Below are 56,180 nucleotides of genomic sequence, written 5' to 3' on the forward strand. Positions count from 1 at the left end.
GAGGCGGCGGGAATCGAACCCGCGTCCGCCGACACTCGCCCATCGGCTCTACATGCTTAGTTCCGTCTTTTGCTTTAACGTCGCTGGCTCCGACGGGCAGGATCCAGAAACGCGATTCCTCTAAGTTTTAACGGCTGACACGAGGACGGGGCCAGCCGCGATCCCATCAGTCTGAGCTCGTGCCCTTTGGTGATGAATGGGCACATCACCGCCGGGTAGGACTAGAAGCTAGCAGTTGTTACGCTGCCAGCGCGCCCTGAGCGTAGTTGTCGTCGTTTGCGACTATTTAATCGTGATGTTGGATTTACGAGATACATCACGCTCTCGGCATGCACCTCAGGGGTTGTCATCGGCGTCGAAGCCATGTCGCCCCCGTAACGACGCCATTCTAACAGAGTGGCTATGGGTGTGACAGCCTTATGTCTTGTTGTGCTCGCGCATGATGCGCCCCTTCTGGCGCTGCCAGTCGCGGTCCTTCTCGGTGGCCCGCTTGTCGTGAAGCTTCTTGCCGGTCACCAGTGCCAGTTCGCACTTCACCTTGCTGCCTTTCCAGTACAGCTTGAGCGGTACGCAGGTGTGTCCCTTGTCCTGAGTCCGCGAGAAGATCCTGGCGATCTCCTTGCGGTGCAACAGCAGCTTGCGTGTCCGGGTCGGGTCGGCCACCTCATGCGTGCTGACGGTGTTGAGCGGGGTGATATGGCTGCCCAGCAGCCAGGCTTCCCCGTTCTTGACCAGGATGTAAGTGTCGGTGAGCTGCGCCTTGCCGGCGCGCAGGCTCTTTACCTCCCAGCCGGCAAGCGACAGGCCGGCTTCGAAGGACTCGTTGATGTGGTACTCGAAACGCGCCTTCTTGTTCAAGGCGATGGCGTTGCTGCCCGGGCCCTTGCCCTTTCCTTTCTTGTTGGCCATGGAACCTCATATCCTGTCTTGCCGATGATGGCCTGCCCCTCCGATATGGGGGGAAGCGTGATACCATTCAAGGCCTGAAATAACCGCTCATGATACGCCTTGGGCCCCTTGAAGTCAGCGGAGAGGTCAATGCCAACGGTCAATCGGTCCGCCCTGGTGCGGCACACCCCCCAGCAAATGTTCGACCTGGTCAACGATTTCGAACGTTATCCGGAGTTTCTGCCGGGCTGTCGGCGTGCGCGGTTGCTCGAACGAGACGCCAAGCATCTGGTCGGCGAGATGACGCTGGGCCGTGCCGGCATCGAGCAGAGTTTCACGACACGCAACGACCTTCAGGAGCCCGAGCGCATCGATTTGTCGTTGGTCAGCGGCCCCTTCAAGCGCTTGCGCGGTCGCTGGCTGTTCCTGCCGATGGGCGAGGATACCTGCAAGGTCAGTCTGGAGATGGAGTTCGAGTTCGCCAACCGCCTGCTGGGCATGGCGTTCGGCAAGTTGTTCCAGCAGGTGGCGGGCCAGCTGGTGGACGCCTTCACGCGCCGTGCCGATGAACTCTATGGCCGTTGAGCCCGGGCGCGAGGTGAACGTCGAGGTGGCCTTTGCGCTCCCCGGCAGGCAGCGGATCATCCCCCTGACATTGCCGACGGGTACCTGTGCTCGCGAGGCAGTGCGCGAGGCCGATCTTGCACGGTATTTCCCCGAGGTGCCGCCCGAAACCTTCGAAGATGCCGCACTCGGCATCTTCGGCAAGGCGCTGCGCGATCCGGATCGCTACATAGTGCAGGAAGGCGATCGGGTGGAAGTCTACCGCCCCCTGCGTATCGACCCCAAGGCGGCGCGGGCGGCCCGCGCCGCGGATAAGCGGGACTGAAACAGGGCGACGGGTCAGTCGTCCTCGGGGCGGACGTTGAGCAGATTGCCGGCCTGCTCGTCGGCGGAATCCGTCGGGCCGATGCCGCGCTCGTTGGCGACCGACGGGGGCCGTGAGAAGTCGCCATGTCGCTCGATGTCGGCCAGGCGGTTGCCCTGGAAGGTCAGGGTCAGGCGGCGTTGCTCGATGCCGCTGTAGGCCTTGTCCAGGCGGTAGACGTAATCCCACTGCTGGGCGTCGAAGGGCGCCTCGAGCATCGGACTGCCCATCAGGTTGACCACCTGCTGGCGGGTCATGCCGGGTTGCAGTTGTTCGGCCATGTCGGCGGTCACCAGGTTGCCCTGGGCCAGATCGCGCTTGTAAACGCCGAAATAGCTGCAGCCACTGATCAGGGTCAGGGCGACGGTAAGGGTGACGGTTCGAGTCAGCTTTTGCATTTGCGCCTGTTCTTCACTATCGTGGTTTTGGTCGATCATACCCGACCCTACCTGATACTGCGAAGAGCAACCATGGCCGACCAGAACCATGAATTACGCAAGGCCGGTCTGAAAGTGACCCTGCCGCGCGTCAAGATACTGCATATCCTCGAGAGTGCCACGGGGCAACACCACCTGAGCGCCGAGGATGTCTACAAGACCCTGCTCGAGGCGGGCGAAGACGTGGGCCTGGCCACCGTCTATCGCGTGCTGACACAGTTCGAGACCGCCGGTCTGGTGACTCGTCACAACTTCGATGGCGGCCATGCCGTCTTCGAGTTGACGCAGGAAGAGCATCACGACCATATGGTGTGCCTGGAAAGCGGCGAAATCATCGAGTTCTTCGATGACACCATCGAGCGTCGTCAGCAGGAGATCGCCGAGGAGCACGGATACGAACTCGTTGATCATGCCCTGGTGCTATACGTACGTCCCAAGGGCTCCAAGGTGACGCGCCAGGAGTCGCCCGGCAAGAAGTAAAGGCGCCCATTCGCTGAGGCGTGGCCGACGGCGCCCCCGATCCTTGGATCGGGGGCGCCGTCGTGCGTATGGGAAATCAGTGATGGGCGCGCTGACTGGCGTCGAGCATCTCCCGGGCGTGTGCCAGGGTCTGGTCGGTCAGCTTCATGCCGCCCAGCATCCGAGCCAGTTCGCCGACCCGCCCGGCCTCGTCGAGCAGCGCCATGTGAGTCAGAGTGGTCTCGTCTTCGGCCTGCTTGGCGATATGCAGGTGCTGGTGGGCCTGGGCCGCCACCTGGGGGAGATGGGTCACGGTCATCACCTGGCCGCCTTTTCCCAGGCGCCGCAGAAGCTGCCCGACGACTTCGGCGGTGGCGCCGGAGATGCCGACATCGACTTCGTCGAAGACCAGGCTCGGGGTGGTGGAATGCTGGGCAGCGACCACCTGGATAGCCAGGCTGATCCGCGATAGCTCGCCGCCCGAGGCAACCTTGGCCAGCGGACGTGCGGGCTGGCCGGGGTTGGCGCTGATCGAAAAGCGGGCACGCTCGAGCCCGTCGGGAGATGGGGTGTCGCGAGGTGTCAGTTCGACGTCGAAACTGGCCTTGCCCATGGCCAGGAAGGCCAATTGTTCCTGTACGGCTTCGCCGAAACGACGCGCGGCGTCCTGGCGGGTGGCGCTCACTGCCTCGGCTCGTTTCTGCCAGGCTTGCTTCAGGTTCTCTACCTCGACGGCCAGGGCATCAAGGTCGCCATCGCCGCCTTCCAGTTCGGTGAGTTCCTCACCGAGGCGTTGGTGCAGGGCGACGAGTTCGTCGGGTGACACCTGGTGTTTGCGGGCGATGCGGTGCACCTCGCCGAGGCGATCCTCGACCCAGCTCAGGCGCTCGGGGTCCAGCTCCACGCCGGAGGCGAAATGGTTGAGTTCGCGACCGGCTTCTTCGACATGAATGCAGGCGTCACCCAGCATGCTCAAGGCATCGGCCAGGGCGCCGCGATCGCTGCCGGGCAACACTGAAAGCCGGTTCACCGCCTGATGGAGCAAGGGCAGGGCGCCTCCTTCGTCGCCGTCGCAGCATTGGGCGGCGAACTGGGCCTCGCGCAGGCGTTCCTCGGCGTGTGCCAGTGTTTCCTGTTCCGACTCCAGGCCTTCGAGCTCGCCCTCGGTCAGGGCCAGCTGGTCGAGCTCCTCGACCTGGTAGCGCAGTAGCTGGAGGCGGGCGCGAACCTCGTCGTTATCCTCCGAGAGTCGCTTGAACCGTTGGTGGGCCTCACGCCAGGCGTGGAAGGTGTCCCCCATGTCGCGAACGGCTTCGCCATGGCCGGCGAAGTCGTCGAGCAGATGCAGGTGGGTGTCCTCGCGCAGCAGGCCCTGGTGAGCGTGCTGGCCATGGATCTCGATCAGATGGTCACCCAGTGCCTTGAGGTCCGCCACCGTGGCGGGCTGGCCATTGATCCAGGCCCTGGAGCGGCCGGACCGGGTGACCACGCGACGCAGCAGGCAATCGTCGCCGGGGAGTTCGCGTTCGTCGAGCCAGGCCCGGGCGGCAGGCAGGTCGGTGACGTCGAAGCGTGCACTCAGGTCGGCGCGCTCGCAGCCGTGACGGACGCTGCCGGCATCGGCGCGTTCGCCTAGGCACAGGCCCAGAGCGCCGAGCAGGATGGACTTGCCGGCCCCGGTTTCGCCGGTGATGGCGGTCATGCCGCCCTCCAGCTCGAGCGCCAGGTGGTCGACGATGGCGAAATCGCGAATGGCGAGCTCTGTCAGCATGATGCTTCCCCCGGGGCTTGTCCGAAGCGACTGGTTATTCATCCATTGCCTTGTGCGTTTATACAGTAGTTCATGCCCCGCAACAACGCACGCTCGCAATCCGCTTGATCGGATGCCTTGAGTTCCGCGCGGTCAGCCCCATATACCCCGCAACGACATTTCATCCCGACAACATGTCTTCAGGCGGCCCATGGCCGCCGGCCGTCATTCAGGAGGCACGCATGGCCAAAGATCCGCAGACACCACTGGACGATGAGCTTTCCCGTCAACAGGAGGAAGCCGATACCCAGGTGGAGCCGGAGTCCGTGGAAGGCGAGCTCGAGGAGGCCATCGAGAACGCCGACCAATCCGGGGAAGAAGGCGAATCGCCGGATAACCCGGAAGCCGAGGTCCTGGCCGCCAAGGTCGAGGAGCTCGAGCAAAGCCTGGCCGACGCCAAGGATCAGTCGTTGCGGGCTGCCGCCGAGGCGCAGAACGTACGCCGACGCGCTGAACAGGAAGCCGAGAAGGCACGCAAGTTCGCGCTGGAGAAGTTCGTCAAGGAACTCCTGCCCGTGATCGACAGCCTGGAAAAGGCACTGGACGCTATGGGCGAGGATGCCACCGAGGCGCATCGCGAGGGCGTGTCGATGACACTGAAGATGCAGCTCGATGTGCTGGGCAAGTTCGGTGTCGAGGCAATCGACCCTGCTGGCGAGCCCTTCGATCCGCAATACCATGAGGCCGTGACGATGGTGCCCAACGCTGAACTGGATCCCAACAGCGTGATGGAAGTGATCCAGAAGGGCTATCTGCTCAATGGCCGTCTGGTGCGCCCGGCGATGGTGGTCGTCAGCCAGGCCGCCGAGTGACATTTAACGCCGAAAAGCGGCCCGGAGCCCTTGAAAAGGCGCCGAAGGCCCCCAGATAGACGGCAACCCCGCGGCGAACGCCGCGCACACGAACGAATCTGCAACATCGATATTTCGAGGATTTCCTATGGGACGCATCATCGGTATTGACCTGGGGACCACCAATTCCTGCGTGGCCGTACTCGACGGCGACGACGCCAAGGTGATCGAAAACGCCGAAGGCGCACGCACGACCCCCTCCATCATCGCCTACACCGAAGACGGCGAGACGCTGGTGGGACAGGCGGCCAAGCGCCAGGCGGTCACCAACCCCCAGAACACCCTGTACGCCATCAAGCGCCTGATCGGCCGTCGCTTCCAGGACGACGTCGTCCAGAAGGACATCAAGATGGTGCCCTACACCATCACCGAGGCCGACAACGGCGACGCCTGGGTCGAGGTCAAGGGCAACAAGCTGGCGCCGCCCCAGGTCAGCGCCGAAGTGTTGAAGAAGATGAAGAAGACCGCCGAGGACTACCTGGGCGAGACCGTCACCGAGGCCGTCATCACCGTGCCGGCCTACTTCAACGACAGCCAGCGCCAGGCTACCAAGGATGCCGGTCGCATCGCTGGCCTCGAGGTCAAGCGCATCATCAACGAGCCGACCGCGGCCGCGCTGGCCTATGGCATGGACAAGGCCCGTGGCGACAAGACCATCGCGGTCTATGACCTGGGTGGCGGTACCTTCGATATCTCGATCATCGAAGTGGCCGACGTGGACGGCGAGACCCAGTTCGAGGTGCTGGCCACCAACGGCGACACCTTCCTGGGCGGCGAGGACTTCGACCTGGCGCTGATCAACTACCTGGTCGATCAGTTCAAGTCCGACAGCGGCATCGACCTGTCCGGCGACAACCTGGCCATGCAGCGCCTCAAGGAGGCCGCCGAGAAGGCCAAGATCGAGCTGTCCAGCGCCCAGCAGACCGAGGTCAACCTGCCGTACATCACGGCCGACAACACCGGTCCCAAGCACCTCAACGTCAAGGTGACCCGGGCCAAGCTCGAGTCGCTGGTGGAAGAGCTGGTGGCGCGCTCGCTGAAGCCGTGCAAGACCGCCCTGGCCGATGCCGACCTGTCCGCCTCCGACATCGACGATGTCATCTTGGTGGGTGGCCAGACCCGCATGCCGATGGTCCAGGCCAAGGTCGCCGAATTCTTCGGCAAGGACGCTCGCAAGGACGTCAACCCGGACGAGGCCGTGGCCGTGGGCGCTGCCATCCAGGGCGGCGTGCTGGGCGGTGACGTCAAGGACGTGCTGCTGCTCGACGTCACACCGCTGACGCTGGGTATCGAGACCCTGGGTGGCGTGATGACGCCGCTGATCGAGAAGAACACCACGATCCCGACCAAGAAGACCCAGACCTTCTCGACGGCGGACGACAACCAGACGGCCGTGACCATTCACGTGCTCCAGGGCGAGCGTAAGCAGTCCACCGGCAACAAGTCCCTGGGTCGCTTCGACCTGGCCGACATTCCGCCGGCACCGCGCGGTGTGCCGCAGATCGAGGTCGCCTTCGACCTGGACGCCAACGGCATTCTCAACGTGTCTGCCAAGGACAAGGCCACCGGCAAGGAACAGTCGATCGTCATCAAGGCGTCCAGCGGCCTGTCCGAGGAAGAAGTCGAGCAGATGGTCCAGGATGCCGAAGCGCATGCCGACGAGGACAAGAAGTTCGAGGAACTGGTCGCCCTGCGCAACCAGGCCGACGGCATGGTCCACGCTGCCCGCAAGACTCTCGAGGAAGCCGGCGACAAGGCGACCGATGACGAGAAGCAGGCGATCGAGAACGCCGCCAGCGAGCTCGAGGAAGCCGCCAAGGGCGACGACAAGGACGACATCCAGGCCAAGCTCGACACCCTGACCGAGGCGTCCGGCAACCTGGCCCAGAAGATGTACGCCGACCAGGCCGAAGAGGCCGGCCAGCAGCCGGGGGCCGACGCCGGCGAGCAGGCCGAGGGCCAGAAGAAGGAAGACGACGTGGTCGACGCCGAGTACGAGGAAGTCAACGACGACCAGAAGAAGCAGTAAACCACGACGTCTGAATCACGGCGGACACCAGCGCGGGGGCTCGACTCCCGCGTTGGCGTTTGCGCAGCGTCGCTACGGAGGCGGACAGACACATGTCCAAGCGTGACTATTACGAGGTGCTGGGCATAGAGCGCGGGGCCGATCAGAAAGAGATCAAGAAGGCCTACCGACGCCTGGCACAGAAATACCATCCGGACCGTAATCCGGACGATGACACCTCGGCGGAGAAATTCCGCGAGGTTTCCGAGGCTTATGAGGTCCTGACCGACAGCGAGAAGCGCGCGGCCTACGACCAGTTCGGCCATGCCGGTGTCGATGGCCAGGCTGGAGGCGGCGGCTTCGGCGGCGCGGGAGCCGGTGGCTTCAGCGACATCTTCGGCGATGTCTTCGGCGACATCTTCGGTGGCGGCGGGGCGCGTCGCAATCCGAACGCACCGCAGCGCGGCAGCGACTTGCGCTACAACCTCGAGCTCGATCTCGAGAGCGCCGTGGCGGGCACCAGCGTGGACATCCGCGTGCCGCGCCACATTGAGTGCGAGCGCTGCGACGGCGATGGCGCCGAGCCGGGCTCCAGCAAGGAGACCTGCCCGACCTGTAACGGTATGGGTCAGGTACGCATGCAGCAGGGCTTCTTCGCCGTACAGCAGACCTGCCCGACCTGCCATGGCAGCGGTCAGCACATCAAGGTGCCCTGCCACAAGTGCAACGGCGAAGGCCGTGAGCGCGAGACGCGCACGCTGTCGGTGAAGATCCCGGCCGGTGTCGATACCGGTGATCGCATTCGCCTCAACGCCGAGGGCGAGGCCGGCATCAACGGCGGGCCGCCCGGTGACCTCTATGTCCAGGTGGCGATCAAGCCGCACCATATCTTCGAGCGCGAAGGGCGTCACCTGCAGTGCGAGGTGCCGATCAACTTCGTCGATGCCACCCTCGGTGGCGAGCTGGAAGTGCCGACCCTGGATGGCCGGGTGAAGCTCAAGATTCCCCCCGAGACCCAGACCGGCAAGATGTTCCGGCTCAAGGGCAAGGGCGTGAAACCGGTGCGTGGCGGCCCCGCCGGCGATCTGCTGTGCCGGGTGGTGGTCGAGACCCCAGTCAAGCTCAGCGAGGAACAGAAGGACCTGCTGCGGACGTTCCAGGATAGCCTGGACGGCAGCAACAGCCACCACTCGCCGAAGAAGAGCAACTTCTTCGATGGCGTGAAGAAGTTCTTCGAGGACATGAAGCCTTGACGACCAGGGTGTCGTGAAAGCCATCCTGTCGCCCCCGTCGTTGCCCGGCGGGGGCTTTCCTTTCTGTGCTCGCCGTTCTACCGTAATGGGTTTCCCCGCCGAGAAGGAAAACGTGTCATGGAATGGCTCGCCTTCGTGATCGCCGCCCTGGGTTTTGCCTATCTGCCCGGCCCCGCCATGCTGTATACCGCCGCCCAGACGCTGGGCAGAGGGCGACGTGCGGGATTCGGTGCGGTACTGGGCGTGCATCTCGGCTGCTATGTGCATGTCATCGCGGCGGCGCTGGGGCTGGCGGCGCTGTTCGCCGCGGTGCCGCCGGCCTATGTGGCGATGAAGGTCATCGGCGGTTGTTATCTGATGTGGGTCGGCGTGCGTCTGTGGCAACGCGGTATCGGCTCGCCCGAGGCGCCGGAGAGCGCGGGCAAGGGGCGTCGCCGCGTGTTGATCGACAGCATGCTGGTCGAGATCTTCAATCCCAAGACGGCACTGTTCTTCGTGGCTTTCCTGCCGCAGTTCGCGCAGCCGGATGCCGGCATGGCCATGGGCTGGCAGTTGTTCTGGCTCGGCATTGCCGCGAACGTCCTGTTCTCCTCGGCCGACGTGGTTGTGGTGATGCTGGCCGCACCCTTGCGTCGTTGGTTACAGGGCCCGAGGGGCTCGACGCGCCTCGCCCAGCGCCTGGGCGGTGGCCTGCTGGCCAGCCTGGGGGCGCATGGCCTGACACAGGTCTATCGATAAGGACGCTCATGACCAACGCCACGGATCGGCCGGTAGCCGGTATTCTGCTCAGGCTTCTCTCCGGCGTGCTGTTCACGGCGATGATGGTGTGCGTCAAGGTGGTGAGCACGGGGGTGCCGCTGGGGCAGACGGTGTTTTTCCGTTCGGCCTTCGCGCTGCTGCCCATCATGGCGTTCATGGCCTGGCGACGGGAGTTCCCCAGGGCGCTGGCGACCCGCCGCCCGCTGGGGCATCTGTTGCGCTCGGGGCTGGGCGCGGCGGCAATGTTCGCTTCCTTTGCCGCGGTGGCTCGATTGCCGGTGGCCGAGGCCACGTTGCTGGCGCAGCTGGCGCCGGTGGCCATGGCGGTAGGCGGCGTGCTGCTGCTGGGGGAACGCTTCAGCCTCCACAGGGCGGCTGCTCTGGCACTGGTACTGGGCGGTGTGGCGGCGCTGGTGGTGCCCGACCTGGGCAACGGCGAGCAGGCGGGGCGCCTTCCGGGCTATGCCCTGGGCATTCTGGCCGCCTTGCTGACGGCGGGCGCCCTGGTCACGGTGCGGCGGATCTCGCGTACCGAGACACCGGCCTCCATTGCCTTCTACTTCGTGCTGGTCACGACGCTGGCCGGTCTGGCCACCTTGCCGTTGGGCTGGGTCGAAGTATCGGGGAAGACGCTGGCGCTGCTGATCCTGGCGGGGCTGTTCGGCGGGGCCGCCCATATCTGCATGACCCTGGCGTTGCGCTTTGCCGAAGTGTCGCGCCTGGCCCCCTTCGAGTACGTGGCGCTGATCTGGCCGGTGCTGGCCGATCTGCTGATTTTCGGGCTGCCCCTGTCGCCGGGCTTCCTGGTCGCGCTGCCCCTGGTGCTGGGCGGTGCCGGACTGGCTGCCATGGAGGGGCGTCGGGTCAGGTGGCCCCTTCGACGATGAGCTGGGGCTCGCCACGTGAGCAGGGTTCGATGCGGGTCTCCACGCGATAGACCTGGCGCAACAGCTCGGGGGTGACGACCTCCGCAGTCGGCCCGCAGGCGACCAGCCGGCCATTTTCCAGCATGATCGCCTCGTCCGTGAAGCGCAGTGCCTGGGCCAGGTCATGCAGGGCCGCCAGGATCAGCATGCCCCGCTCCCGGGCCAGCCGGTGCAGGATCGACAGCAGCTGAATCTGCCGGTGCAGGTCGAGTGCCGAAGTGGGTTCGTCGAGCAGCAGAATCTCGGGGTCCTGCACGAGTGCCTGGGCGGCACCCACCAGTTGGCGCTGGCCGCCACTCAGATCGCCGATATCGCGCGCTCCCAGCTCGACGATGCCCAGCTCGCCCAGGGCGCGGTCGACCTCGGCCATGTCTTCGGCCTGGACCTTCAGGCTGCGCCCCTGCATCCGCGCCAGCAGCACCGACTCGTATACCGTCAGTACCGCATTGGCGCCGGTGTCCTGTGGCATGTAAGCCAGTGGCCGCTCACGGGTCGCGCCGTGGATGCGAGCACTGCCGCAACCTCCGATCAGACCGAGTATGCGCCGGAACAGCGTGGATTTGCCCGCGGCATTGGGGCCGAGCAGTGCCACGATTCGACCCCCTTCGAGAGGCGGCGTGGTGATGTCCGACAGGATCTCGTGACGGCCATAGCAGGCCGTCAGGCCGTCGAGCGTGAGCGTTACCATGAGGTCTTCTTATGGCTGAGGACGAGGAACAGGAAGAAGGGAATCCCCACCAGTGAGGTGATGATCCCGATGGGAATGATGGTGCCGGGCAGGATGACTTTCGACAGCACCGAGCCGACGGAGAGGATCAGGGCGCCGCAGAGCGCCGCTCCCGGCAGGAAGAAACGCTGATCCTCGCCCAGCAACAGGCGGGCGATATGCGGCCCGACCAGGCCGATGAAGCCGATGGTGCCGACGAAGGCCACGGCGATGGCGGCCAGCAGCGAAACCAGTACCAGCACCTCCAGTCGCAGCGCGCGAGGCTTTACGCCCAGGCTCTCGGCCTTGGCATCGCCCAGGCGCATGGCGGTCAGTGCCCAACCATGTCGGGCAAGCAGTGGCAGGACCACCACCAGCACGCCGAGGGCGATCCATAGCTTGGGCCAGGTGGCCTTGGTCAGGCTGCCCATCGTCCAGAAGACCACCGCGGCCACCGCCTGCTGGCTGGCGAAGAACTGGATCAGTGCCATCAGCGAGTTGAAGATGAACACCATGGCGATGCCCAGCAGTACGATGGTCTCGATGGTCACGCCTCGCTTGAGGCTCAGCGCATGAATCGCGAAGGCCGTCAGCATGGCCATGACGAAGGCGTTGATCGGAATCACGTAGTCGATCGCGGCGGGTACGATCACCACGCCGAAGGCCAGCGCCAGGGCCGCGCCGAAGCTGGCCCCGGCGGAGATGCCCAGCGTGAAGGGGCTGGCCAGTGGGTTGCTGAGGATGGTCTGCATCTGGGCGCCGGCCACCGACAGGCTGGCGCCGACGACCAGGGCCATCAGCGCCACCGGCATGCGGATCTCCCACAGGATCACCCGTGCCTGCTGGCTGACGGCCTCCGGGGTGAAGAGGGCGGCCACTACCTCGCCCAGGCCGAAGCGGGCCGGTCCCAGAGCGAGGTCGACGCAAAGACTCAGACACAGCGCCAGCGTCAGGGCGGCGAGGATCAGCTGGCGACGCAGCACGAGACGGCGATAGAACCCTCTCCCCCTGGGAGTGGATGAGGCCGGGGCGGTGGTCGAGACGTTCATGCCGGCCTGCACCCTAGCGGTCCTTCAGCGAGGTCCAGTAGCCCGGCACATAGTCCACCGGGAGGAAACGCTGGTGCAGTTTTTCCATCGTCGCTTCGGGGTCGAGGTCATCGAACAGCGACGGATGGAACCACTTGGCCAGTTGCTGGACGGCGACGAAGTAATAGGGGCTGTTGTAGAACTGGTGCCAGATGGCGTGGACGTCGTCGTTCGCGACGGCGTCGATGCCGGTCATGGCGGTGCGTTCGGTCAGCGCCTCGAGCTTGGCGCGAGCGGCGCCCATGTCGGCGCCGGGGCCCACGCCGACCCAGTCCCCGCCGGGGACGTAGGCGTCCCAGTTGCCGCCGGTCACCACGACCTGCTGCGGGTCGGCGGCGATGATCTGTTCGGGGTTCAGCGAACCGAAGGTGTCCGGGATGATGTCCTTGGCGATATTGGTGCCGCCGGCGATCTCGACATATTCACCGAAATTGCCGTCACCGAAGCTCATGCAGCAGTCTTCCGAATAGCCGCCGGCACGGTCGACGAAGACGCGCGGGCGCTCGGGGCCGGCGGTCTCGATGGTCTCGGTGACGCGTGCCATCTGCGCCTGGGCAAAGGCGATGAAGGCCTCGGCGTCTTCTTCCTCGCCCAGCAGCTCGCCCATCAGGCGCATGGAGGGGATGGTGTGCGCGAGCGGGTCCTCGCGAAAATCCACATAGACGATGGGGATGTCGAGTTCGGCCAGCTTGTCGTCATAGCCGGCGTCCTCGGTCGCCGCCCTGGCTTCCAGGTTCATCAGCACGACATCCGGCTCCAGCGCGGCGGCTTGCTCGACGTCGAAGGTGCCGTCCTTGAAACCACCGAAGGTGGGGATCTCCTTCAGTTCGGGAAAGCGCTCGGCATAGGCGGCGTAGTTGTCCGGGTCGGCCTGGGAAAAGTCCTCGCGCCAGCCCACGACGCCCGCGAACGGCTCGTCTGGCTGCAAGGCGCCGAGCAGATAGATCTGGCGGCCTTCCCCGAGAATCACGCGCTCCACGGGAGCATCGATGGTGACCTCGCGACCGGCAATGTCGGTGACGGTGATGTCGTCAGCATGGGCGACGGCACTGCCCAGGATGAGGGAGATGCCGCCGAGGGTCTTGAGCAGTGCAGTGCGCATGGGGCGTCGTCACTCGCTGATGGGTCGATAGTTTCGAGGCGTCGACGAGTGCGTAGGTGTTTCACCCGTCATTGCATATCGTTCCTATTTGCAACGGTGGAGGAGTGTGGCGCAATCGCCCCGTGTTGTCGAGATCGTGTTGTCGAGATGTAGAGGTAGCGTTCCGACCGGTCGAACGGGAAGTTCGTGAGCTGGGGCTGGCGCTCGGGGGGAGCGCCGTCATAGGCTGAACACTCATGATCGAGGAAGAGGGAGGGCATCATGCCGATTTCACGTGCCGAGATTGTCACCGAATCCGGTGACAAGCTGATCAACCGGCTATGCAAGCACTGGTCGCACAAGCTGGAAGTAGAGCAGAAGGAAGGTGAGGGCCGGATCACCTTCGATAATGGAAGCTGCCTGCTGCGTGCTGAGCAGGACAAGCTCCAGGTGGCGGTCGAGGCGCTGGATGAAGAGGGGCTGGATCGTCTGGAAGGGGTGGTGGCGAGTCACCTCGAACGCATGGCCGGTAAGGAGTCTCTGGACATCATCTGGGAGAACTGAGTCATGACGGCCCGCACCGCCCACCTGGGCATGCTGCTCTGGGCGGCATTGGTGGGCCTGTCGTTTCCTGCCGTGGGGCTGATGAGCGAGTTGCCCCCGATGTTGCTGACCGCTCTGCGCTTCGCCATTGCTTGCCTGGGTCTGTGGCCGCTGGCACACCGGGCCGAGGGCTTTGGCCTCACACGCCGGGCCTTGCCGGTATATGGGCTGATGGGTCTTTGCCTGGCGGGGTTCTTCGGTGCCATGTTCTGGGCCGCCCATCACGCCACGGCGCTTTCCATGGCAACGCTGCATGTCACTGTGCCACTGCTCGCCTATGGGCTGGGGCTCGGAATGCGGGTGGAGCGGCTGGCCTGGCGGTTGCCGGCGATTCTCGCGCTGGGTGCCGCCGGCGCCCTGGCACTGGCCTGGGCCGAGGCGCTGGTGCGAGGTGGTCAGGTGCGATTCGGCGAGGGCGAGGTCGTGTTCTTCGCCGGCTGTTTCTGCTCGGCGCTCTACCCGGTGCTCTCGAAGTGGGGGCTGAATGCGGGGCGACTGCCGGCCTCGGCGGCGGTGCGTACCTTCTGGAGCCTGGGGCTGGGCGGTGGCTTGATCGGCACCCTGGGCGTGCTGGTGGAACCGGTATCGCGACTCGCGGCGATGGCCTGGTCCGATGCGGTGCTGCTCATCTATCTGGGGGTGTTCTCCAGTGCCTTGACCTTCTGGTTGATGCAGCGCGCGACCCTGGTGCTGACGCCCGGGGCGATTACCGCTTACGGCTACCTGGTGCCGTTCGTCTCCATGCTCGTGCTCTTCCTGCGCGCACCGCAAAGCCTGGGGTGGGTCTGGTTGCCGGGTAGTCTCATGGTGCTGATGGCCATCGCATTGCTGCTGCGCCATGACACGGGAGGCAGCAAACGGGACGCCTGTGCGTCAGCGCGGACGGAGGCAGACTAGCAGGCTGCGTTGCAGCGGGCTGGCATTGTCATCGCTGAGCAGCAGCAGGCGACCATCGCCGAGTCGGGTCAGCCCTTCCATATTGTCCAGCCACCAGCCATCGCCGCTGGAAAAGCTGGCCAGCGTCTCGACGTCGAGTTCGGGTGGTTCGCCGAGCCGGATGCGGCGCAGGCTGATCACTAGGGGGGCCGGTGGCGCGAAGGCGCGCTCGAGGGCCAGCAGATCATCGCCGTCGACGGTAAGTTCGGTCAGGGCACTACCGGTCGGGGCGGCCAGAGGGTAGCGCCACTCCTGGCCGCCGAGCGTGAAGAGACGTGTCTCTTTCGGCGCGACGCCTCGAGGGGGCGACTCCAGGCCAAGTACGAGGCCATGTTCGGGGTGTCGCGTCATGGCTTCCATGCCCTTGTTGACCGCCGCGCCTGTCGCTTGATCGGGACGAATGGGCGACGCCAGGGGCGTGCCGTCTGGACGGAAGCGCTGCAGGCGGTGGTCACGCTCGAAGCTGATCCAGAGCTCGGTATCGCCGAGCTTGCCATTGGTGTCGTGCCGTAGTGACAGGGACTCGGCATCGGCCGCCGAGCCCTCGAGCGGGGTGCCATCGGTGTTGCGTAATCGATGGCTGTCGATGGGCGAGAGACCGCTAAGGTGCTCGGCTTCGAAGCGCGGCCGAGCCCGATGCAGCCACCCCCGATCCGATACCATGTGCAATAGGCCGGCGTCGCCTTCCCAGGCGAGGTCGGAGAGCCCGTTGACCGGTGAGCCGTCCGGCCAGCGGCCGGGCAGGGAGAGCGTGCCGCAGTGTTCGACGCGTGCCGGTGGCGTGACATCGTCTCCGGCCAGGGGCACGACGCGGGCGCGCTCGGCGCAGCCCGGCAGGGGCATGAGTGTCGCGATGAGCAGGAGGGCGGTCGGCAGGGTGCCGGCGCGCCGATACGGTCTCGTATTCCGGGGCATGGTGGACTCGGCCGTCATGACGTTTCGGCTGGCCAGTCTGCCACAGGCACGTGTCGGTCGTATGGCAGGGGCGCGTCGCAGACGCCCCGGCGCGGCGTTGTTATACTGCGTATCTTCCCTTTTATCGAGCCTCGCGAGGAGTTCGCATGACCCGTATCGCCATCGCCGGTGTCGCCGGCCGCATGGGCCGCACCCTGGTCAACGCCGTGCAACAGGACGCCGAGGCCACGCTCGCCGGTGGTACCGTCTCGCCGGGTAGCTCGCTGGTCGGGGTCGATGTCGGTGAATTGGCCGGCAGCGGCAAGCTGGGCGTGATGGCCACCGATTCGCTGGAGGCGATCATCGATGACGTCGATGTGCTGATCGATTTCACGGCACCTCGGGTGACGCTGGACAACCTGGCGGTCTGCGCCGAGCACGGCAAGCGCATGGTGATCGGCACCACCGGCCTGGCCGACGACGAGCTGGCCGAACTGGACGGTTACCGTGACCGCGTGCCGATGGTCTTCGCACCCAACATGAGCGTCGGCGTGAACCTGACGCTGACGCTGCTCGAGACTGCTGCCCGAGCGCTGGGGGACGAGGGTTACGACATCGAGGTCATCGAATCTCACCACCGTCACAAGGTCGATGCCCCCTCCGGCACGGCCTTGAAACTGGGCGAGGTGGTGGCCAATGCCCTGGAGCGCCCCCTCAAGGAGTACGGCGTGTTCGAGCGGGTCGGTCAGTGCGGGCCGCGCAGCGACAAGGAAATCGGATTTGCCACGGTGCGCGCCGGCGACATCGTCGGCGAACATACCGTGATGTTCGCCACCGAGGGCGAACGCATCGAGATCACCCACAAGGCCTCCAGTCGCATGACCTTCGCCAAGGGCGCCGTGCGCGCGGCACGCTGGGTGGCCGACAAGCCAGCGGGTCGCTATGACATGCAGGATGTCATCGGGCTGGATTGAAGGGTGGTCGAGCGGCCTCGGATGCTTTAAAATCCACCAAATTTTGGCCGGGCGCCGGCTCTCGCCGCGCAAACGCTTGTTGCGTCGGCCCAGCATTCCGAGCGAATGACAACAAGCGGGATGAAACCGGTCTTCACTGTCGGGTTTCGTCCCGCTTTTTTGCGGGCCGATTGAAGGGACGGGTCCTTGAAAGGGCGCGGCCGGGCGAGAGCCTGTCTCGTGGATGGCTCCGGGGGCGACCGGGCTGTCAGCGCCATGCGAGAAGTATTCCTTGACGAGCTGTCTCTTACGCCGTCTTTGACAATATGGGAGGACGTTGCATTGAACAAACCCGCGATACTGGCCCTGGAAGACGGTAGTGTGTTTCATGGCACCGCCATCGGTGCCGATGGGCAAACCAGCGGTGAGGTGGTGTTCAATACGGCCATGACGGGCTACCAGGAAATCCTCACCGACCCCTCCTATACCCGTCAGATCGTCACCCTGACCTATCCGCACATCGGCAATACCGGCATCAATGCCGAAGACGTCGAATCCGGCGCCATCGCCGCCGCCGGCCTGGTGATTCGCGACCTCCCGCTGCTGGCCAGCAGTTTCCGCTCCGAGCAGACCCTCTCCGACTACCTGGCGAGCCAGAACGTGCTGGGCATCGCCGATATCGATACTCGTCGGCTGACGCGTATCCTGCGCGACAAGGGCTCCCAGAATGGCGCGATCCTGGCCGGCCCGGACGCCGAAGGAGAGGGGGCCGAAACGCGGGCCCTGGAAGCGGCCAGGGCGTTTCCCGGGATCAAGGACATGGACCTGGCCAAGGTCGTGTCCTGTGCTGAACCCTATGAGTGGCACGAAGGCGAGTGGGCTCTGGGTAAGGGGTACGCTGACGCCGCCCAGGAAGAACGACCCTACCATGTCGTCGCCTATGATTATGGGGCGAAGCGCAATATTCTGCGCATGCTGGCGTCCCGGGGCTGTCGGCTGAGCGTGGTGCCGGCCCAGACCTCGGCCGAGGACGTGCTGGCCATGAACCCGGATGGCATCTTCCTCTCCAATGGTCCGGGCGACCCCGAGCCCTGTGATTATGCCATCCGTGCTATCCAGGCATTCCTGGAGACCGATATCCCGATCTTCGGCATCTGCCTTGGCCATCAGTTGCTGGCGCTGGCCAGCGGTGCGCGGACGGTGAAGATGGGTCACGGCCACCATGGCGCCAACCACCCGGTGCAGGACCTCGATACCGGCCACGTGATGATCACCAGCCAGAACCACGGCTTCGCCGCGGATGAGGCGACCCTGCCCGGGACCCTGCGCGCGACCCATCGTTCGCTGTTCGACGGCACCTTGCAGGGCATCGAGCGCACCGACCGTCCGGCCTTCAGCTTCCAGGGCCACCCTGAGGCGAGCCCGGGGCCGCGCGACGTCGCGCCGCTGTTCGACCGCTTTATCGAGATGATGAAGGTCAAACGCTAACCGTCCGATCGTCGCCCCTCGTCCGTCACCTTTATTTGCGGGAAGCACCATGCCAAAACGTACCGACATCCAGAGCATCCTGATCATCGGCGCCGGCCCCATCGTCATCGGTCAGGCCTGCGAATTCGACTATTCCGGCGCCCAGGCCTGCAAGGCCCTGCGCGAGGAAGGCTTTCGCGTCATTCTGGTCAACTCCAACCCGGCCACCATCATGACCGACCCGGTAATGGCCGACGCCACCTATATCGAGCCGATCACCTGGCAGGCGGTGGAGAAGATCATCGAGGCCGAGCAGCCCGACGCTGTGTTGCCGACCATGGGCGGCCAGACCGCGCTCAACTGCGCCCTGGACCTGGACAAGCACGGCGTGCTCGCCAAGCACGGCGTGGAGATGATCGGGGCCAACGCCGATGCCATCAATATGGCCGAGGATCGGGACCTCTTCGACCAGGCGATGAAGCGCATCGGCCTGGAGTGCCCAAAGGCCAAGGTGGCCCACACCATGGACGAGGCCTGGCAGATCCAGGGGGAGCTGGGCTTCCCGGTCATCATTCGTCCCTCCTACACCATGGGCGGCTCCGGCGGTGGCGTGGCCTACAACAAGGAAGAGTTCGAAGAGATCTGCACCCGCGGCTTCGAGCTCTCCAACAACCACGAGCTGCTGATCGACGAGTCGCTGCTGGGCTGGAAGGAATACGAGATGGAGGTCGTTCGCGACAAGAACGACAACTGCATCATCGTCTGTGCCATCGAGAACTTCGACCCCATGGGCGTGCACACCGGGGATTCCATCACCGTGGCCCCCGCCCAGACGCTGACCGACAAGGAATACCAGAACATGCGCGACGCCTCCCTGGCGGTGTTGCGCGAGATCGGCGTCGAGACAGGCGGCTCCAACGTCCAGTTCGGTGTCGATCCGGATACCGGTCGCGTGGTGGTCATCGAGATGAACCCCCGGGTGAGCCGTTCCTCGGCGCTGGCCTCCAAGGCCACCGGCTTCCCGATCGCCAAGATCGCCGCCAAGCTGGCCGTCGGCTATACCCTGGACGAGCTGCAGAATGACATCACCGGCGGGCGCACCCCGGCCTCGTTCGAGCCGTCCATCGATTACGTGGTCACCAAGATTCCGCGTTTCACCTTCGAGAAATTCCCCCAGGCCAATGACCGCCTGACGACCCAGATGAAGTCGGTCGGCGAGGTGATGGCCATCGGGCGTACCTTCCAGGAGTCCCTGCAGAAGGCCCTGCGGGGGCTGGAAACCGGCAACGACGGCCTCGACCCGAAGGTCACTCGCTTCACGGGCGATGCCATGGCCCACATCAAGGGCGAGCTCCAGGTGGCCGGCGCCGAGCGCATCTTCTACGTGGCCGATGCCATGCGCGCCGGCCTCTCCGTCGACGACCTGTTCCGTCTGACCAACATCGATCGCTGGTTCCTGGTCCAACTCGAGGACCTGGTCATGACCGAACAGGCGCTGGCCAAGCGCTCGCTCTCCGAGCTGACATCACGCGAACTCTTCACGTTGAAGCGCAAGGGCTTCTCCGATGCGCGTCTGGCGAAACTGCTGGGCGTGGCCGAGAAGGACTTCCGCAAGGCGCGCCAGGCGTTCGATATCCGCCCCGTCTACAAGCGCGTGGACACCTGTGCGGCGGAATTCGCCACCGATACGGCCTACATGTACTCCTCCTATGAGGAAGAGTGCGAGGCAGATGTCTCCGATCGGCCCAAGATCATGGTGCTGGGGGGCGGTCCCAACCGCATCGGGCAGGGCATCGAGTTCGACTACTGCTGCGTGCATGCCGCGCTGGCGATGCGTGACGATGGCTATGAAACCATCATGGTCAACTGCAATCCGGAGACCGTCTCCACCGACTATGACACCTCGGACCGGCTCTACTTCGACCCGGTGACCCTCGAGGATGTGCTGGAGATCGCCGACAAGGAGAAACCGGCCGGTGTGATCGTGCAGTTCGGTGGTCAGACGCCGCTCAAGCTGGCCCGCGAGCTCGAGGCGGCCGGCGTGCCGATCATCGGCACCACCCCGGATGCCATCGATCGCGCCGAGGATCGCGAGCGCTTCCAGCAGATGATCGACAAGCTGGGGCTCAAGCAGCCACCCAACGCCACCGCACGGAGCTTCGAGGAGGCCTTCGCCAAGGCCGAAGCCATCGGCTATCCGCTGGTGGTGCGTCCGAGCTATGTGCTCGGCGGGCGCGCCATGGAGATTGTCTACGATGCCTCCGAACTGGAGAGCTACATGACCCACGCGGTCAAGGTCTCCAATGATTCGCCGGTATTGCTCGACCACTTCCTGAATGCGGCCATCGAGGTCGATATCGATGCCGTGTCTGACGGTCGGCAGGTGGTGATCGGCGGCATCATGCAGCACATCGAGCAGGCCGGGGTGCACTCTGGCGATTCCGCCTGTGCCTTGCCGCCGTATTCGCTGCCGGCCGACGTTCAGGACGAGATGCGCGACCAGGTCAAGCGCATGGCGGTTGAGCTCGGGGTCAAGGGGCTGATGAATGTGCAGCTGGCCTGGCAGGACGGCGAGATCTACGTCATCGAGGTCAACCCGCGCGCCTCGCGCACTGTGCCCTTCGTCTCCAAGTGTGTCGGCACCTCGTTGGCGCAGGTGGCCGCGCGTTGCATGGCCGGTGTTTCCCTGGCCGACCAGGGCTTCGACCGGGAGATCGTGCCGCATTTCTACAGCGTCAAGGAAGCGGTTTTCCCGTTCGCCAAGTTCCCGGGCGTCGACCCCATCCTGTCGCCGGAAATGAAGTCCACCGGCGAGGTGATGGGCAGCGGCGATACCTTTGCCGAGGCCTTCTACAAGGCGCAGCTGGGCGCCGGTGAAGCGATCCCGGCGCTTACCGGCGAGCGAAAGGCGTTCCTGTCGGTGCGCGACCCTGACAAGCAGGGAGTTATCGATGTGGCGCGATCTTTGTTAGGATTAGGGTTCACACTGTGCGCGACGCGTGGCACGGCATCGGCCCTGCAACAGGCTGACCTGCCCGTGGAGGTCGTCAACAAGGTTTATGAAGGCCGTCCTCATATTGTCGATCTGCTCAAGAACGACGAGGTCGCCTATATCGTCAACACCACCGAGGGCCGCCAGGCCATCAATGATTCCTCGGTGATCCGCCGCACTGCTCTCGCTCGCAAGGTTCCCTATGCCACCACCCTGGCGGGAGCCAATGCCGTTTGCCTGGCACTTGAATATGGTAATGCCATCACCGTGCGGCGGTTACAGGAATTGCATGCAGGAGTCAGTCAATGAACAAGGTCCCGATGACCGTCGTCGGCGAGCAGCGCCTTCGCGATGAGCTCGAACACCTCAAGAGTGAGGCGCGACCCAATGTCATCGCCGCCATCGCCGAGGCGCGCGAGCACGGCGATCTCAAGGAAAACGCCGAGTATCACGCTGCCCGCGAGCAGCAAGGCTTCATCGAAGGCCGGATTCAGGAGATCGAAGGCAAGCTCTCCAACGCACAGGTCATTGATGTCACCAAGCTTCCCAAGACCGGGAAGGTGATCTTCGGGGTGACGGTGGAGCTGATCAACCTGGATAACGACGAGGAAGTGACCTATCGCATCGTCGGCGAGGACGAGGCCGACATCAAGTCGGGCCGGATCTCCGTTACATCGCCCATCGCTCGGGCCCTGATCGGCAAGGAAGAGGGCGAAGTGGTGCTGGTGCGAACCCCAGGCGGCGATGTCGAGTACGAGATCGGCAGTGTCGAGCACCTGTAGCCCTTCGGGCAGCCGTAAGCCGTAAGCTGTAAGTCAAAACCTAAACACCCCCAGGGCGGCGCCTTGGGGGTGTTTTCTTACGGCTTAAAGCTTATGGCTTACAGCTCGCGCGAAGCGCGTCAGCGTCGGCCGTGATGGTTCTCGAAGCGTTTGATGTTGGAGAGCTTCGGGTTGACCTTGGGGTTGTGGCGGTAGAGCAGGGCGACCTTGCCGATCTTCTGGATCAGTTCGGCGCCGCTGGCGTCGAGCAGTTCGTCGATCATGGCGGCGCGGTCGTCGCGCTCGGGCAGGGCCAGCTTGACCTTGATCAGCTCATGGTCGCCGAGGGCACGGTCCAGTTCGGCGACCACGCCTTCGGATATCCCGTTTTCCGACACCGTGACCACGGGGTCGAGGTGATGGCCGATGCTGCGAAATGCTTTCTTTTGTGCCTGTGACAAGCTCATGGTATCTTGATTCATCCCGGTTGGCGCGCTGCGCGTATGGTACGGCGTATCGCGTCGCGGCGAAACCGCCGCGCCTCGTTATTCTCTCGAGTCGCCGGGCCCGCAGGTCAGCACCTCGTCCCAGGTCATCCCGGAATTCGCTCGACCGCCCGACATCCAGTTCATTCTACAGGTGATGCCGTGGCATCTTCCCGTGACTCTCGCCCGAAAGGCGCCCGCACCAAAGGTGCCGGTCGGCGCGGCGCCCAAAAGCCCCGTACCGGCTGGATGAAAGAGCACTTCGATGATCGTTATGTCCAGCAGAGCTGGCAGGATGGTTATCGCAGTCGGGCCAGCTACAAGCTGCTGGCCCTCGATGAGAAGGACAAGCTGCTGCGTCCCGGCATGACGGTGATCGACCTGGGGGCGGCGCCCGGTGGGTGGAGTCAGGTCGCCGCCGAGAAGGTCGGTGACGAAGGCTTGGTGGTCGCCTCCGATATTCTCGAAATGGATGCTCTAGCCGGGGTCGATTTCGTGCAGGGGGATTTTACCGAGGAAAGCGTGCTCGAGGAGGTCCTGGGGCGGCTCGAAAATCGCCCGGTGGACCTTGTGATGTCGGATATGGCCCCCAATATGAGTGGTATGGCGGCCATCGACCAGCCCCAGGCCATGTACCTGGTGGAGCTGGCCTTGGATCTGGCGCGCCAGACCCTGTCGCCCGGTGGTGTGTTCCTGGCCAAGGTGTTTCAGGGCGAAGGGTTCGATGCTTACCTGAAGGAGCTGCGCGGCAGCTTCAAGCGGGTAGTGACACGCAAGCCGGAGGCCTCGCGGGCGCGTTCCCGTGAGGTGTATCTGCTGGCAGAAGGTTTTCGCGGCTGAGCCGGCCTGCAAGGCGCGGCGGGGCTGCGGGGTGTGACGATCTGTTCCATAGACTGGGGCTAACGGTGCGATGGCCGGACACGGCGGCGCAAGTATGCCACAGTGGGCAGTAACGGAGTGAACCGAGGTCCGCGTCCTGGCTGAACGTGTGCCTCTGATGTAGTGTCGAAGCACTAGGCGCATTTGGCCGACGGATTCTTGCAATTGAGGGTAGTCCCTTGAACGATATGGCGAAGAACCTGATCCTGTGGTTGGTCATCGCGGCGGTGTTGCTGACGGTGTTCAACAATTTCAGTGTCGATAACGCACCGCAGACGATGAACTATTCCCAGTTTGTCCAGCAGGTGCAGAACGAGCGCGTCGATAGCGTGACCATCGATGGTTATACGATCACCGGTCAGCGCACCGATGGCTCCGAGTTCCAGACCATCCGGCCAGCGGCGGAAGACCCCAAGCTGATGGATGATCTGCTGGCCCACGATGTCACCGTGGTGGGCAAGGAGCCGGAGCAGCAGAGTCTCTGGACCCGGCTGCTGATCGCCAGCTTCCCGATCCTGTTGATCCTGGGGATCTTCATCTTCTTCATGCGTCAGATGCAGGGCGGTGGAAGCGGCAAGGGCGGGCCGATGAGCTTCGGCAAGTCCAAGGCCAAACTGCTTTCCCAGGACCAGATCAAGACCACCTTCTCCGATGTCGCGGGCTGTGACGAGGCGAAGGAAGAAGTCGAGGAGCTGGTCGACTTCCTGCGTGACCCGACCAAGTTTCAGCGTCTGGGGGGCACCATTCCCCGAGGCGTGCTGATGGTCGGCCCGCCCGGGACCGGCAAGACCTTGCTGGCCAAGTCGATTGCCGGTGAGGCCAGTGTGCCCTTCTTCTCGATTTCCGGCTCCGACTTCGTCGAGATGTTCGTCGGTGTCGGTGCGTCTCGTGTGCGCGACATGTTCGAGCAGGCCAAGAAGCAGGCGCCGTGCATCATCTTCATCGACGAGATCGATGCCGTGGGCCGCTCGCGTGGCGCCGGCATGGGGGGCGGCAACGACGAACGCGAGCAGACGTTGAATCAGCTGCTGGTCGAGATGGACGGTTTCGAGGCCAACGAGGGCATCATCGTCATCGCCGCCACCAACCGCCCCGATGTGCTGGACCCGGCGCTGCTGCGTCCGGGCCGTTTCGACCGCCAGGTCACCGTGCCGTTGCCCGATATCCGTGGCCGCGAGCACATCCTCAACGTGCACCTGCGCAAGGTGCCGCTGGCCGACGACGTCAAGCCAACCTACATTGCGCGTGGTACGCCCGGCTTCTCGGGTGCCGATCTGGCCAACCTGGTCAATGAGGCAGCCTTGTTCGCGGCGCGTGGCAACAAGCGCCTGGTGGGGATGGACGAGCTGGAGATGGCCAAGGACAAGATCATGATGGGCTCCGAGCGCCGCTCCATGGTCATGACCGAAAAGGACAAGCTCAATACCGCCTATCACGAGTCGGGGCACGCCATCATCGGTCTGGTGATGCCGGAGCATGACCCGGTCTACAAGGTCACCATCATTCCCCGTGGCCGAGCGCTGGGCGTGACCATGTTCCTGCCCGAGGAAGATCGCTACAGCCTGTCGCGCCAGCAGATCATCAGTCAGATCTGCTCGCTGTTCGGTGGCCGTATCGCCGAAGAGATGACGCTCGGGCCGAACGGCGTGACGACCGGCGCCTCCAATGACATCAAGCGTGCCACCGAGCTGGCGCACAACATGGTTGCCAAGTGGGGCCTGTCCGAAGAGATGGGGCCGATCATGTACGACGAGGACGAGTCGCATCAGTTCCTCGGCGGCGGTGGTCAGGGCGGCATGCTGAAGTCCGGCGAGACCACGACCCGGCTCGACAAGGAAGTGCGCCGGATCATCGACGATTGCTATCAACAGGCGAAACAGATCCTGGAAGACAATCGCGACAAGCTGGATGCCATGGCCGAAGCACTGGTCAAGTTCGAGACCATCGATGCCAATCAGCTCAAGGACATCATGGAAGGTCGCGATCCACGGCCGCCGGAGGATTGGGAAGATGATGGTTCCGGTGGTGGTTCGCCGATCACCGGCGCCGGCGAGGAGCCTAAACCTTCCGAGGCATCCGATGATGGCGAAGGGGGAGATGAGGAAACGCCAAGGCGTCGCCCCTCCGACCCTCTGGGTGGCCCCGCCGGGACCTGATCCCAGTGGCGCCCGCCTCCGTTGAACACTAGGCGCCCTGCGGGGCGCCTTCGTCGTAGAGGGCTATGGCCCGGTACCCGATGTTCCCAGGATGATGATGCAGACTACAGCCTCGCCTCCCCTGCAGTGCGGCCGTCACCGGCTCGATCTTTCCTTCCCCCATGTAATGGGGATTCTCAATGTCACGCCCGACTCCTTTTCCGACGGAGGGCGCCATGTCGCCCTGGACGATGCCTTGCCGCGTGCTGAGCGAATGCTCGCCGAAGGCGCCGCGATCATTGATGTCGGCGGGGAATCGACGCGGCCCGGAGCCGCCGAGGTCTCGATCCAGCAGGAGCTGGATCGGGTGATCCCGGTGGTCGAGGCGCTGGTTCGCGAGCTCGATGCCCTGGTGTCGGTGGATACCAGCTCACCGGAGGTGATGCGTGAAGCCGCCGCTGCCGGGGCTGGTATGCTCAATGATGTGCGAAACCTGCGTCGCGAAGGCGCGATGCGGGCTGCTGCCACCTCGGGGCTGCCGGTGTGTCTGATGCATATGCTCGGCGAGCCGGGCGACATGCAGAACTCGCCGCATTATGAGCAGCCCGTGGAAGAGGCCGTGGCCGAGTTTCTCGAGTCGCGGGTGGCGGCCTGTGAAGCCGCGGGGCTGCGTCGCGAGCGCCTGCTGGTCGACCCGGGGTTTGGCTTCGCCAAGACCGTCGAGCACAATCTGCGGCTGCTCAAGAACATGGAGCGCCTGACCTCGCTGGAACTGCCCATTCTGGTGGGCATGTCACGCAAGAGCATGATCGGCAAGGTGCTCGAGCGGCCGGTGGAAGAGCGCCTTGCCGGTGGGCTGGCGTTGTCCGCCCTGGCCGTGGAACGAGGCGCACGTATCCTTCGCGTGCATGATGTGGGGCCCCACGTGGACGCGGTGAACATGGCCTGGGCCGTACTCAAGGAAGGTTGCGACAATGACTAGACGTTATTTCGGTACCGATGGCATCCGCGGCACTGTCGGAGAGGCGCCGATCACTGCCGATTTCATGCTCAAGCTGGGTTGGGCTACCGGTCGAGTGTTGACGCGAGAATCCGGGCAGGCGCGGGTGCTGATTGGCAAGGACACGCGGATTTCCGGGTACATGTTCGAGTCGGCGCTGGAGGCCGGGCTGTCCGCCGCCGGCGTCGATGTCATTCTGCTCGGCCCGATGCCGACGCCGGGCATCGCTTACTTGACGCGGACGTTCCGGGCCGATGCCGGCATCGTCATTTCGGCGTCTCATAATGCCTTCGCCGACAATGGCATCAAGTTTTTCTCCGCCGAAGGCGTCAAGCTGCCCGATGCCGTCGAGGCGCGCATCGAAGCGATGCTCGACGAGCCGTTGACCACGGTGGCGCCACATGAGCTGGGCAAGGCGCGACGGGTCGATGATGCCGCCGGCCGTTATATCGAGTTCTGCAAGTCGACCATTCCGGACCGGGTTGACCTGCATGGGCTGCGGATGGTCGTCGACTGCGCCCATGGTGCCACTTATCACATCGCGCCCAGTGTGTTTCGTGAGCTGGGCGCCGAGGTCAGCCTGATCGGTGCCAATCCCGACGGGCTCAATATCAATCATGAGGTCGGCTCCACTCAACCGGCGGCACTGCGCGCCGCGGTCATCCGTGAGGGGGCGGACCTGGGGGTGGCGTTCGACGGCGATGGTGACCGTGTCCTGCTGGTGGATGCCGAGGGGCGCGAGGTCGATGGTGACGATATCCTCTACATGATTGCCCGGGACCGCCACGCACGGGGCGAACTCGGGGGCGGTGTCGTCGGCACCCTGATGAGCAACTTTGGCCTGGCCGCGGCGCTCGAGGCGATGGATATTCCGTTCGAGCGCGCCAAGGTCGGCGACCGTTACGTCATGGAGCGCCTGGCCGCCAATGGTTGGCAGCTGGGGGGGGAGTCCTCGGGGCATATCGTCTGTGGTCATGTGCAGACCACCGGTGACGGTATCGTGTCGGCGCTACAGGTACTGTCGGTGATGGCTCGCGAGGGGCGGGCGCTGAGCGAGCTGCTGGGAGGGCTGGAGAAGGCGCCCCAGGCATTGATCAATGTACGCCTGACACCGGGCACCGATGCTCGTGCGCTGATGGAAGATGCGGCCTTGCGGGAAGCGGTGACAGCCCTGGAGAGCGAACTCGACGACCAGGGCCGTGTGTTGCTGCGTCCTTCGGGAACCGAGCCGTTGATCCGTGTCATGGTCGAGGGTCGCCCCCATCTGAATGTCCAGCACCTGGCGCGGCGCCTGGCCGATGATGTCGAGAGCATGTTGTCTTGACAATGGCGCTCCTATACCATTTCGGCCCACCTTGAAAGAGGATGTCTCATGCCTACGCCGCTGATCGCCGGCAACTGGAAGATGAACGGTTCCCTGAACCTGGTCGAATCCTTCGGCCAGGCGCTGGCCGACGCCGACCTGCCGTCGCGTCTCGAGGTCGCGCTGATGGTGCCTTTCCCCTATCTGGAGCCCGCCGCCCGTGCCTTGGCGGGCACCCGGGCAGCCCTGGGCGGGCAGACGCTCAGTGACCAGCCTTCCGGCGCCTTTACCGGTGAGGTAAGTGGCGAGATGCTGCGCGACGTTGGTGCGCGCCTGGTATTGGTCGGCCATTCCGAGCGCCGCACCCTGTTCGGCGAGGATGACGCGGCGGTACTGGCGCGTGTGCGTCGCGCTCTGGACGTCGGGCTCACGCCGGTGCTGTGCCTGGGCGAGACCCTCGAGGAGCGCGATGCCGGCCGTGGTGAAGCGGTCGTGATCGGCCAGCTGGAGGCGGTTGCGGATGCACTGGAAGCCGACCAGCGCAGCCGGCTGGTCATTGCCTACGAGCCGGTCTGGGCCATCGGGACCGGCCGTACCGCCAGCCCTGAACAGGCACAGTCCGTTCACGCCGCGATCCGCCGCCGTCTTGCCACCTACGATGACGCGCTCGCTGAACGAGTGCCGTTGTTGTATGGCGGTAGCATGAAGGCCGATAACGCCGCCGACCTGTTGGCCCAGCCGGATATCGACGGCGGTCTGGTAGGCGGCGCGTCTCTCAAGATCGATGATTTCCTAGCCATTTGTCAGTCAGCAGGTTGAATCCATGCAAGTTGCCATTCTCATGATCCACGTGGCGATCGCCATCGCCCTGGTCGCCCTGATCCTGCTGCAGCAGGGCAAGGGGGCCGATGCCGGCGCTTCCTTCGGTGGCGGTGCCTCCCAGACCGTATTCGGCTCTCGCGGCAGCGGCAGCTTCCTGTCTCGCGCGACCGCCGTGCTGGCGGCGGCCTTTTTCGCCACGTCCCTGACCCTGGCGTACTTCGCTTCCCAGGCAGGTGATGCGCCGGAAGAAGCGGGTATCCCCGATGCCGAAATGATCGAACAGCAGAATGCCGAGCCAACCCTTGACGAAGGGGGCAATGGCGAGGATAATGCAGCGCCAGTGCTGGAGGAGGGCGGCAGTTGATGTCCTCGTTTTGCCAGCCGTCCCCTGATGCCGAAGTGGTGGAATTGGTAGACACGCTATCTTGAGGGGGTAGTGACCTTACGGTCGTGCGGGTTCAAGTCCCGCCTTCGGCACCATCTGAAACCGACACGGTGAGAAGCCTTGCCAAGGTGTCGGCCTCAGTAGCAGGATTGGCGAAGCGGTGCCTTTGTGGCTTGACGCCAACAGGCTTCAAGCATACAATCACCGACCTAGATTGATGCGGGGTGGAGCAGTCTGGTAGCTCGTCGGGCTCATAACCCGAAGGTCATCGGTTCAAATCCGGTCCCCGCTACCATCTTCCTGGCAGGCATGCAGCGATGTTAGGGGCATGCCAGAGAGCCGAAGTGGTATACAGGTTTCTTGTAAAAGCCCCTTCCTGCGAAGGGGCTTTTTGTTAGCGGCCAGCCTGTCGGTCGAGACCGGCGGTTGTCCCGAGGCAACGCCAATCAGCCACCTGACTTTCCTGTTCACTCCTGGCCAGGTGCCTGATGCAACGGCTGTAGGAGCTTTCTTCCATGGCGACCAAGGATACTGCGCTGAAGGCGCTGATCGAGCCAGTGGTGACGGCCATGGGCTTCGAACTCTGGGGAATCGATTACCTGTCTCAGGGCAAGCACTCGCGGTTGGTGATCTTTATCGACCATGCCGAGGGTGTGGGGGTGGATGATTGCGCCGATGTCAGCCGCCAGGTCAGTGCGGTGCTGGATGTCGAGGATCCCATCGCCGGGGAGTATCGGCTCGAGGTGTCGTCGCCCGGGATGGATCGGCCGTTGTTTACCCTCGATCAGTTCGAGCGTTATGCGGGCCACACGGTGGCCGTGAAGCTGCGTGCACCGTTCGACGGACGACGCAAGTTCCAGGGGTTGCTGGCCGGTATCGAAGGCGACGAGGTGCTGCTGCAGCTCGACGGCGAGGAATATTGCTTTCCCATCGAGAGCATCGATCAGGCGCGTATCGTGCCTCGGTTCGGTTCGTGATGTCGGTGCAAAAGGACGGGTTTTCTGGCGAGGCTAAGTCATGAGTAAAGAGATTCTGGCGGTCGTCGATGCGATCTCCAATGAAAAGGGGGTCCCCCGCGAGGTGATTTTCGAGGCCGTCGAGGCCGCGCTGGCCAGCGCGTCTCGCAAGCGCTTCGAGGATGAGGAAGCCAGTGTGCGCGTTCGTATCAATCGCGGCACCGGTGACTATGAAACCTTCCGGCGCTGGGAGGTGGTCGACGACGACGACTTCGATGGACCGGATGCCCAGATCAAGCTCTCTTTCGCCGAGCGTCGCGATCCGCCGCTGGGCCTGGGTGACGTGGTCGAGGAGCGGATCGAGAATGCCGCCTTCGGCCGGATCGCGGCCCAGACCGCCAAGCAGGTCATCGTGCAGAAAGTGCGCGAAGCCGAGCGCGCCGAGGTCGTGAGCCTCTATGCCGAGCGCGAGGGCGAACTGGTGGCCGGCATCGTCAAGAAGACGACACGTGATGGCCTGATCATCGACCTGGGCGACAACGCCGAGGCGTTCCTGCCGCGCAGCGAGATGATTCCCGGCGAGCGCTACCGCATGAACGAGCGGGTACGTGCCTTGCTGACCAAGGTCGATCCGGAGGCACGCGGTGCCCAGTTGATCCTGTCCCGGACCTGTCCGGAACTGATCATCGAGCTGTTCAAGATCGAGGTGCCCGAGATCGCCGAGCAGCTCATCGAAATCAAGGGGGCGGCCCGGGATCCTGGGTCGCGCGCCAAGATTGCGGTCAAGACCAACGACCGTCGTATCGACCCGGTGGGTGCATGCGTCGGCATGCGCGGTTCGCGGGTCCAGGCAGTATCCACCGAGCTGCAGAACGAACGAGTGGATATCGTGCTGTGGGACGATAACCCGGCCCAGCTGGTCATCAATGCCATGGCGCCGGCAGATGTCGCTTCCATCCTTGTTGACGAAGACGCCCATGCCATGGACGTGGCCGTCGGCGAGGACAATCTGGCCCAGGCCATCGGCCGCAGTGGCCAGAACGTGCGTTTGGCTTCCGAGCTCACCGGCTGGCGCCTGAACGTCATGACCGAGGCCGAGGCTGAAAACAAACGTGACCAGGAGATCGATAGCCTGGTCGAACACTTCATTCAGCATCTGGACGTCGACGACGACGTGGCTCGTCTGTTGGTCGAGGAGGGCTTCACGTCCCTCGAGGAAGTCGCCTACGTCCCGGTGGAAGAAATGCTGGAGATCGAGGAGTTCGAAGAAGAACTCATCGAGGAGCTGCGCGCTCGCGCCAAGGACGAGTTGTTGAACCTGGCCATCGCCTCCGAGGAAGAGCTCGATGGCGCCCAGCCGGCCGACGACCTGCTGGCGATGGACGGCATGGAGCGCCACCTGGCCTTCATCCTGGCCAGTCGGGGCATCGTCACCATGGAGGATCTCGCCGAACAGTCCGTCGATGATCTGACCGACATCGAGGAACTGGACGACGAGCGCGCCGCGTCACTGATCATGACCGCCCGCGCGCCATGGTTCGAGAGCGAACAGTAACACGGGTCACGGGCTGAGGAGGGTCGTAATGTCAGAAATGACCGTTAAGGATTTTGCAGCGAAGGTGGGGCGCGATGTGCCCCGTCTGCTGGAGCAGATGAAAGAAGCCGGACTCGAGCACAAGTCCGAGGGCGACGCCGTGTCCGAAGAGGACAAGCGTAAGCTGCTCGATTACCTCACCAAGAGCCACGGCGGCAACAGTGGCTCGGGGGGGAAGAACCGCATCACCCTGACCCGCAAGACCCGCAGCCGTATCAATACCGGTGAGCGAGGCAAGAGCATCGAGGTGCAGGTTCGCAAGAAGCGTACCTACGTCAAGCGTGAAGAGGAGCCGGCCGAGGATCCCAAGGTCGAGGACACGGGCCCCCGCCAACTGGTAGGGGACATGGCCGAGGCCGAAGCCAGGCGTGAGGCCGAGGAGGCCGAAGAGGCCAAGCGTCGCGCCGCCGAGGAATCCGCACGTCAGGCTGCCGAGAAGGCTGAAGCCGAGAAGGCCGAAGCCGAGCAGGTGCCCCAGGCCGAGCCGGAGCCCGAGATTCCGGTGCCGGAGCTCGATGCCACCGGACCCGCGCCCGAGGAAGCACCGGCGCCGCCGAAAGAAGGACGCACCGAGGGGCGTCGTGCGGCCGTCAAGAAAGCCAGTGGCAAGCCCGGCAAGAAAGGTCGCGGCGATCGCGACGATGATCGCAGTGATCGCGAGGAGCGTCGTCGGGGCGGTCGCAAGGCCAAGCGCGCCGAACGTCGCGGCAGCCGTCGTGGCGGCAGCCAGGGTGGCGGAAAGCATGGCTTTCAGAAGCCGACTCAGCCGATCGTGCGCGAGGTTTCGATTCCCGAGTCCATCAGCGTGGCGGACCTGGCCGACAAGATGTCGATCAAGGCCAACGAGGTCATCAAGGCCATGTTTACCATGGGCGCGGCGGTGACCATCAACCAGACCATCGATCAGGACACCGCGGCCATCGTGGTCGAAGAGATGGGCCACAAGCCCAAGCTGGTGAAGGACGATGCGCTGGAAACCGAGGTCCTCGAGGGCATTTCCTATGAGGGCGACGAGATCACGCGTTCGCCTGTCATTACGGTCATGGGCCACGTCGATCACGGCAAGACCTCGCTGCTCGACTACATTCGTCGCGCCAAGGTGGCGACCGGCGAGGCTGGCGGCATTACCCAGCACATCGGTGCCTATCATGTCGAGGACGACCACGGTGGCGCGACCTTCCTCGACACGCCCGGCCACGCGGCGTTCACCGCCATGCGGGCACGTGGCGCCAAGGCCACCGATGTGGTGGTGCTGGTGGTGGCCGCAGACGACGGTGTCATGCCTCAGACCATCGAGGCGGTCGAGCACTCCAAGGCGGCGGAAGTCCCGCTTATCGTCGCGGTCAACAAGATCGACAAGGCGAACGCCGATCCTGACCGCGTCAAGAGTGAACTGTCGCAGCATGGCGTGATCTCCGAGGAGTGGGGCGGCGACACCCAGTTCGTGCACGTTTCTGCCCATACCGGTGATGGCATCGAGGCATTGCTGGAGTCGATCCAGCTGGTGTCCGAGGTGCTCGAGCTCAAGGCCGTGCCCGAAGCGCCCGGCAAGGGCGTGGTGGTCGAGTCTCGACTCGACAAGGGCCGCGGCCCGGTCGCTACCGTGCTGGTCCAGAACGGCACCCTGAAGAAGGGCGATATCGTGCTCGCCGGCCTGCACTATGGCCGCGTGCGAGCCCTGACCAACGAGCTCGGCAAGCAGGTCGACGAGGCCGGTCCGGCCATGCCGGTGGAAATCCAGGGCTTGGATGGTACGCCGGAGGCCGGTGACGACTTCATGGTGCTCGATGACGACAAGAAGGCGCGTGAAGTCGCCAACTTCCGTCAAGGCAAGTACCGCGAAGTGCGCCTGGCCCGTCAGCAGAAGGCCAAGCTGGAGAACATGTTCAGCCAGATGGGTCAGGAAGTCGCCGCCAAGCTCAATATCGTGCTCAAGGCCGATGTGCAGGGCTCTCTGGAGGCCATCAAGGGCGCGCTCGAGGAACTGTCCACCGATGAGGTGCAGGTCTCCGTGGTGTCGTCCGGCGTGGGCGGTATCACCGGTACTGACGCCAACCTGGCACTGGCTTCCGAGGCCATCGTGATCGGCTTCAACGTGCGTGCCGATGCGGCTGCCCGCGAGATCATCGAGCGTGAAGGCCTGGAGTTGCGCTACTACAGCGTCATCTACCAGCTGATCGACGAGGTCAAGCAGGCCATGAGCGGCATGCTCGAGCCCGAGTGGAAAGAGGAAATCGTCGGTGTGGCCGAGGTCCGCGACGTCTTCCGTGCGCCCAAGATCGGTGCCGTGGCTGGCTGCATGGTGGTCGAGGGCAATGTCCATCGCCACAAGAAGATCCGTGTGCTGCGCGAGAACGTGGTGATCTACGAAGGCGAGCTCGAATCCCTGCGCCGTTACAAGGACGACGTCAACGAGGTTCGCAACGGCATGGAGTGCGGTATCGGCGTGAAGAACTACAACGACGTCCAGGTCGGCGACAAGATCGAGGTCTTCGATCAGGTCAAGGTCGAGCGGACGCTCTAAACGCTCGAGGAGCCGACCATGCGTGAGTTCAAGCGTACCGATCGAGTGGCCGACCAGCTCCAGAAGGAGCTGGCGGTCCTCATCCAGCGCGAGATCAAGGATCCGCGCCTGGGCATGGTCACCGTCAGCGGCGTCGAGGTCAGTCGTGACCTGGGGTATGCCGATGTTCACGTGACCCTGCTGGGGGAAAACGACGAAGCTCGGGTCGAGGAGAATCTGACGATTCTCAAACGGGCCGCGGGTTTCCTGCGTGGGCAGATTGCCCGTCGCATCAAGCTGAGGCACGTGCCGGAACTGCGTTTCCACTACGATGCCAGCCTGGAGCGTGGTCAGCGTCTTTCTTCCTTGATCGACGAGGCGGTGGCCAACGACCGCTCTCGCCATGATGACGAGGATGAGCGCTGATGGCACGGCGTCGTCGTGGTCGTCCGGTGAATGGTGTGCTGTTGCTGGACAAGCCCGAGGGCGTGTCCAGCAATCATGCCTTGCAGCGGGCGAGACGCCTGTTCCAGGCCCAGAAGGCGGGCCATACCGGCACGCTCGACCCGATGGCCACCGGCCTGCTGCCGGTCTGTTTCGGTGAAGCCACGAAATTTTCCGCGCACCTGCTGGAAGCCGACAAGGTGTATCACACTCGGGTCGAGCTCGGTGTGGTGACCGATACCGGTGACGCCGAAGGCGACGTGGTCGAACGACGCGACGTCCCGGCGCTCGATGAGGCGGGGGTGCGTGAGACACTGACGCGCTTCATCGGCGAGGTCGACCAGGTGCCGCCGATGCATTCGGCGCTCAAGCACCAGGGCCGCAAGCTCTACGAGCTGGCTCGCGAGGGCAAGACCGTGGAGCGTGCAGCGCGCCGCGTGACGGTGTATGATGCGCGCCTTCTGGCGTTTGATGGCTCGGCCTTCGAAATGGAGGTGCGGGTCAGCAAGGGGACCTATATCAGGACGCTGGCCGAGGATATCGGCCAGGCCCTGGGGTGCGGCGGCCACATCAGTCGTCTACGGCGGCTCAAGACGGGCCCCTTCGAGGGCGACCGCATGTTGAGCGTCGCGGCGGTCGAGCGATTGATCGCTGACGAGGCACAGGACGCGGCGTTGTTGCCGGTCGATGTGTTGGTCGCGCACTTGCCGCGCAGCGACATGAGCGCTGCCGGCGCCCGTTGCCTGCGCTTCGGCCAGGCAGCGACGGGTGAGGCGGGTGATTTGCCCGTCGATAGTTTGACCAGGCTCTACCACGCCGATGCCTTCCTGGGGCTCGGTGTGGTCACGGCGGCCGGGGATATCGCCCCTCGGCGCCTGCTGAGTTCCGCCGTGGCGGGCTCGGCATGAGCCAGTCCCACCGGGACTGGGCGTGGGGACTGCAAATATGCGTGGTCCCCGACATTCATCATTCAGGCATATTGCTTACTGGAGAGACAGATGGCACTGACCGCTGAACAGAAAGCCGCGATCGTCGACGAATATGGTCGTGGTGAAAACGACACTGGTTCCCCCGAGGTCCAGGTGGCTCTGCTGACCGCCAACATCGACGGCCTGCAGGACCACTTCAAGACCAACAAGCAGGATCACCACTCGCGTCGTGGCCTGATCCGCATGGTCAACCAGCGTCGTAAGCTGCTCGACTATCTGAAGCGCAAGGATTTCGAACGTTATCAGTCGATTATCCAGCGCCTCGGCCTGCGCCGCTAAGGAATCCCTGCTTAAATGCCTGCGCGTGCAAATCGCTGTGTTGCGCGGTGCTAGAAAGCTCGCCTAACAAATCGTTATGTCTCGCTTTCTGCGCTCCGTGCGCCTTGCGCTTTACTACGCTCGGCTATTTATGCAGCGTTCCTGGCTGAAAAGTTATTTCCAAGTTACAGAAAGCGCTTTTCTGCAGGCCATTTGAAACGGGCGGTCCTTCGGGGCCGCCCGTTTCGTATGTAAGGGAGCCATTCGGCGCTGGGTTCATGTGCCAGGGTGCTCGGGTTACCCCCATGGTTGGCGAGCTGCATAATCGGTGGCCCTCGCGCCCGTCAACCCCTAAAATGGTCGCCGAGTCAAAACGACCCGAACATGAATCGAAAAGTTGAAGGAAGTCGCCGTGAATCCGGTCAAGAAAACATTTGAATACGGTCGCAGCACCGTCACCCTGGAAACCGGGCGCATCGCCCGCCAGGCCTCCGGTGCCGTGATGGTCACCATGGACGACACCGTGGTGCTGTGCACCGTGGTAGCGAAGAAGGATGCCAACCCCTCCCAGCCCTTCTTCCCGCTCTCTGTCCATTATCAGGAGAAGACCTACGCGGTCGGCAAGATTCCCGGCGGCTTCTTCAAGCGCGAGGGGCGTCCCACCGAGAAAGAGACGCTCACCTCGCGCCTCATCGACCGTCCGATTCGCCCGCTGTTCCCCAAGGGGTTCATGAACGAAGTTCAGGTCGTCTGCACGGTACTTTCCACTGATCGCAACCATGATCCCGATATCGCGGCCATGATCGGTACGTCCGCGGCGCTGGCGATTTCCGGCGTGCCCTTCAACGGCCCCATCGGCGCCGCTCGAGTCGGTTTCACCGAGGAGCATGGCTACTTCCTCAACCCGACGGTCGAGGAACTGGGCAGCTCCGAGCTCAACATGGTGGTAGCCGGTACCGAGAAGGCCGTGTTGATGGTCGAGTCCGAAGCCAACGAGTTGCTCGAGGACGAGATGCTGGGGGCCGTGCTCTATGGTCACCAGGAAATGCAGGCCGCGATCCAGGCCGTCAATGAGCTGGCCGCCGAAGCCGGCAAGCCGCGCTGGGAATGGCAGGCGCCCGCCGAGAACGTTGCCCTCGAGGACGCCATGGCGAGCAACTTCGAGGCCAAGGTGGGCGAGGCATATCGCATCACCGACAAGATGCAGCGTCAGGATGCCCTGTCTGCCCTGAAAGACGAAGCGGTGGAGCAACTGGCCGGTGAAGAGGATGGCAAGTTCGACGCCGATGAGGTCAAGGGAGCGTTCGCCGGTCTCGAGAAGCGCGTGGTGCGTCGCCGCGTGGTCAAGGGCGAGCCGCGTATCGACGGCCGTGACCTGAAGACCGTGCGTCCGCTGGACATCGAGGTCGGTGGCCTGCCCAAGGCGCACGGTTCGGCCGTCTTTACCCGTGGCGAGACCCAGGCCGTGGTGGTGGCGACGCTCGGCACCCTGCGCGATGCCCAGTTGATCGAGTCACTGGAGGGCGAGCGCAAGGATCGCTTCCTGTTGCATTACAACTTCCCTCCCTACTGTGTCGGCGAGGCCGGCTTCATGGGGGGGCCCAAGCGCCGCGAGATCGGCCATGGCCGCCTGGCGCGCCGGGGCGTGGAGTCCATGCTCCCCTCTCAGGACGAATTCCCCTACACCATCCGGGTGGTATCCGAGATTACCGAATCCAACGGCTCCAGCTCGATGGCCTCGGTATGCGGCTCTTCCCTGGCCCTGATGGATGCCGGTGTGCCGATGCAGGCGCCGGTGGCGGGTATTGCCATGGGCCTGGTCAAGGACGATGACGGTTTCGCGGTCCTGACCGATATTCTCGGCGATGAAGACCACCTCGGTGACATGGACTTCAAGGTGGCCGGCAGCGCGGATGGCGTGACCGCCCTGCAGATGGACATCAAGATCGAGGGCATCAACGAGGAGATCATGGAGCAGGCGCTGCAACAGGCCCATGAAGCGCGCCAACACATCCTCGAGCAGATGAACAGCGTGATCGGCCAGAGCCGTGAGGAAGTCTCCGAGAACGCACCGTCCATGGCCACCATCAAGATCGACCCGGAAAAGATCCGCGACGTCATCGGCAAGGGTGGCGCCATGATCCGCAAGATCTGCGAGGATACCGGCGCTTCCATCGATCTCGATGACGACGGCACCGTGCGCATCTATGCCGAGGAGAAATCGGCGGCCAAGGCGGCCATCGACACCGTGCTGGCGATCACTGCCGTCCCCGAGATCGGCAAGCTGTATCGCGGCAAGGTGGTGCGTATCGCCGACTTCGGCGCCTTCGTCAACATCATTCCGGGCACCGATGGCCTGGTGCACATCTCGCAGATCGTGCCAGAACGGGTCAACGACGTGCGCGACTTCCTGAATGAAGGCGACGAGCCGATCGTCAAGGTGCTCGACATCGACAATCGCAACCGGGTGAAGCTCACGATCAAGGAGATCACCCCTGAAGAGAAGGCGGCCTTCGAGGCCGAGACGGCCGACGCCGAGCTCTAAGCCCGACGACACCTGACGCGGGAAGCAACGCCGCCCTTGTAGCGCAAGCTGCGAGGGCGGTTTCGTTCAAGGGAGGTATATCATGGAAGACGGGCGGACGGTGGGCGTCCAGGAATCGGCCGGCTCGCACTGGTGGGGGGTGGTGGCGGTGATGACCGGCATCTTCCTGCTGGTGACCGCCGAGCAACTGCCGATCGGTCTGTTGTCGCAGGTCGCCGCCTCTCTGGGGGTGACGCCGGGTCTGGCCGGTTTGATGGTCACGGTGCCCGGTGTGGTCGCGGCCTTCTCGGCACCGTTGTTGCCGGTTGCCGTGGGACGCCTGGATCGCCGCGTCATGTTGACCGGCCTGATGCTGCTGATGGTTGTGGGTAGCGTCCTGTCGGTATTGGCCGATAGTTTTGTGGTTCTGCTGGGGGCTCGGGTGCTGGTGGGCATGAGCATCGGCGGCTTCTGGGCCATCGCCGGCGGCATCGCACCTCGCCTGGTGGCGGTCGACAAGGTGCCCAGGGCGATGACCGTGATCTTCGGTGGGGTGGCCGCCGCCTCGGTACTGGGCGTGCCGGCCGGGACCCTGCTGGGGGAATACAGCCATTGGCGGGTCGCTTTCGGCGCCCTGGGCGTCCTGAGCCTGGTCACCGCCCTGGCACTGTGGGCATGGCTGCCCCGACTCCCGCCCACCGAACCGGTGCGACTGCGGATACTCGGCCAGCAGCTGGGGCATCGTGGCGTGCGGGTGGCGGTGATCGCCACGGGACTGGTCGTCGTCGGCCACTTCTCTGCCTATACCTTCATCAGTCCTATCCTGCAGCAGATCAGTGGCATTGCGCGGACGGATATTGGCAGCCTGCTCCTGCTCTATGGCGCGGCAGGGATCGTCGGCAACGTGGCCGCCGGCGCCTTCGCCGGTTATCACCCTTATCGTGCGGTGTTGGCGATACCGAGTCTGCTGCTGCTGGTCGTCGCCAGTTTCTCGTGGCTCGGTGGGCAGCCGGTGGGGGGCGTGGCGCTCCTGATGGGCTGGGGGGCGGTGTTCGGCAGCGTCTCGGTCAGCATCCAGACCTGGATCCTGCGCACGGCGCCGAATACCGAGGCCGCCACCGCGCTGATGGCTTTCGTGTTCAATTTGTCGATCGGTCTGGGCGCCATGGTCGGCGGACGTGTCGTCGACAGCATCAGCCTGCCCGGCGTGACCTGGATGGCCGGCGGGTTCTTCCTGGCGGCCACGCTGCTGGTGCTGCGTACGCCGGCCAGTGTGGTAGGCGAGAAGACAAGATAGACGATGCCCCCGTCGCCTGGGGCATCGTCAAGCCTTGCTTGAAGGACGGTAATCAGCGCTCGATGGCAAGTGCCACGCCTTGCCCACCGCCGATGCACAGGGTCGCCAGACCCTTGTGGGCGTCGCGGGCGATCATCTCGTGCACCAGGGTGACCAGGATGCGGCAGCCGGAGGCGCCGATGGGATGGCCGAGTGCGATGGCGCCGCCATTGACGTTGACCTTGTCGGTATCCCAGCCGAGTTCCTTGTTGACCGACAACGCCTGGGCGGCGAAGGCTTCGTTGGCTTCGATCAGGTCCAGCTCGTCGAGGCTCCAGCCGGCGCGTTCCATGCAGCGGCGAGTGGCCGGGGCGGGACCGATGCCCATGATGGAGGGGTCGACGCCGGCATTAGCGTAAGCCTTGATGCGCGCCAGGGGCGTGAGGCCGAGTGCCTCGGCCTTCTCGGCACTGCACATCATCACCACGGCGGCGCCATCGTTGAGTGAAGAGGCATTGCCGGCGGTGACAGTGCCGTCCTTCTTGAAGGCCGGGCGCATGGTGCCGAGCTTCTCGGCGGTCACCTCGCGCGGGTTCTCGTCGGTATCGAAACGTACCGGGTCACCCTTGCGCTGGGGAATGTCCAGGGGCGCGATCTGGCTCTGGAAGCGTCCTTCGCGAATGGCGGCGGCGGCCTTCTGCTGCGAGCCGGCGGCGAATTCGTCCATGGCGTCGCGAGTGATGCCGTACTTCTCGGCCAGATTCTCGGCGGTGATGCCCATGTGGTAATCGTTGAAGGCATCCCACAGGCCATCGTGGACCATGGAATCGATGGCCTTCCAGTCCCCCATGCGCTGGCCGTTTCGCGAGTTGGGGAGTACGTGCGGAGAGAGCGACATGTTCTCTTGGCCGCCGGCCAGGATCAGGTCGGCATCGCCGCAGCGGATCGCCTGGGTGGCCAGGTGCAGGGCCTTGAGGCCGGAGCCGCAGACCTTGTTGATGGTCATGGCCGGCACGGCTTCGGGCAGCCCGGCCTTGATGGAGGCCTGGCGAGCCGGGTTCTGCCCGGTACCGGCCGTCAACACCTGGCCGAGCAGGACTTCATCCACCTGGTCGGCGGCCACGCCGGTACCGGCGAGGATGTCCTTGATGACGTGGGCCCCCAGGTCGCTGGCGGGAATGCCGGCGAGAGAGCCGCTGAAGGCACCGACGGCGGTGCGACGTGCGGCGACGATCACCACTTCTGACATGGTCATGACTCCTGAAATTTGCGGACGTGCTGGCTTTCAGGATAGGCGACTATTGTGCGCTGCGGCAATCCTCGGGTAGTCGAAAGGCACTGGACTTCCGTATGAGACGCCTGAATGGCGTTAAGCGTTGTCGCTCGGGCTGATCCGGCGACAGGCCTGCGAGGGGGCGCTGTGAATCCTTCCCTGGAGGCTACCGATGCCCTGCGGCGCTCTCGCATCCTGCTTCGCTTGCAGGTCCGGGGTTGGCCATCCAAGGCCAACCCGTTCGGCGGAGTCCGCCTCACCCATGGCATCGGACCCCCTCTTCAGCCTGTCCCCGGCGCCCCTCGCTAGATCCAACTGCGATAGCCTTGGTTCGGGCTCAGGCCAGCTGGACAGGGATGGCGTTGCTGGTGTGGCTGATGGCGTTGCCTTCCTGTAGATAGACCAGAGCCGGTTGATGGGACTCGAGCTCGGCATCCGTGTACATGGCGTAGCTACAGATGATGACTCGTTGGCCTTCGCTTGCCAGGTGTGCGGCGGCGCCGTTTACCGAGATCGTCCCGGAGCCTTCCTCGGCGCGGATGGCGTAGGTGGTGAAACGCTGTCCGTTCTCGACGTTATAAATCTGGATCTGTTCGTTTTCACGGATGCCGGACATGTCCAGCAACTCGCCATCGATGGCGCAAGAACCTTCGTAGTTGAGCACGGCGTGGGTGACGCGGGCCATGTGCAGCTTGGCCTTGAGCATATGAGTCAGCATGGATGAGTTCCTCTTGTCGGTGCCCCGTTTCAATGCGGCAGGGTCAGGCTCAGGTTGTCGATCAGCCGCGTCGGACCCAGTCGTGCTGCGGCGAGCAGCACGGCGTCGCGCGTCGATGCGTCGACTGGGCCCAGGTCGGTGGCACGCAGTTCCAGGTAGTCGGGCTCGAAACCGGCCTCTCTCAGGCGGGCCAGTCCCGTGGCGAGGGTGGAATCGAGCGCCGCGCCGCCTTCCAGGGCATCACGCAGCTCGCGCAGGGTTCGCTGCAGGGCAGGGGCCGTCTGGCGCTGTTCGGCGCTCAGGTAGCCGTTGCGCGAGGACAGTGCCAGGCCGTCCCGGTCGCGCACGATGGGCACGCCGACCACCTCGATCGGAAGATGGAGGTCGGCCACCAGGCGTCGGATGACCGCCAGCTGCTGGTAGTCCTTCTCGCCGAAGCAGGCCAGGTCGGGTTGGGTCAGGTTGAAGAGCATGGTCACGACGGTCGCCACGCCATCGAAGTGCCCCGGCCGGGAACCGCCGCATAGGCCCTCCGAGACCTCTGGCACGCTGACATGCGTCTGGGCATGGCCGCCGCGAGGGTAGAGCGTGGACTCATCGGGCGCGAACAGCAGGTCGCAGCCGGCATCGACGAGCTTTTCCCGGTCCGCCTCCAGGGTGCGCGGGTAGGCGTCCAGGTCCTCGCCGGGACCGAACTGCGTCGGGTTGACGAAGATGGTGGCCACCACGATATCGGCTCGTCGGCGTGCCTCGGCCACCAGCGCGAGGTGGCCCTCGTGCAGGTTGCCCATGGTCGGCACCAGGCCGATGGTCCGCCCCGCCCGGCGGTGGCTGGCCAGGGCGTCGCGCAGTGCGTGGATCTCCTGCAGGCATTGCATCAGAAACAGTGCTCCTCGGCCGGGAAGCGACGCGCCTTGACCGCCTCGTGGTAATGGCGGAAGGCTGTCGGGATGTCAGCGGCCTCGGTCATGAAGTTTTTCACGAAGCGAGGGCTGCGCCCGGGGGTTACCCCCAGGATATCGTGCATGACCAGGATCTGGCCGTCGGTGTCGGGGCCAGCGCCGATGCCGATGACCGGGACATCGAGTGCCTCGGTGATGGCACGCCCCAGGCTGGCGGGAACGCACTCCAGCAGGATCACTGTTGCCCCGGCGTCGACCAGGGTGCGGGCATCCTCGAGGATGCGGGTGGCCTGGTCGGCGTCACGGCCCTGTACCTTGTAGCCACCGAGCTGGTGGACGGTCTGTGGCGTGAGCCCCAGGTGGGCGCAGACCGGCACGCCACGGCGCGTCAGTTCGCGCACGCCCTCGGCCATCCAGGCTTCACCTTCCACCTTGATCATTTCGGCGCCGGCGCGCATCAGCTCGCCGGCATCATGGAGCAGGCGCTCGGTGGTGGCATTGCTCATGAAGGGCAGGTCGGCCATCAGCAGGCTGGCCCCCTTGCCACGGGCCACACAGCGAGTGTGGTAGCGGATGTCGTCGAGGGTCACCGGCAGAGTGCTGGCGTGCCCCTGCAGCACCATGCCCAGGGAGTCCCCGACCAGGAGAACCTCGATGCCGGCCTCACTGGCGGCATGGGCGAAGGTGGTGTCATAGGCGGTCAGGCAGCTGAAGGTTTCACCAGCGCGCTTATGGGCCTGCAGCGTGCTCAGGGTGACGGTTTTCATGGCGTGCTCTCGTTATGTTGTCGGCTGGCCGGCGGTGACCGGGGCCATTGTGTAACCCTTGATTGTTACCTGAATTCGGCTGAGGTGTCGATAGGTAACACTGATCAGACCTTGTCAGGGCTTGGGTAACATTCTAGGCGGTATCTTCGCCGGGGGCGCCTCTTCCGACAGGCTTGCCGCCAGGGAAGCGACATCATGACCGTCCGGAAGGACCAGGGTCGGTGCGATCTCGGCCAATGGCACCAGCACGAAGGCTCGCTGCGTCATTTCCGGATGCGGGAGCGTCAAGCGAGGCGTGGCAAGACATTGTGCATCGAAGAGCAGCAGGTCAAGGTCCAGCGTGCGTGGTCCCCAGCGTCGTTCACGCACCCGACCATGGCGCTGTTCGAGGGCCTGTAACTGGTCGAGCAGAGCCAATGGCGACAGCCGTGTTTCCAGCTGGGCGACGGCGTTGATGAAGTCAGGCTGGTCGGCGGGGCCGATGGGCCGGGTCGCATAGAGATGCGAGGCGTGTTGACGCCTCGTCAGGGGCAGGTGGTGCAGTTCGTCCAGGGCGCGTTCGACATGGGCTCGCGGCGCATCCAGGTTGCTGCCGAGGCCGATCCAGGCAAGGCTCATGTGTCGTCGCTAGGGTTGCGCGGCTTGCGCCTGCGGCGTCGGCGACGCTTGCGCGGGGCCGGTGTCCCGGCCGGGTCGGCGTCGACCTTGCCGAGCAGGCGGCGTTGTTCGTGTTCATCGGCCTGCTGGAAGGCGGTCCACCAGTCGCCGAGTCCGGGGGCGATCTCGCCGGCGGCCTCGCGCAGCAACAGGAAATCGTAGGCGGCGCGGAAGCGAGGATGGTCGCGTGTCTGGAAAGCGCGTTTGCCCCGCCGCGAAGGCAGGCGTTGTTGCAGGTCCCAGATATCGCGCATCGGCAGGCTGAAGCGCTTGGGGATGGAGACGTGCTGCAGCTGGCGCGATACGACACGCTGCGATGCCGCCTGGAGCGCGGGAATCGGTGGCATGTCTTCCTCCCGCTCGTAGTCGCGTTGGCGCAACTGCACCGGTCCCCACAGCAGAGCGGCGAACAGGAAGGCTGGCGTCACCGGACGTTCTTCCTGAACGCGTTTGTCGGTGCTGGCCAGGGCCTGCTCGATCAAGCCCTCGGCCCAGGGCAGCTCGGCGAAGGCTTCGTCGGCCTCGGGAAACAGCATGGCGAACAGCCCGTATTCCCGCAGCAGGTGGAAGGTCTCGACACCGTGGCCGCCCATGAACAGCTTGAGCACCTCGTCGAACAGCCGGGCCGGCGGTACCTGCAGGAGCAGCGGGGCGAGCTCCTCGATCGGTGCTTCGGTGGCGCTGGCCAGGCCGAAGTCGAGCTTGGCGGCGAAGCGCACGGCGCGCAGCATGCGCACCGGATCTTCTCGGTAGCGAGTGGCCGGATCGCCGATCAGCCGCAGGGTGCGGGCATCGATATCGCGCACCCCGTCCGCGAAATCATGAATCGAGAAATCGGCGATATTGTAATACAGCGCATTGATCGTGAAGTCGCGGCGCAGGGCGTCTTCCTCGATGTCGCCCCAGACATTGTCGCGCAGCAGCATGCCGTCGTCGGATTGCTGGGCGATATGGTCGCCGTGGTCATCACCGGGTTTGCCCCGGAAGGTGGTGACCTCGATGACCTCGCGGCCGAAACGAACATGCACGATGCGGAAGCGGCGCCCGATGATGCGTGAGTTGCGGAACAGGCCACGGACCTCTTCCGGCGTGGCATTGGTGGCCACGTCGAAATCCTTGGGCATGCGCCCCAGGAGGGCATCACGGATGCAGCCGCCGACCAGGAAAGCCTCGAACCCGGCATTGTGCAGGCGGTACAGCACCTTGAGAGCCGCGTCACTGAAAAGCTGACGCGAGACAGGATGTTCATCGCGGGGAATGATGCGCAGCACAGGGCCTCCGGCCGGCGCATCCTGAGGGCCGAACAGCGACTTGAGATGCTCGCCCGGACTCTGCAGAAAGCGGGTAAAACCTTTGATCATGCGGTGTTGTCGACTCGCGGGAGTACGAAAAGCGTTGAGTGTAGCGGACACCCGACACCTTGCAAAGCGTGAGCCTGTCGTGCGTTGGGCGCAAGCGCCTCGTGGGCACGCGATGGCGGCAGTCTGAACGGATACAGAAAGGGGAGGCCGACTGGCCTCCCCTGGATCAAGCAAGGTGCAGCATCCCTGCTGCTGGTTCTTCTTCGTGATGGCGCATCGCCTTGAATACGCACCACAGTCACCAAGGAGTCTCAGGCAAGCATGTTGTTGTCTTTATTGACGTTCCTGGCGGCGACCGCCTCGTATTCAAAACAATAATCCAAGCACGACGGCATGCCTGGCATACCTTCCCCCGGTGGCTTGTTGTTGTTGCCGGGAGTGCACCCTGACGGCCCTTGTTCTTGTTGTCGGCCGGTTGTCGGTGCGTCGCGTCCTGATCTTCCGGCTTCGAGTTCTTGTTGTTGTTGACCTCGAAGGACTCGCGTCCATTGCCGTTGCTGTTCTTGTTGTCGGCATGGCGCTCAAGTGCCTCGACCCGAAGAGTTTGTTGTTGTTGGCTCGGGTCCTGTCACCTTGTCTGGCCATTGTTGTTGTTGAGGCCGCCGGTGACATCCGGATTTGTTTTTCTTGCCCATACATGTTGCACGGCTTGTGCCAGTGATTGAAAAATCCTTTATTTTCATTATCTTGTGGTTTTTCATCATTTTGTCACCTGAAAAGTGCAGGGGCAGTGTTACCCGGATTGCCCCGAGATGGCGCACAGGCTGTGTGAGAAGGTAACAGATGGTGCGTGACACCGGCCGGGGAGCACATGAGCCGGGTGTTGGCTCGGGAGGTGTTGCGCTTGCACTTTAGTCGAGGTTGCAGAGTGACGGATCAGCCGACGTTGCGCCGGGGACCCTTCTTGCGGGGAATGCCCAGGCGTTGGCGACGCTCCCACAGGCATTTGCGGCTGATGCCGAGTTTCTGGGCCAGCTCGGTTTCGCTCATCTGATCCTGGTGCTCCAGCACGAAGTGCTGAAAGTAGTCTTCCAGAGAGAGGTCTTCGGGATCCTCGTTGTCTTCCGGGGATTCGTCGAGTGTTGTCACCTTGGCGGCAGTCGCAGGGGCCGGACGTGGTGGTGGAGTGAGACCCAGGTCGTCGGGATGGATGAGGTGACTTTCGGCGAGGATGACACCACGCTCGAGGGCGTTTTCCAGCTCACGCACGTTGCCGGGCCAGGGAAAGTCGCGGATGACGCGCCGGGCGGCTCGGGAGAGGCGCAGGCCCTCGCGGTCATGACGGCGGCAGGCCTTGGCGAGCAACGAATCGGCGATCTCCAGGATGTCATCGTCGCGATCTCGCAGCGGCGGGAGGTCGATCTGCATCACGTTGAGGCGATAATACAGGTCGAGGCGGAATTCACCTGTCTTCGACAGCGCATGCAGGTCCCGATGGGTGGCGGCGATCAGGCGAACGTTGACGTGTCGCGTCTCCACCGAGCCGATCTTGCGGATCTCGCCCTCCTGCAGGACACGCAGCAGGCGGGCCTGGGCGTCGGGTGGCAGTTCGCCGATCTCGTCAAGAAACAGGGTGCCGTGATCGGCGGCCTCCACCAGGCCGGTGCGGGCGGCATTGGCGCCAGTGAAGGCGCCTTTCTCGTGACCGAACAGTTCGGACTCGATCAGCGTCTCGGGAATGGCGGCGCAATTGACGCAGATCAGTGGCGCGGCAGCACGCTTGCTCTGCTGGTGGAGGGCGCGGGCCACCAGTTCCTTGCCGGTACCGGACTCCCCCTGGATCAGTACGGTGACATCGGCGGGCGCGGTCTTGCGGATGCGCGAGTAGACGACCTGCATGGCCGAGCAGTTGCCGATCATCGTCTGCTGTTGGCCGCCCTGGTCAGTGACATCGGGCGGCGTGGCCTGCCGGGTGGCTTGCTGATGCAGGACACGGGAGACGGTCTCGAGCAGCTCGTCGTGGTCGAAGGGCTTGGCGACATAGTCCACCGCACCGAGCTTCAGCGCTTCCACCGCCGATCGCATGCTGGCGTAGCTGGTCATGATCAGCACCGGTACCGGGGCGGCGATGGTGATGAGGTCGGTACCGGGTTCGCCGGGCAGACGCAGGTCGCTGATCACCAGGTCGAAGCGCTGCGGGTCGAGCTCGCGGGCTTCGGCCACGGAACCGGCTTCACTGACGTCATGGTCGTGACGCTCCAGCAGGCGCCTCAGGGCGCTGCGAATGATGGCTTCGTCTTCAACGATCAGGATCCGGCTCATGGGTGCTTTCACCAGTCTCTGGATGGAGGGGCAACCATAGATGGATGCGCGTACCGCTGGCCTGTCCGGCAGGTGGGGACTCGATCTCGATCTGGCCATCGTGCTCGGCGACGATACTGTAGACCAGCGGCAGGCCTAGACCGGTGCCCTCACCCGCCGGTTTGGTGGTGGTGAAGGGCTCGAACAGATGGTCGCGCATGGCCGGGTCGATGCCGTGGCCTTCGTCGGTGATGGTCAGGTGCAGGCACCTGTCCTCCGGGGTGGCATCGATGATGACGCGATCTCCCGGTTCGCTGGCATCCCTGGCGTTGCCCAGCAGGTTGATCATCACTTGTTGCAGGCGTTGTGCGTCCCCGATGACGGCCTGGTCGGTCGGGCAGCGGTTCTCATATCGGACATCCTCCCCCGAGCGGGCGAGCCGGATCAAGTGCAGGGCCTCGTCGGTGACACTGGCCATGGCGGTGGGGGCGAAGTCCGCACCGGTGACGTGTCGGCCTCCATGGGCGAACCCGACCAGTGAGCCGACGATCTTCGAGACACGGTCGGTCAAGGCCTGGATCTGGTCGGCGGTCTCCAGCAGGGCGGGGTCGTCAGTGTCGTAACGCAGGTTCTGGGCCAGTGAGGAGATGCCGGTGATGGGGTTGCCGATCTCGTGGGCGACGCCGGTGGCCAACTGGCCGATGGAGGCGAGACGAGCCGCGTGGACCAGTTCATCCTCCAGCCACTTCATCTCGCTGTGATCCTCCACCAGGATGACATTGCCGCCGTCTTCGCCTTGTTCGCCCTGCAGGCCGGCGCGGTGCAGGGTCAGGTAACGTTCGCCCCGTGACAGGTTGGCCGGCTGCTTGTAGAGGCGGCCCTGCGGCGCGGCGAGAATCTGGCCGAGCAGGTCGTTCCAGGGCGCGGGAAGGGTGTCGCGGTGGGCCCCGATCACCGAGTCTCCCTCGATGCCGGAAAGCTCGGTGAGCGCATCGTTCCACATCAACAGCTCGCCATCCTCGCCGAAGGCACACAGGCCGATGGGCAGCCGGGTCAGGGTACGCCGGTGGTAACGTCGCAGGCCGTCGAGCTCTCTTGCCAGGCCGGTGAGTCGCGAGCGATAGGCCTCCAGTCGGCTCTCGACGAAGTGGATGTCCTCGGTGGCACTGGGGCCGTTGTGTCGATAGGGCAGGCAACGATCGACGATGTCCTGGGCGACTGAGGGCCCCATCAGGCCGGAGAGGTTGGCCTGGATGCGGTCGCGCAGGCGGCGCAGGGCATAGGGGCGCCCGTCCAGGGGGGACAGGCCGAGTGAGGTCAAGGCGTGCTCCACCTCGCGATGGGCGACATCCTCGCCCAGTACGCGCGTCAGGTGGCGCTTGAATTCGGCGCCATTGGTGGCGACCAGGGGCAGCCGCATGGGGCGCACCACGGCATCCACGGAGCAGGCCTCGGCCGCCGCGCGTTCTCCCGCCGAGGTTCGGGTGGCCAGGGAGACGAGGATGAAGGTCAGGATATTCGCCGCCAGCGAGACCAGGGTGACGCTGTACCAGGCCGGCTCGCCGGCCAGAACTTCCAGGCCCGGGGGAAGGACCAGCATTGCCGGATAGTCGGTGAGCAAGGGGACCCACAGGCCAGCCAGCCAGATCGCCATGCCCACGGCGAGCCCGGACACCATCCCCTTGCGATTGGCTCCTGGCCAGTACAGCAAGGCCAGCATGCCCGGCAGGCACTGGGCCATGCCGACGAAGGAGGCCAGCCCCAGGGTGGAGAGGTCATGGTGCACGCCGACAAGGCGATAGAACAGCCAGCCGCCGACGATCACCGCGGCGATCAACCCACGACGCAGCCAGCGTAGCCAGCGATAGAGGTCGGGTTGGGCAATGGGGGGATGCGCCACCAGTACCAGGTGGTTGAGGATCATTCCCGACAGGGCCAGCGAGATGATGATCATGGTGCCGCTCGCTGCGGCCAGTCCGGCGATGAAGGCCAGGCCACCGACCCACCACGAGGAAGACAGGCCAAAGGCCAGGTAGGCGGCGCCGGCGCCCACCTCGTCGACCCCCAGACGTTGTGTGGCCCACAGAATCAACGGAACCGGAAGGGCCATCAGCAGCATGAACAGCGGCAGCGCCCAGCTGGACTGGAGCAGCGTACGCCTGTCGAGGGCTTCGGCGAAGGTGATGTGAAACATGTGCGGCATCAGGAAAGCCGCCGAGAAGAACAGCAACAACAACGTACGCCATTGGGCCGGGTCGAGCTGGGCGATGCGAGTCTGGGCGAGGTGACCGGCGCCATCGAGCCAGGTCTGGAGGTCGGCGGGGCCCTCGAAGACTCCGAATAGGGCAACGGCGCCGAGAGCCAGCATGGCAGCCAGCTTGACCAGCGACTCCAGGGCAATGGCGGCCAGCAGGCTGTCGTGCCGGGCACTAAGGTGTGAGTGGCGGGCTCCGAACAGCATGGCGAACAAGGCGATCAGCAGACTGAACCCCAGGGCCAGCAAGGAGGGCGAGCCAACACCACTGAGGCGGTGGATGGCATGGCCCATGGTCTGTATCTGCAAGGCCAGCAAGGGAAGCACGGCCAGCAGGCTGACCAGGGTCAGCAAGGTGCCGACCCAACGTGAGCGGAAGCGAAAGGCAAACAGGTCGGCCAGCGAGGAGAGCTGGTGGGTCCGGGTCATGCGCTGGATCGGTACTAGCAGCACCGGGGCCAGCAGAAAGGCACCGGCGACCCCCAGGTAGTAGGACAGGTAGCCGAATCCGTAGCGGCTGGCGAACTCGAGGCTGCCGTAGACCGCCCAGGCACTGGCGTAGACGCCGAGCGCCAGCGTGTAGACCGCCGGATGACGTACCAGGCGGCTCGGCAGCCAGCCGCGGTCGACGGCCAGTGCGCAGAGGAAAAGCAACGACAGGTAGCCGACGCCGAGTGCGAGCAGGCCGGGGAGGTTAAGACTCATTGTCGTATCGTCCCCCTAGTGTCCTGTATCAAAAGTTGACTGTAGAATTCTGGCGGCTCCTTGGGCCGCCATGCAGCGTTGCCATTCCTCGCCATAGCGCTGCTATGCCTCGTCACGGCGCCTTGCCTGGCGGTCCAATGCGCTCGCCATCTCTTCAACGAACTTCCGAAACAGGACACTAGCGCCTTTCATCGAGCTTGCGTTTCTGTTCCAGCCACAGGGTCAGGGCGATCAACCCGCCCCAGATGAGAAAAGGGCGATACCAGGCGACGCCGGGGTTGGCCCAGCCGCTCATCAACAGCGGTGAGAACAGGTAGCCGCTGAAGACCAGGAATAGCATGATGCGGTAGACGTACATGTCACTCCCTAAAGAGCATTGTGCCTGGGTTCACGCCGTTCCGCCGTAGCCTGCAGGGAACGAGGCGACCAGTGCGCAATGGCCCAGTCGAGCTGCGAGGACACCGGCTCGGTAGCCAGCCCCGAAGGTGGTGCCTGGTCCAGAGCGATCAGAGCACGATGCAGCAGGGGGCGTACGGCATCCTCCTGTTCCGGCAGGGCCGGCGCCAGGTTCTGCTTCGACAGCTTCTGCCCATTGTCTCCGAGGATCAATGGCAGGTGCAGATAACGTGGCGCCGGTAGTGCCAGGGCGTGCTGCAGCTGGCGTTGCCAGAGCATGTTGTCCAGCAGGTCGAAGCCACGTACCACATCGGTGATGCGCTGATCGCCGTCGTCGACCACCACGGCCAGTTGATAGGCCCAGAGGCCGTCCTTGCGCTTGAGGACGACATCACCGAACGAGGCGGCATCGAGACGTTGTCGGCCGAACAATCGGTCCTGCCAGGTGACCGGGGTCGGGCCGAGGTCGCTGCGCAGGCGCCACGCCAGGGGCTTGTCCGGTTCGCGAGGGCCCGTTCGGCACCAGCCAGGATAGACGGGGTAGTCGCGCCACTGCTTGCGCGAGCAACTGCAGGGGTAAGCCAGTCCCAGGGCCTCGAGCCGGGTAAGCGCCTCGTGGTAGGCGTCGTCGCGATCGTGCTGCCAGTGAACAGGGCCGTCCCAGTGAAGGCCGAAGGCCTCGAGCTGGCGCAGAATGGTATCCGCCGCGCCGGCCGGGCAGCGGGGCGGATCGATGTTCTCGATGCGCAATAGCCAGTGGCCATGCTGGTGACGAGCATCCAGATAGCTGGCCAGTGCCGCGATCAGCGAACCGAAGTGCAAGGGGCCAGAAGGCGTGGGAGCGAAGCGGCCACGGTAGGCGCGCATGGGCGGCTCCGGGGCGAATCAGGGAAGCGTGACTTGCATGCCTGAGGCATGTCGTCAGCATCTTCCCGGGTGAAGGGACGCCGGGCCACCCGAGCCCGGCGCGGAAAGCCGAAGGCAGCGCCGCTCAACCGCCGAGCTGTTTTTCCTTGAGCTCGGCGAGGGTCTTGCAATCGACGCACAGCGTGGCGGTAGGACGCGCCTCGAGGCGGCGAATGCCGATTTCGACGCCGCAGGCCTCGCAGAAGCCGTAGTCGTCCTCGTCGATCTTTTCGATGGTCTCGTTGATCTTTTTCAGCAGCTTGCGCTCACGGTCGCGGGTGCGCAGCTCCAGGCTGAAACCTTCTTCCTGAGTGGCGCGATCGGCCGGGTCGGCGTAGTTGTTCGCTTCTTCCTGCAGGTGGCGAACCGTGCGGTCCACTTCCTCCATCAACTCTTGTTTCCAGCCCAGCAGGATCTGCCGGAAGTGCTCGAGCTGCTTCTCGTTCATGTACTCTTCACCCGCTGCAGGCTCGTACGGGGTGAATTTCTTGGGCGCTTCCATCTTCTGTTCGGCTACTGGCATGGGACTGCCTCGCTACTTTAGTGACTGCTGATCAATACCCGCCGCGATGCTAAGGTATCTCACGCCAAAGGGATGCTTGTTTAGCGAAAAAATGGCGACTTTGCAAGACCCATGTTTTTGGAGACCGTTTCATGGAGACCGGTCTACAAGATCAATCCAGGAAACTGCGTCGGCATGCCAAACGTCGTAACATGCCGAGCGTTGACCCTTTTTGACCATGGCGAGCGAAAAAAATGCCCGCCGGCGGCACTCTCGGAGGCCGTTCACGTGCAGAGGAGATTGCCATGTCCTGGAGCTCGCGTCTGGAGGGCGTCGCCTCCTTCCGCGTGATGAACCTGCTGGAAGCCGCCCAGTCGCGCGAAGCGGCCGGACACGATGTCATTCATCTGGAGATCGGCGAGCCGGATTTCCCGACGCCGTCACCGGTCGTGGAGGCAGGTCAGCAAGCCCTGAACGAAGGTCATACCCGCTACACGCCGGCCACTGGCCTGCCGGCATTGCGTGAGGCCATCGCGTCACATTATGCCGAGCACTTCGGCGCCTCGGTGGCGCCCGAGCGCATTCTGGTCACGCCCGGTGCCTCAGGGGCGCTGCTGTTGGCCAGTCAGCTGCTGGTGGAGCCCGATGATCGGGTGCTGATGGCCGACCCCACCTATCCGTGCAATCGCCATTTCATGGCGCTGGCCGGTGCCGAAGTCGATGCCGTGCCGGTCGACGGAGAGAGCGGTTGGCAGCTGGATGCCGGCCTGGTGGCGAAGCATTGGCGAAAGGCCACCAGGCTGGCCATGCTGGCCACGCCATCGAACCCCACCGGCCATATGCTCGACGCCGATCGCCTGGCTCTCGTGGCGGAAGCCGTGAAAGAACGTGGGGGACACTTGCTGGTCGACGAGATCTATCAAGGGTTGACCTATGACCTGGCCCCCCTGTCGGCGACGGCGATAGCGCCGGAGGCTTTCGTCGTCAACAGCTTCTCCAAGTATTTCGGCATGACCGGCTGGCGCCTGGGCTGGCTGGTCGCACCGGAGGCGGCGGTCGAGCCGCTCTCCCGGCTGGCGCAGAATGTGTTTCTGGCGGCTTCCACGCCGGCGCAACACGCCGCTCTGGCAGCCTTTCGTCCCGATTGCCTGGCCCTGCTCGAGCAGCGTCGCGTCGAGCTGCAGCGCCGCCGTGACGCCTTGCTCGATGGTCTGGCCTCCCTGGGGCTGGCACCGTCGTTGCCGCCCCAGGGGGCCTTTTACCTGTGGTTGGACATCTCCCGTTATAGCGACGACAGCGAGGCCTTTTGCCTGCGCCTTCTCGAGGAAGAGAACGTGGCCATCACGCCGGGTACCGATTTTGCTCTGCAGGGTGGCGAACGTCATGTGCGTATCGCGTTTACCACCGATGTCGAGCGGCTCGAGGAAGCGGTCGGACGACTCGAGCGCTTCCTGGCACGCCACTGGGGGCAAGCGTGATGCATTATCCCGACCTGGTGGCCGGCACTCTGCTGCGACGCTACAAGCGTTTCCTGGCCGATGTGCGCCTCGACGATGGGCGCGAGGTGGTCGCCCACTGCCCCAATACCGGCTCGATGCGGGCAGTCAATGTCCCCGGTTGCCGGGTCTGGCTGGCGCCGAGCACCAACCCTGCGCGCAAGCTGGCCTGGACCTGGGAACTGATCGAGCTGCCCCAGCCGGATGGCCATATGGCGCTGGCTTCGGTGCATACGGGACGCGCCAACCGCATCGTCGAGGAAGCGTTGCGGGCGTCGAGGGTCGACGAACTGAACGGTGCCGGCGAATGGCGTCGCGAGGCGAGTGTCGAAGGGGCTCGACTGGACTTTCGTCGTCCGGGCGAGGATGGGCTCGACACCTTCGTCGAGGTCAAGCAGGTGACGCTGCGCGAAGGCGACGGTCACGGTTACTTCCCCGATGCTGTCAGCGCGCGTGGGCGCAAGCATCTGGAAACGCTGGCTACTCTGGCCAGTCGCGGGCATCGTGCTGTCCTGCTGTTTTTCGTGGCCCACGAGGGCATTGCCGATGTGGCGCCGGCGGCTCACCTGGATCCAGCCTATGCCGAGACGCTGGTGCGGGTGGCGGGGCAGGGCGTGGAGGTCATGGCACGTGGTGTCCGGATCGCCCGAGGCGGTGACGGGCAGCCGCTGACCGTTTCCATGGGTGAAGCCTTGCCGACAAGGCTGGTCTGACGGGGCGTGATCAATCGGTCCGGGGGCGACAATGGGGCAGGGCTGTCAGCACTCGGTCAAGGGCCTCCTGGCCATGCGTCTCGCCGGCGATTCGCTGCCACCATTGACGGTGAATGGCGCGTACCCGCACGCGGATGTTCGGGACGCCGATTACTTGGCTCATGGCCAGGCGATGCAGGCCCTTGTTGGTCTTGACCAGGTACCCGTGGCGGTCCACCGCCACGCCCAGGGGATCCTTGCTCAGCCGGTCATCGAAGCCGAAACAGGCGATGGATTCCATGTACAGATGATAGCGCCGTAGATAGGCCAGGATGCGCTCCGGACGGTCAAGCATGACGCCGTCGGAATGGGAAACAATGGGCTTGCCTCGGGCCAGTCGCTCGGCGAGCCGATGATAGCTGTGGCTCTGCTCCGGTCGACGGCGGTGGTGCCAGATGTCGGCGATGAAGTGCATGCGACGACTGGCGAGAAAGGGGTGCAGGGATGCATCCCAGTCGCCGCCCCAAAGCAGACGGTTACCGACCCAGTGGCGGCGCTTGCGGTCGGGAAAGGCGCTCTGGTAGTCGAGCTGGTGCAACAGCTCGCGTGGTGCCACCTTGACCTCCAGCAGCCTGGCGTAGCGTTCCTCTATCACATGGCGAGGCAGGCCCTGCTTTTCGATCCAGGTGCCTCCCGGAGCCTGATGTCGCCACAGCGTGAAGGCTCCCTGTGCCAGCGGTTGAGCGATATAGCGATTCAGCCCTCCCATGGTGCGGCGACTCACGCGCGAAAGCCGCATGCGGGATGCAATGGCCGGCGAAAACAGCCGAGGATCCGCGGGTTCGCCACTGGGTGTGGGAGGCATGTTCCGGGCGCTCCTGAGCAATACCAGTGCATCGGTCAGGCGTGCTTTCAGCCCGACGCTGGTGTTTGCCGGCGGCAGGCGTTCGGCCATGGTGCAGAGTCGTTGCGGTGACAAGGCCTCGGGCAGGGATAATGGGGGTGGCAGGACGACAGGGGAGTCGGCTGCGATGTTGAGCGATGGCGACGAGCCCAACTCCGGGGCTTCCAGCTGGCTATTGAGGCGGCTGGCGAAGATACGCATCAGCCAGTGTTCGGGGCCCTCATCGGCAGGCTGGAAACGCCACACATCATGCCAGGCAAGCTCGAGCGTATCCTGTACCACGGCCTCGATGTCGTCGGGCGTCTCGAGGAACTGCTCGGCCACCGCCAGCAGCTGAGGGACGCTATGGCGGGCCAGCAGCTCGAGACCGGCGGGGGAACCCTGTGCGCAGGCGTTCAGGGCATCGCCAAGGCGCGAACAGGCGATGTCCGAAGCGTGCGGTACCTCAGGGGGCGGCACGGGAGCTCCGGCGGGTAACACGGAAGATGGCGATCTCGCCGAGCAGGTTGGGCCACAACCGCGAGGCCCAGTGGTCGCGGTAGTCCCCGGCACCTACGGCTCGATCGACGATCACCAGATCTTTCTGGCGACACAGGTGCTCGAAGTCGTTGAAGGTCGACAGATGGATGTTGGGCGTGTCATACCAGGCGTGGGGCAGGGATTTCGAAACCGGCATGTAGCCGCGCAACCCGAGGTGTACCCGGTGACGCCAGTAGGCGAAGTTGGGGAAGGTGATGATGCATTCCTCGGCGACGCGCAGCATCTCGTCGAGCATCCGGTCGGGGCGGCGAAGGGCCTGCAGGGCCTGGGTCATCACCACCAGATCACAGGCATCGTCCTCGAAGTTGGCCAGTCCTTCGTCGAGGTTCTGCTCGATGACATTGACGCCGCGTGCAAGACAGCGGGTGATACCGTCCGGGTCGATCTCCAGGCCGTAGCCGGTGACGTTCTTGTCGTGTGCCAGGGCGGCAAGCAAGGCGCCATCGCCACACCCCAGGTCGAGCAGGCGGGCGCCTTGCGGGACCCAGTCATAGATCAGTTTCAGGTCGGTGC

Annotated in this window: 51 protein-coding genes, 2 tRNA genes and 1 other RNA gene (1 of these 54 cut by a window edge); 32 read left to right on the top strand and 22 right to left on the bottom strand. The window is 64.4% G+C overall.

The features are described from left to right. Together ssrA and smpB are read right to left on the bottom strand one after the other, a co-directional pair. Positions 1-374: a transfer-messenger RNA gene (ssrA, locus tag RSO41_RS02705) on the bottom strand. Positions 375-417: 43 nt separating this feature from the next. After that, the gene (gene smpB, locus RSO41_RS02710) at positions 418-909 is read right to left on the bottom strand and encodes an SsrA-binding protein SmpB (protein ID WP_315617526.1); all 492 of its coding nucleotides are present in this window, start codon (positions 907-909) and stop codon (positions 418-420) included. 129 nt (positions 910-1,038) lie between these two features. Between smpB and RSO41_RS02715 the strand changes: the two genes are divergently transcribed. Further along, a complete protein-coding gene (locus RSO41_RS02715) occupies positions 1,039-1,473 on the top strand; it encodes a type II toxin-antitoxin system RatA family toxin (protein ID WP_315617527.1) in 435 nt (144 codons plus the stop codon). Continuing rightward, positions 1,463-1,777 (top strand): RnfH family protein, encoded by a 315-nt coding sequence (locus RSO41_RS02720; RefSeq protein WP_315617592.1) that lies wholly within the window; start codon positions 1,463-1,465, stop codon positions 1,775-1,777. Before RSO41_RS02715 ends, RSO41_RS02720 begins: the two co-directional genes overlap by 11 nt. Before the next feature lie 14 nt (positions 1,778-1,791). Here RSO41_RS02720 and RSO41_RS02725 read toward each other — a convergent pair whose 3' ends face one another. Continuing rightward, a complete protein-coding gene (locus RSO41_RS02725; RefSeq protein ID WP_315617528.1) occupies positions 1,792-2,214 on the bottom strand; it encodes an outer membrane protein assembly factor BamE in 423 nt (140 codons plus the stop codon). Positions 2,215-2,286: 72 nt separating this feature from the next. On the opposite strand from RSO41_RS02725, the gene fur reads away from it, so the two are divergent. After that, on the top strand, positions 2,287-2,733 hold the full coding sequence (gene fur / locus RSO41_RS02730) for a ferric iron uptake transcriptional regulator (RefSeq protein WP_315617529.1): 447 nt from the start codon (positions 2,287-2,289) through the stop codon (positions 2,731-2,733). Between the two features lie 76 nt (positions 2,734-2,809). On the opposite strand, the gene recN is transcribed toward fur, so the two are convergent. After that, complete coding sequence (gene recN / locus RSO41_RS02735) at positions 2,810-4,483, bottom strand: DNA repair protein RecN (RefSeq protein WP_315617530.1); 1,674 nt, start codon at positions 4,481-4,483, stop codon at positions 2,810-2,812. Between the two features lie 221 nt (positions 4,484-4,704). Between recN and grpE the strand changes: the two genes are divergently transcribed. The 5 genes from grpE (at position 4,705) to RSO41_RS02760 (ending at position 10,280) form a co-directional block, all read left to right on the top strand. After that, the gene (gene grpE, locus RSO41_RS02740) at positions 4,705-5,334 is read left to right on the top strand and encodes a nucleotide exchange factor GrpE (RefSeq protein ID WP_315617531.1); all 630 of its coding nucleotides are present in this window, start codon (positions 4,705-4,707) and stop codon (positions 5,332-5,334) included. A gap of 127 nt (positions 5,335-5,461) precedes the next feature. Next, positions 5,462-7,402, top strand: a complete 1,941-nt coding sequence (gene dnaK / locus RSO41_RS02745) for a molecular chaperone DnaK (protein WP_315617532.1) — start codon at positions 5,462-5,464, stop codon at positions 7,400-7,402. Between the two features lie 92 nt (positions 7,403-7,494). Continuing rightward, on the top strand, positions 7,495-8,634 hold the full coding sequence (gene dnaJ, locus RSO41_RS02750; RefSeq protein WP_275286628.1) for a molecular chaperone DnaJ: 1,140 nt from the start codon (positions 7,495-7,497) through the stop codon (positions 8,632-8,634). A gap of 117 nt (positions 8,635-8,751) precedes the next feature. Then, a complete protein-coding gene (locus RSO41_RS02755; RefSeq protein ID WP_315617533.1) occupies positions 8,752-9,372 on the top strand; it encodes a LysE family translocator in 621 nt (206 codons plus the stop codon). Between the two features lie 8 nt (positions 9,373-9,380). Further along, on the top strand, positions 9,381-10,280 hold the full coding sequence (locus RSO41_RS02760) for a DMT family transporter (protein WP_315617534.1): 900 nt from the start codon (positions 9,381-9,383) through the stop codon (positions 10,278-10,280). On the opposite strand, the gene RSO41_RS02765 is transcribed toward RSO41_RS02760, so the two are convergent. The 3 genes from RSO41_RS02765 to RSO41_RS02775 are packed head-to-tail and all read right to left on the bottom strand — an operon-like array spanning position 10,258 to position 13,215. Further along, positions 10,258-11,007, bottom strand: coding sequence for an ABC transporter ATP-binding protein (locus RSO41_RS02765; RefSeq protein ID WP_315617535.1), 750 nt, complete (start codon positions 11,005-11,007; stop codon positions 10,258-10,260). The two genes, RSO41_RS02760 and RSO41_RS02765, sit on opposite strands and share 23 nt — an antisense overlap. Beyond that, a complete protein-coding gene (locus tag RSO41_RS02770; protein ID WP_315617536.1) occupies positions 11,001-12,074 on the bottom strand; it encodes an iron ABC transporter permease in 1,074 nt (357 codons plus the stop codon). Before RSO41_RS02770 ends, RSO41_RS02765 begins: the two co-directional genes overlap by 7 nt. A gap of 13 nt (positions 12,075-12,087) precedes the next feature. Beyond that, a complete protein-coding gene (locus RSO41_RS02775; protein ID WP_315617537.1) occupies positions 12,088-13,215 on the bottom strand; it encodes an ABC transporter substrate-binding protein in 1,128 nt (375 codons plus the stop codon). Positions 13,216-13,476: 261 nt separating this feature from the next. Between RSO41_RS02775 and RSO41_RS02780 the strand changes: the two genes are divergently transcribed. Together RSO41_RS02780 and RSO41_RS02785 are read left to right on the top strand one after the other, a co-directional pair. Further along, positions 13,477-13,758, top strand: coding sequence for a DUF2218 domain-containing protein (locus tag RSO41_RS02780; RefSeq protein ID WP_315617538.1), 282 nt, complete (start codon positions 13,477-13,479; stop codon positions 13,756-13,758). A 3-nt stretch (positions 13,759-13,761) separates the two neighbouring features. After that, positions 13,762-14,694: a DMT family transporter gene (locus RSO41_RS02785; RefSeq protein WP_315617539.1), complete on the top strand. Its 933-nt coding sequence runs from the start codon at positions 13,762-13,764 to the stop codon at positions 14,692-14,694. Here RSO41_RS02785 and RSO41_RS02790 read toward each other — a convergent pair. Next, positions 14,671-15,648, bottom strand: a complete 978-nt coding sequence (locus RSO41_RS02790) for an esterase-like activity of phytase family protein (RefSeq protein WP_315617540.1) — start codon at positions 15,646-15,648, stop codon at positions 14,671-14,673. The genes RSO41_RS02785 and RSO41_RS02790 overlap by 24 nt on opposite strands. A 146-nt stretch (positions 15,649-15,794) precedes the next feature. On the opposite strand from RSO41_RS02790, the gene dapB reads away from it, so the two are divergent. From dapB to greA, 4 genes are all read left to right on the top strand, one after another. Then, positions 15,795-16,601 carry a 4-hydroxy-tetrahydrodipicolinate reductase gene (gene dapB, locus RSO41_RS02795; RefSeq protein WP_315617541.1) on the top strand — a complete coding sequence of 269 codons (807 nt, stop codon included), beginning with the start codon at positions 15,795-15,797 and terminating at the stop codon, positions 16,599-16,601. Between the two features lie 321 nt (positions 16,602-16,922). Further along, positions 16,923-18,068 carry a glutamine-hydrolyzing carbamoyl-phosphate synthase small subunit gene (carA, locus tag RSO41_RS02800; RefSeq protein WP_315617542.1) on the top strand — a complete coding sequence of 382 codons (1,146 nt, stop codon included), beginning with the start codon at positions 16,923-16,925 and terminating at the stop codon, positions 18,066-18,068. Between the two features lie 49 nt (positions 18,069-18,117). Beyond that, positions 18,118-21,348, top strand: a complete 3,231-nt coding sequence (gene carB, locus RSO41_RS02805; RefSeq protein WP_315617543.1) for a carbamoyl-phosphate synthase large subunit — start codon at positions 18,118-18,120, stop codon at positions 21,346-21,348. Further along, positions 21,345-21,821: a transcription elongation factor GreA gene (greA, locus tag RSO41_RS02810; RefSeq protein ID WP_315617544.1), complete on the top strand. Its 477-nt coding sequence runs from the start codon at positions 21,345-21,347 to the stop codon at positions 21,819-21,821. The genes carB and greA overlap by 4 nt, the downstream gene beginning before the upstream one ends. A 119-nt stretch (positions 21,822-21,940) precedes the next feature. On the opposite strand, the gene yhbY is transcribed toward greA, so the two are convergent. Further along, positions 21,941-22,267, bottom strand: a complete 327-nt coding sequence (yhbY, locus tag RSO41_RS02815; RefSeq protein ID WP_315617545.1) for a ribosome assembly RNA-binding protein YhbY — start codon at positions 22,265-22,267, stop codon at positions 21,941-21,943. A gap of 267 nt (positions 22,268-22,534) precedes the next feature. Here yhbY and rlmE point away from each other — a divergent pair, with 267 nt between their 5' ends. From rlmE to RSO41_RS02895, 16 genes are all read left to right on the top strand, one after another. Further along, positions 22,535-23,125, top strand: coding sequence for a 23S rRNA (uridine(2552)-2'-O)-methyltransferase RlmE (gene rlmE / locus RSO41_RS02820; protein ID WP_315617593.1), 591 nt, complete (start codon positions 22,535-22,537; stop codon positions 23,123-23,125). Positions 23,126-23,343: 218 nt separating this feature from the next. Beyond that, positions 23,344-25,320 (top strand): ATP-dependent zinc metalloprotease FtsH, encoded by a 1,977-nt coding sequence (gene ftsH, locus RSO41_RS02825; protein ID WP_315617546.1) that lies wholly within the window; start codon positions 23,344-23,346, stop codon positions 25,318-25,320. Between the two features lie 166 nt (positions 25,321-25,486). After that, positions 25,487-26,281, top strand: a complete 795-nt coding sequence (folP, locus tag RSO41_RS02830; RefSeq protein ID WP_315617594.1) for a dihydropteroate synthase — start codon at positions 25,487-25,489, stop codon at positions 26,279-26,281. Then, positions 26,274-27,623: a phosphoglucosamine mutase gene (gene glmM, locus RSO41_RS02835; protein WP_315617547.1), complete on the top strand. Its 1,350-nt coding sequence runs from the start codon at positions 26,274-26,276 to the stop codon at positions 27,621-27,623. The genes folP and glmM overlap by 8 nt, the downstream gene beginning before the upstream one ends. A 48-nt stretch (positions 27,624-27,671) precedes the next feature. Continuing rightward, entirely contained in the window at positions 27,672-28,421 is a 750-nt protein-coding gene (tpiA, locus tag RSO41_RS02840; RefSeq protein ID WP_315617548.1) for a triose-phosphate isomerase, read from the top strand. Positions 28,422-28,425: 4 nt separating this feature from the next. Beyond that, positions 28,426-28,788, top strand: coding sequence for a preprotein translocase subunit SecG (secG, locus tag RSO41_RS02845; protein ID WP_315617549.1), 363 nt, complete (start codon positions 28,426-28,428; stop codon positions 28,786-28,788). 29 nt (positions 28,789-28,817) lie between these two features. Further along, a tRNA-Leu gene (locus RSO41_RS02850) sits at positions 28,818-28,904 on the top strand. 123 nt (positions 28,905-29,027) lie between these two features. Beyond that, positions 29,028-29,104, top strand: a tRNA-Met gene (locus RSO41_RS02855). Positions 29,105-29,324: 220 nt separating this feature from the next. Beyond that, complete coding sequence (rimP, locus tag RSO41_RS02860) at positions 29,325-29,786, top strand: ribosome maturation factor RimP (protein WP_315617550.1); 462 nt, start codon at positions 29,325-29,327, stop codon at positions 29,784-29,786. Positions 29,787-29,826: 40 nt separating this feature from the next. Further along, positions 29,827-31,320, top strand: coding sequence for a transcription termination factor NusA (gene nusA, locus RSO41_RS02865; protein ID WP_315617551.1), 1,494 nt, complete (start codon positions 29,827-29,829; stop codon positions 31,318-31,320). A gap of 28 nt (positions 31,321-31,348) precedes the next feature. Continuing rightward, entirely contained in the window at positions 31,349-33,883 is a 2,535-nt protein-coding gene (gene infB / locus RSO41_RS02870; protein ID WP_315617552.1) for a translation initiation factor IF-2, read from the top strand. 18 nt (positions 33,884-33,901) lie between these two features. Next, positions 33,902-34,288: a 30S ribosome-binding factor RbfA gene (gene rbfA / locus RSO41_RS02875; RefSeq protein WP_315617553.1), complete on the top strand. Its 387-nt coding sequence runs from the start codon at positions 33,902-33,904 to the stop codon at positions 34,286-34,288. Then, the gene (truB, locus tag RSO41_RS02880) at positions 34,288-35,214 is read left to right on the top strand and encodes a tRNA pseudouridine(55) synthase TruB (RefSeq protein ID WP_315617554.1); all 927 of its coding nucleotides are present in this window, start codon (positions 34,288-34,290) and stop codon (positions 35,212-35,214) included. The genes rbfA and truB overlap by 1 nt, the downstream gene beginning before the upstream one ends. 90 nt (positions 35,215-35,304) lie before the next feature. Next, positions 35,305-35,574, top strand: coding sequence for a 30S ribosomal protein S15 (rpsO, locus tag RSO41_RS02885; RefSeq protein WP_275286652.1), 270 nt, complete (start codon positions 35,305-35,307; stop codon positions 35,572-35,574). A gap of 391 nt (positions 35,575-35,965) precedes the next feature. After that, positions 35,966-38,098: a polyribonucleotide nucleotidyltransferase gene (pnp, locus tag RSO41_RS02890; protein WP_315617555.1), complete on the top strand. Its 2,133-nt coding sequence runs from the start codon at positions 35,966-35,968 to the stop codon at positions 38,096-38,098. Positions 38,099-38,180: 82 nt separating this feature from the next. Beyond that, positions 38,181-39,374: an MFS transporter gene (locus RSO41_RS02895; protein WP_315617556.1), complete on the top strand. Its 1,194-nt coding sequence runs from the start codon at positions 38,181-38,183 to the stop codon at positions 39,372-39,374. Positions 39,375-39,426: 52 nt separating this feature from the next. Here RSO41_RS02895 and RSO41_RS02900 read toward each other — a convergent pair whose 3' ends face one another. The 11 genes from RSO41_RS02900 to dksA form a co-directional block, all read right to left on the bottom strand. Then, complete coding sequence (locus tag RSO41_RS02900; protein WP_315617557.1) at positions 39,427-40,602, bottom strand: acetyl-CoA C-acetyltransferase; 1,176 nt, start codon at positions 40,600-40,602, stop codon at positions 39,427-39,429. Between the two features lie 361 nt (positions 40,603-40,963). Beyond that, a complete protein-coding gene (gene panD, locus RSO41_RS02905; protein ID WP_315617558.1) occupies positions 40,964-41,344 on the bottom strand; it encodes an aspartate 1-decarboxylase in 381 nt (126 codons plus the stop codon). 29 nt (positions 41,345-41,373) lie between these two features. Continuing rightward, positions 41,374-42,222 (bottom strand): pantoate--beta-alanine ligase, encoded by an 849-nt coding sequence (gene panC, locus RSO41_RS02910; RefSeq protein ID WP_315617559.1) that lies wholly within the window; start codon positions 42,220-42,222, stop codon positions 41,374-41,376. Next, a complete protein-coding gene (gene panB / locus RSO41_RS02915) occupies positions 42,222-43,013 on the bottom strand; it encodes a 3-methyl-2-oxobutanoate hydroxymethyltransferase (RefSeq protein ID WP_315617560.1) in 792 nt (263 codons plus the stop codon). Before panB ends, panC begins: the two co-directional genes overlap by 1 nt. A 114-nt stretch (positions 43,014-43,127) precedes the next feature. Then, the gene (gene folK / locus RSO41_RS02920) at positions 43,128-43,631 is read right to left on the bottom strand and encodes a 2-amino-4-hydroxy-6-hydroxymethyldihydropteridine diphosphokinase (protein ID WP_315617561.1); all 504 of its coding nucleotides are present in this window, start codon (positions 43,629-43,631) and stop codon (positions 43,128-43,130) included. Beyond that, a complete protein-coding gene (gene pcnB, locus RSO41_RS02925) occupies positions 43,628-45,031 on the bottom strand; it encodes a polynucleotide adenylyltransferase PcnB (RefSeq protein ID WP_315617562.1) in 1,404 nt (467 codons plus the stop codon). The genes folK and pcnB overlap by 4 nt, the downstream gene beginning before the upstream one ends. 876 nt (positions 45,032-45,907) lie before the next feature. After that, the gene (locus RSO41_RS02930) at positions 45,908-47,293 is read right to left on the bottom strand and encodes a sigma-54 dependent transcriptional regulator (protein ID WP_315617563.1); all 1,386 of its coding nucleotides are present in this window, start codon (positions 47,291-47,293) and stop codon (positions 45,908-45,910) included. Beyond that, complete coding sequence (locus RSO41_RS02935; protein ID WP_315617564.1) at positions 47,271-50,231, bottom strand: sensor histidine kinase; 2,961 nt, start codon at positions 50,229-50,231, stop codon at positions 47,271-47,273. The genes RSO41_RS02930 and RSO41_RS02935 overlap by 23 nt, the downstream gene beginning before the upstream one ends. Before the next feature lie 178 nt (positions 50,232-50,409). Beyond that, complete coding sequence (locus RSO41_RS02940) at positions 50,410-50,589, bottom strand: hypothetical protein (RefSeq protein ID WP_315617565.1); 180 nt, start codon at positions 50,587-50,589, stop codon at positions 50,410-50,412. Positions 50,590-50,597: 8 nt separating this feature from the next. Continuing rightward, complete coding sequence (gene gluQRS / locus RSO41_RS02945; protein ID WP_315617566.1) at positions 50,598-51,494, bottom strand: tRNA glutamyl-Q(34) synthetase GluQRS; 897 nt, start codon at positions 51,492-51,494, stop codon at positions 50,598-50,600. Positions 51,495-51,618: 124 nt separating this feature from the next. Then, complete coding sequence (dksA, locus tag RSO41_RS02950; RefSeq protein WP_064700528.1) at positions 51,619-52,056, bottom strand: RNA polymerase-binding protein DksA; 438 nt, start codon at positions 52,054-52,056, stop codon at positions 51,619-51,621. Between the two features lie 284 nt (positions 52,057-52,340). Here dksA and RSO41_RS02955 point away from each other — a divergent pair, with 284 nt between their 5' ends. After that, a complete protein-coding gene (locus tag RSO41_RS02955) occupies positions 52,341-53,513 on the top strand; it encodes a pyridoxal phosphate-dependent aminotransferase (RefSeq protein WP_315617567.1) in 1,173 nt (390 codons plus the stop codon). Continuing rightward, positions 53,513-54,244, top strand: coding sequence for a DNA/RNA nuclease SfsA (gene sfsA, locus RSO41_RS02960; RefSeq protein ID WP_315617595.1), 732 nt, complete (start codon positions 53,513-53,515; stop codon positions 54,242-54,244). Before RSO41_RS02955 ends, sfsA begins: the two co-directional genes overlap by 1 nt. 10 nt (positions 54,245-54,254) lie before the next feature. Here sfsA and RSO41_RS02965 read toward each other — a convergent pair whose 3' ends face one another. Both RSO41_RS02965 and metW read right to left on the bottom strand, forming a co-directional pair. After that, complete coding sequence (locus RSO41_RS02965; protein WP_315617568.1) at positions 54,255-55,586, bottom strand: hypothetical protein; 1,332 nt, start codon at positions 55,584-55,586, stop codon at positions 54,255-54,257. Next, on the bottom strand, positions 55,573-56,180 hold the 3' portion of the coding sequence (gene metW / locus RSO41_RS02970; RefSeq protein WP_315617596.1) for a methionine biosynthesis protein MetW. It continues 4 nt past the right edge of the window; only the last 608 of its 612 coding nucleotides appear in the window; its start codon lies off the right edge, out of view; its stop codon occupies positions 55,573-55,575. The genes RSO41_RS02965 and metW overlap by 14 nt, the downstream gene beginning before the upstream one ends.

Source organism: Halomonas sp. I1, from assembly GCF_032334135.1.
GTDB lineage: Bacteria > Pseudomonadota > Gammaproteobacteria > Pseudomonadales > Halomonadaceae > Halomonas.

What these genes read in the sequence shown, in the direction of transcription:
- RSO41_RS02770 (WP_315617536.1), bottom strand. Translation starts at nt 12,074, where the DNA reads ATGAACGTCTCGACCACCGCCCCGGCCTCATCCACTCCCAGGGGGAGA.
- folK (WP_315617561.1), bottom strand. Translation starts at nt 43,631, where the DNA reads ATGAGCCTTGCCTGGATCGGCCTCGGCAGCAACCTGGATGCGCCGCGA.
- RSO41_RS02930 (WP_315617563.1), bottom strand. Translation starts at nt 47,293, where the DNA reads ATGAGCCGGATCCTGATCGTTGAAGACGAAGCCATCATTCGCAGCGCC.
- dapB (WP_315617541.1), top strand. Translation starts at nt 15,795, where the DNA reads ATGACCCGTATCGCCATCGCCGGTGTCGCCGGCCGCATGGGCCGCACC.
- truB (WP_315617554.1), top strand. Translation starts at nt 34,288, where the DNA reads ATGGCACGGCGTCGTCGTGGTCGTCCGGTGAATGGTGTGCTGTTGCTG.
- dksA (WP_064700528.1), bottom strand. Translation starts at nt 52,056, where the DNA reads ATGCCAGTAGCCGAACAGAAGATGGAAGCGCCCAAGAAATTCACCCCG.
- dnaK (WP_315617532.1), top strand. Translation starts at nt 5,462, where the DNA reads ATGGGACGCATCATCGGTATTGACCTGGGGACCACCAATTCCTGCGTG.
- recN (WP_315617530.1), bottom strand. Translation starts at nt 4,483, where the DNA reads ATGCTGACAGAGCTCGCCATTCGCGATTTCGCCATCGTCGACCACCTG.
- nusA (WP_315617551.1), top strand. Translation starts at nt 29,827, where the DNA reads ATGAGTAAAGAGATTCTGGCGGTCGTCGATGCGATCTCCAATGAAAAG.
- rlmE (WP_315617593.1), top strand. Translation starts at nt 22,535, where the DNA reads ATGAAAGAGCACTTCGATGATCGTTATGTCCAGCAGAGCTGGCAGGAT.
- rpsO (WP_275286652.1), top strand. Translation starts at nt 35,305, where the DNA reads ATGGCACTGACCGCTGAACAGAAAGCCGCGATCGTCGACGAATATGGT.
- RSO41_RS02720 (WP_315617592.1), top strand. Translation starts at nt 1,463, where the DNA reads ATGGCCGTTGAGCCCGGGCGCGAGGTGAACGTCGAGGTGGCCTTTGCG.
- panD (WP_315617558.1), bottom strand. Translation starts at nt 41,344, where the DNA reads ATGCTGACTCATATGCTCAAGGCCAAGCTGCACATGGCCCGCGTCACC.
- secG (WP_315617549.1), top strand. Translation starts at nt 28,426, where the DNA reads ATGCAAGTTGCCATTCTCATGATCCACGTGGCGATCGCCATCGCCCTG.
- RSO41_RS02715 (WP_315617527.1), top strand. Translation starts at nt 1,039, where the DNA reads ATGCCAACGGTCAATCGGTCCGCCCTGGTGCGGCACACCCCCCAGCAA.
- tpiA (WP_315617548.1), top strand. Translation starts at nt 27,672, where the DNA reads ATGCCTACGCCGCTGATCGCCGGCAACTGGAAGATGAACGGTTCCCTG.
- grpE (WP_315617531.1), top strand. Translation starts at nt 4,705, where the DNA reads ATGGCCAAAGATCCGCAGACACCACTGGACGATGAGCTTTCCCGTCAA.
- panC (WP_315617559.1), bottom strand. Translation starts at nt 42,222, where the DNA reads ATGCAATGCCTGCAGGAGATCCACGCACTGCGCGACGCCCTGGCCAGC.
- yhbY (WP_315617545.1), bottom strand. Translation starts at nt 22,267, where the DNA reads ATGAGCTTGTCACAGGCACAAAAGAAAGCATTTCGCAGCATCGGCCAT.
- RSO41_RS02780 (WP_315617538.1), top strand. Translation starts at nt 13,477, where the DNA reads ATGCCGATTTCACGTGCCGAGATTGTCACCGAATCCGGTGACAAGCTG.
- greA (WP_315617544.1), top strand. Translation starts at nt 21,345, where the DNA reads ATGAACAAGGTCCCGATGACCGTCGTCGGCGAGCAGCGCCTTCGCGAT.
- RSO41_RS02760 (WP_315617534.1), top strand. Translation starts at nt 9,381, where the DNA reads ATGACCAACGCCACGGATCGGCCGGTAGCCGGTATTCTGCTCAGGCTT.
- carB (WP_315617543.1), top strand. Translation starts at nt 18,118, where the DNA reads ATGCCAAAACGTACCGACATCCAGAGCATCCTGATCATCGGCGCCGGC.
- RSO41_RS02775 (WP_315617537.1), bottom strand. Translation starts at nt 13,215, where the DNA reads ATGCGCACTGCACTGCTCAAGACCCTCGGCGGCATCTCCCTCATCCTG.
- gluQRS (WP_315617566.1), bottom strand. Translation starts at nt 51,494, where the DNA reads ATGCGCGCCTACCGTGGCCGCTTCGCTCCCACGCCTTCTGGCCCCTTG.
- dnaJ (WP_275286628.1), top strand. Translation starts at nt 7,495, where the DNA reads ATGTCCAAGCGTGACTATTACGAGGTGCTGGGCATAGAGCGCGGGGCC.
- RSO41_RS02935 (WP_315617564.1), bottom strand. Translation starts at nt 50,231, where the DNA reads ATGAGTCTTAACCTCCCCGGCCTGCTCGCACTCGGCGTCGGCTACCTG.
- rbfA (WP_315617553.1), top strand. Translation starts at nt 33,902, where the DNA reads ATGCGTGAGTTCAAGCGTACCGATCGAGTGGCCGACCAGCTCCAGAAG.
- folP (WP_315617594.1), top strand. Translation starts at nt 25,487, where the DNA reads ATGGGGATTCTCAATGTCACGCCCGACTCCTTTTCCGACGGAGGGCGC.
- RSO41_RS02765 (WP_315617535.1), bottom strand. Translation starts at nt 11,007, where the DNA reads ATGGTAACGCTCACGCTCGACGGCCTGACGGCCTGCTATGGCCGTCAC.
- RSO41_RS02755 (WP_315617533.1), top strand. Translation starts at nt 8,752, where the DNA reads ATGGAATGGCTCGCCTTCGTGATCGCCGCCCTGGGTTTTGCCTATCTG.
- RSO41_RS02940 (WP_315617565.1), bottom strand. Translation starts at nt 50,589, where the DNA reads ATGTACGTCTACCGCATCATGCTATTCCTGGTCTTCAGCGGCTACCTG.
- rimP (WP_315617550.1), top strand. Translation starts at nt 29,325, where the DNA reads ATGGCGACCAAGGATACTGCGCTGAAGGCGCTGATCGAGCCAGTGGTG.
- RSO41_RS02955 (WP_315617567.1), top strand. Translation starts at nt 52,341, where the DNA reads ATGTCCTGGAGCTCGCGTCTGGAGGGCGTCGCCTCCTTCCGCGTGATG.
- RSO41_RS02900 (WP_315617557.1), bottom strand. Translation starts at nt 40,602, where the DNA reads ATGTCAGAAGTGGTGATCGTCGCCGCACGTCGCACCGCCGTCGGTGCC.
- RSO41_RS02895 (WP_315617556.1), top strand. Translation starts at nt 38,181, where the DNA reads ATGGAAGACGGGCGGACGGTGGGCGTCCAGGAATCGGCCGGCTCGCAC.
- infB (WP_315617552.1), top strand. Translation starts at nt 31,349, where the DNA reads ATGTCAGAAATGACCGTTAAGGATTTTGCAGCGAAGGTGGGGCGCGAT.
- sfsA (WP_315617595.1), top strand. Translation starts at nt 53,513, where the DNA reads ATGCATTATCCCGACCTGGTGGCCGGCACTCTGCTGCGACGCTACAAG.
- fur (WP_315617529.1), top strand. Translation starts at nt 2,287, where the DNA reads ATGGCCGACCAGAACCATGAATTACGCAAGGCCGGTCTGAAAGTGACC.
- RSO41_RS02785 (WP_315617539.1), top strand. Translation starts at nt 13,762, where the DNA reads ATGACGGCCCGCACCGCCCACCTGGGCATGCTGCTCTGGGCGGCATTG.
- panB (WP_315617560.1), bottom strand. Translation starts at nt 43,013, where the DNA reads ATGAAAACCGTCACCCTGAGCACGCTGCAGGCCCATAAGCGCGCTGGT.
- glmM (WP_315617547.1), top strand. Translation starts at nt 26,274, where the DNA reads ATGACTAGACGTTATTTCGGTACCGATGGCATCCGCGGCACTGTCGGA.
- pcnB (WP_315617562.1), bottom strand. Translation starts at nt 45,031, where the DNA reads ATGATCAAAGGTTTTACCCGCTTTCTGCAGAGTCCGGGCGAGCATCTC.
- RSO41_RS02725 (WP_315617528.1), bottom strand. Translation starts at nt 2,214, where the DNA reads ATGCAAAAGCTGACTCGAACCGTCACCCTTACCGTCGCCCTGACCCTG.
- RSO41_RS02790 (WP_315617540.1), bottom strand. Translation starts at nt 15,648, where the DNA reads ATGCCCCGGAATACGAGACCGTATCGGCGCGCCGGCACCCTGCCGACC.
- smpB (WP_315617526.1), bottom strand. Translation starts at nt 909, where the DNA reads ATGGCCAACAAGAAAGGAAAGGGCAAGGGCCCGGGCAGCAACGCCATC.